Annotated in this window: 48 protein-coding genes (1 of these 48 running past the window's edge); 20 read left to right on the top strand and 28 right to left on the bottom strand. The window is 73.5% G+C overall.

The window, feature by feature from the left end; all coding sequences use genetic code 11:
- Positions 1–272: 272 nt before the first annotated feature.
- A complete protein-coding gene (locus ACZ7LE_RS20535) occupies positions 273–617 on the top strand; it encodes an RNA polymerase-binding protein RbpA (RefSeq protein WP_026365682.1) in 345 nt (114 codons plus the stop codon).
- A gap of 186 nt (positions 618–803) precedes the next feature.
- Here the strand turns inward: ACZ7LE_RS20535 and lnt are convergent, their stop codons facing one another.
- The 9 genes from lnt to ACZ7LE_RS20580 all read right to left on the bottom strand — a co-directional run bounded on the left by lnt (position 804) and on the right by ACZ7LE_RS20580 (position 12,257).
- Positions 804–2,528 (bottom strand): apolipoprotein N-acyltransferase, encoded by a 1,725-nt coding sequence (lnt, locus tag ACZ7LE_RS20540; protein WP_470405089.1) that lies wholly within the window; start codon positions 2,526–2,528, stop codon positions 804–806.
- A 64-nt stretch (positions 2,529–2,592) separates the two neighbouring features.
- Positions 2,593–4,386: an amidohydrolase gene (locus ACZ7LE_RS20545; protein ID WP_470405090.1), complete on the bottom strand. Its 1,794-nt coding sequence runs from the start codon at positions 4,384–4,386 to the stop codon at positions 2,593–2,595.
- Between the two features lie 84 nt (positions 4,387–4,470).
- Positions 4,471–7,443 (bottom strand): DEAD/DEAH box helicase, encoded by a 2,973-nt coding sequence (locus ACZ7LE_RS20550; protein WP_470405091.1) that lies wholly within the window; start codon positions 7,441–7,443, stop codon positions 4,471–4,473.
- Between the two features lie 108 nt (positions 7,444–7,551).
- Positions 7,552–8,325, bottom strand: coding sequence for a twin-arginine translocase subunit TatC (gene tatC / locus ACZ7LE_RS20555; RefSeq protein ID WP_470405092.1), 774 nt, complete (start codon positions 8,323–8,325; stop codon positions 7,552–7,554).
- A gap of 3 nt (positions 8,326–8,328) precedes the next feature.
- Positions 8,329–8,640, bottom strand: a complete 312-nt coding sequence (tatA, locus tag ACZ7LE_RS20560; protein ID WP_470405093.1) for a Sec-independent protein translocase subunit TatA — start codon at positions 8,638–8,640, stop codon at positions 8,329–8,331.
- Between the two features lie 193 nt (positions 8,641–8,833).
- The gene (locus ACZ7LE_RS20565; protein WP_470405094.1) at positions 8,834–9,490 is read right to left on the bottom strand and encodes a hypothetical protein; all 657 of its coding nucleotides are present in this window, start codon (positions 9,488–9,490) and stop codon (positions 8,834–8,836) included.
- Positions 9,491–9,755: 265 nt separating this feature from the next.
- The gene (locus ACZ7LE_RS20570; RefSeq protein WP_470405095.1) at positions 9,756–10,088 is read right to left on the bottom strand and encodes a hypothetical protein; all 333 of its coding nucleotides are present in this window, start codon (positions 10,086–10,088) and stop codon (positions 9,756–9,758) included.
- A gap of 11 nt (positions 10,089–10,099) precedes the next feature.
- Positions 10,100–11,116 (bottom strand): helix-turn-helix transcriptional regulator, encoded by a 1,017-nt coding sequence (locus ACZ7LE_RS20575; protein ID WP_470405096.1) that lies wholly within the window; start codon positions 11,114–11,116, stop codon positions 10,100–10,102.
- A complete protein-coding gene (locus ACZ7LE_RS20580; RefSeq protein WP_470405097.1) occupies positions 11,109–12,257 on the bottom strand; it encodes a helix-turn-helix transcriptional regulator in 1,149 nt (382 codons plus the stop codon). Before ACZ7LE_RS20580 ends, ACZ7LE_RS20575 begins: the two co-directional genes overlap by 8 nt.
- Positions 12,258–12,291: 34 nt before the next feature.
- Here ACZ7LE_RS20580 and ACZ7LE_RS20585 point away from each other — a divergent pair, with 34 nt between their 5' ends.
- From ACZ7LE_RS20585 to ACZ7LE_RS20615, 7 genes are read left to right on the top strand one after another with little or no spacing between them, the layout of a single operon-like run.
- A complete protein-coding gene (locus tag ACZ7LE_RS20585; protein WP_470405098.1) occupies positions 12,292–13,485 on the top strand; it encodes a DUF3866 family protein in 1,194 nt (397 codons plus the stop codon).
- Complete coding sequence (locus ACZ7LE_RS20590; protein WP_470405099.1) at positions 13,485–14,237, top strand: DUF4129 domain-containing protein; 753 nt, start codon at positions 13,485–13,487, stop codon at positions 14,235–14,237. Before ACZ7LE_RS20585 ends, ACZ7LE_RS20590 begins: the two co-directional genes overlap by 1 nt.
- Entirely contained in the window at positions 14,234–14,779 is a 546-nt protein-coding gene (locus ACZ7LE_RS20595; RefSeq protein WP_470405100.1) for a hypothetical protein, read from the top strand. The genes ACZ7LE_RS20590 and ACZ7LE_RS20595 overlap by 4 nt, the downstream gene beginning before the upstream one ends.
- Positions 14,772–15,797 carry an AAA family ATPase gene (locus ACZ7LE_RS20600; protein ID WP_470405101.1) on the top strand — a complete coding sequence of 342 codons (1,026 nt, stop codon included), beginning with the start codon at positions 14,772–14,774 and terminating at the stop codon, positions 15,795–15,797. The genes ACZ7LE_RS20595 and ACZ7LE_RS20600 overlap by 8 nt, the downstream gene beginning before the upstream one ends.
- Positions 15,794–17,140: a DUF58 domain-containing protein gene (locus ACZ7LE_RS20605; RefSeq protein ID WP_470405102.1), complete on the top strand. Its 1,347-nt coding sequence runs from the start codon at positions 15,794–15,796 to the stop codon at positions 17,138–17,140. Before ACZ7LE_RS20600 ends, ACZ7LE_RS20605 begins: the two co-directional genes overlap by 4 nt.
- Positions 17,137–17,754, top strand: a complete 618-nt coding sequence (locus ACZ7LE_RS20610; RefSeq protein ID WP_470405103.1) for a hypothetical protein — start codon at positions 17,137–17,139, stop codon at positions 17,752–17,754. Before ACZ7LE_RS20605 ends, ACZ7LE_RS20610 begins: the two co-directional genes overlap by 4 nt.
- A 51-nt stretch (positions 17,755–17,805) precedes the next feature.
- Positions 17,806–18,318 carry a Dps family protein gene (locus ACZ7LE_RS20615; RefSeq protein ID WP_470405104.1) on the top strand — a complete coding sequence of 171 codons (513 nt, stop codon included), beginning with the start codon at positions 17,806–17,808 and terminating at the stop codon, positions 18,316–18,318.
- Positions 18,319–18,403: 85 nt separating this feature from the next.
- Here the strand turns inward: ACZ7LE_RS20615 and ACZ7LE_RS20620 are convergent, their stop codons facing one another.
- From ACZ7LE_RS20620 to ectA, 3 genes are all read right to left on the bottom strand, one after another.
- The gene (locus ACZ7LE_RS20620) at positions 18,404–18,802 is read right to left on the bottom strand and encodes an ectoine synthase (RefSeq protein WP_470405105.1); all 399 of its coding nucleotides are present in this window, start codon (positions 18,800–18,802) and stop codon (positions 18,404–18,406) included.
- Complete coding sequence (gene ectB, locus ACZ7LE_RS20625) at positions 18,799–20,199, bottom strand: diaminobutyrate--2-oxoglutarate transaminase (protein ID WP_470405106.1); 1,401 nt, start codon at positions 20,197–20,199, stop codon at positions 18,799–18,801. Before ectB ends, ACZ7LE_RS20620 begins: the two co-directional genes overlap by 4 nt.
- A 111-nt stretch (positions 20,200–20,310) precedes the next feature.
- Positions 20,311–20,829, bottom strand: coding sequence for a diaminobutyrate acetyltransferase (gene ectA, locus ACZ7LE_RS20630; protein WP_285104833.1), 519 nt, complete (start codon positions 20,827–20,829; stop codon positions 20,311–20,313).
- Between the two features lie 144 nt (positions 20,830–20,973).
- Here ectA and ACZ7LE_RS20635 point away from each other — a divergent pair, with 144 nt between their 5' ends.
- Entirely contained in the window at positions 20,974–21,606 is a 633-nt protein-coding gene (locus tag ACZ7LE_RS20635) for a GNAT family N-acetyltransferase (RefSeq protein ID WP_470405107.1), read from the top strand.
- Positions 21,607–21,680: 74 nt separating this feature from the next.
- On the opposite strand, the gene ACZ7LE_RS20640 is transcribed toward ACZ7LE_RS20635, so the two are convergent.
- Entirely contained in the window at positions 21,681–22,286 is a 606-nt protein-coding gene (locus ACZ7LE_RS20640) for a tyrosine-type recombinase/integrase (protein WP_470405108.1), read from the bottom strand.
- 79 nt (positions 22,287–22,365) lie between these two features.
- Here ACZ7LE_RS20640 and ACZ7LE_RS20645 point away from each other — a divergent pair, with 79 nt between their 5' ends.
- From ACZ7LE_RS20645 to ACZ7LE_RS20670, 6 genes are all read left to right on the top strand, one after another.
- The gene (locus ACZ7LE_RS20645) at positions 22,366–23,043 is read left to right on the top strand and encodes an IMPACT family protein (RefSeq protein ID WP_470405109.1); all 678 of its coding nucleotides are present in this window, start codon (positions 22,366–22,368) and stop codon (positions 23,041–23,043) included.
- An 80-nt stretch (positions 23,044–23,123) separates the two neighbouring features.
- The gene (locus ACZ7LE_RS20650) at positions 23,124–24,539 is read left to right on the top strand and encodes an ABC transporter substrate-binding protein (RefSeq protein ID WP_470405110.1); all 1,416 of its coding nucleotides are present in this window, start codon (positions 23,124–23,126) and stop codon (positions 24,537–24,539) included.
- The gene (locus tag ACZ7LE_RS20655; protein WP_470405111.1) at positions 24,536–25,516 is read left to right on the top strand and encodes a carbohydrate ABC transporter permease; all 981 of its coding nucleotides are present in this window, start codon (positions 24,536–24,538) and stop codon (positions 25,514–25,516) included. The genes ACZ7LE_RS20650 and ACZ7LE_RS20655 overlap by 4 nt, the downstream gene beginning before the upstream one ends.
- Before the next feature lie 10 nt (positions 25,517–25,526).
- The gene (locus tag ACZ7LE_RS20660; protein WP_470405112.1) at positions 25,527–26,375 is read left to right on the top strand and encodes a carbohydrate ABC transporter permease; all 849 of its coding nucleotides are present in this window, start codon (positions 25,527–25,529) and stop codon (positions 26,373–26,375) included.
- A gap of 44 nt (positions 26,376–26,419) precedes the next feature.
- Positions 26,420–27,823, top strand: a complete 1,404-nt coding sequence (locus tag ACZ7LE_RS20665; protein ID WP_470405113.1) for a Gfo/Idh/MocA family protein — start codon at positions 26,420–26,422, stop codon at positions 27,821–27,823.
- The gene (locus tag ACZ7LE_RS20670; RefSeq protein ID WP_470405114.1) at positions 27,820–30,249 is read left to right on the top strand and encodes an alpha-N-acetylglucosaminidase; all 2,430 of its coding nucleotides are present in this window, start codon (positions 27,820–27,822) and stop codon (positions 30,247–30,249) included. The genes ACZ7LE_RS20665 and ACZ7LE_RS20670 overlap by 4 nt, the downstream gene beginning before the upstream one ends.
- A 153-nt stretch (positions 30,250–30,402) precedes the next feature.
- Here the strand turns inward: ACZ7LE_RS20670 and ACZ7LE_RS20675 are convergent, their stop codons facing one another.
- The 3 genes from ACZ7LE_RS20675 to ACZ7LE_RS20685 are packed head-to-tail and all read right to left on the bottom strand — an operon-like array spanning position 30,403 to position 33,473.
- Positions 30,403–31,809, bottom strand: a complete 1,407-nt coding sequence (locus tag ACZ7LE_RS20675; protein ID WP_470405115.1) for a UTP--glucose-1-phosphate uridylyltransferase — start codon at positions 31,807–31,809, stop codon at positions 30,403–30,405.
- A gap of 10 nt (positions 31,810–31,819) precedes the next feature.
- Positions 31,820–32,440 (bottom strand): L-threonylcarbamoyladenylate synthase, encoded by a 621-nt coding sequence (locus tag ACZ7LE_RS20680; protein WP_470405116.1) that lies wholly within the window; start codon positions 32,438–32,440, stop codon positions 31,820–31,822.
- A 10-nt stretch (positions 32,441–32,450) separates the two neighbouring features.
- On the bottom strand, positions 32,451–33,473 hold the full coding sequence (locus ACZ7LE_RS20685) for a threonine ammonia-lyase (RefSeq protein ID WP_470405117.1): 1,023 nt from the start codon (positions 33,471–33,473) through the stop codon (positions 32,451–32,453).
- A gap of 95 nt (positions 33,474–33,568) precedes the next feature.
- On the opposite strand from ACZ7LE_RS20685, the gene ACZ7LE_RS20690 reads away from it, so the two are divergent.
- Positions 33,569–34,489, top strand: coding sequence for a LysR family transcriptional regulator (locus tag ACZ7LE_RS20690; RefSeq protein ID WP_470405118.1), 921 nt, complete (start codon positions 33,569–33,571; stop codon positions 34,487–34,489).
- A gap of 108 nt (positions 34,490–34,597) precedes the next feature.
- Positions 34,598–35,056, top strand: a complete 459-nt coding sequence (locus ACZ7LE_RS20695; protein ID WP_400547262.1) for a hypothetical protein — start codon at positions 34,598–34,600, stop codon at positions 35,054–35,056.
- A gap of 29 nt (positions 35,057–35,085) precedes the next feature.
- On the opposite strand, the gene ACZ7LE_RS20700 is transcribed toward ACZ7LE_RS20695, so the two are convergent.
- Positions 35,086–35,655, bottom strand: a complete 570-nt coding sequence (locus ACZ7LE_RS20700; protein ID WP_470405119.1) for a DinB family protein — start codon at positions 35,653–35,655, stop codon at positions 35,086–35,088.
- Positions 35,652–36,539, bottom strand: a complete 888-nt coding sequence (locus tag ACZ7LE_RS20705; RefSeq protein ID WP_470405120.1) for a class I SAM-dependent methyltransferase — start codon at positions 36,537–36,539, stop codon at positions 35,652–35,654. The genes ACZ7LE_RS20700 and ACZ7LE_RS20705 overlap by 4 nt, the downstream gene beginning before the upstream one ends.
- Positions 36,540–36,679: 140 nt before the next feature.
- Between ACZ7LE_RS20705 and ACZ7LE_RS20710 the strand changes: the two genes are divergently transcribed.
- Entirely contained in the window at positions 36,680–37,732 is a 1,053-nt protein-coding gene (locus tag ACZ7LE_RS20710) for a hypothetical protein (RefSeq protein ID WP_470405121.1), read from the top strand.
- Positions 37,733–37,741: 9 nt separating this feature from the next.
- Here the strand turns inward: ACZ7LE_RS20710 and ACZ7LE_RS20715 are convergent, their stop codons facing one another.
- Positions 37,742–38,650, bottom strand: a complete 909-nt coding sequence (locus ACZ7LE_RS20715) for a DMT family transporter (protein ID WP_470405122.1) — start codon at positions 38,648–38,650, stop codon at positions 37,742–37,744.
- A gap of 932 nt (positions 38,651–39,582) precedes the next feature.
- Between ACZ7LE_RS20715 and ACZ7LE_RS20720 the strand changes: the two genes are divergently transcribed.
- Entirely contained in the window at positions 39,583–41,142 is a 1,560-nt protein-coding gene (locus ACZ7LE_RS20720; RefSeq protein WP_470405123.1) for an HNH endonuclease, read from the top strand.
- A 66-nt stretch (positions 41,143–41,208) separates the two neighbouring features.
- Here the strand turns inward: ACZ7LE_RS20720 and ACZ7LE_RS20725 are convergent, their stop codons facing one another.
- Positions 41,209–42,033, bottom strand: a complete 825-nt coding sequence (locus ACZ7LE_RS20725) for a pyridoxamine 5'-phosphate oxidase family protein (RefSeq protein ID WP_470405124.1) — start codon at positions 42,031–42,033, stop codon at positions 41,209–41,211.
- A 166-nt stretch (positions 42,034–42,199) separates the two neighbouring features.
- Between ACZ7LE_RS20725 and pdxR the strand changes: the two genes are divergently transcribed.
- The gene (gene pdxR / locus ACZ7LE_RS20730; RefSeq protein ID WP_470405125.1) at positions 42,200–43,528 is read left to right on the top strand and encodes a MocR-like pyridoxine biosynthesis transcription factor PdxR; all 1,329 of its coding nucleotides are present in this window, start codon (positions 42,200–42,202) and stop codon (positions 43,526–43,528) included.
- A 20-nt stretch (positions 43,529–43,548) separates the two neighbouring features.
- Here the strand turns inward: pdxR and ACZ7LE_RS20735 are convergent, their stop codons facing one another.
- The 8 genes from ACZ7LE_RS20735 to ACZ7LE_RS20770 form a co-directional block, all read right to left on the bottom strand.
- Entirely contained in the window at positions 43,549–45,408 is a 1,860-nt protein-coding gene (locus ACZ7LE_RS20735; protein ID WP_470405126.1) for an ABC transporter ATP-binding protein, read from the bottom strand.
- Complete coding sequence (locus ACZ7LE_RS20740) at positions 45,405–47,312, bottom strand: ABC transporter ATP-binding protein (RefSeq protein ID WP_470405127.1); 1,908 nt, start codon at positions 47,310–47,312, stop codon at positions 45,405–45,407. Before ACZ7LE_RS20740 ends, ACZ7LE_RS20735 begins: the two co-directional genes overlap by 4 nt.
- Positions 47,313–47,418: 106 nt before the next feature.
- Entirely contained in the window at positions 47,419–48,198 is a 780-nt protein-coding gene (gene ddaH / locus ACZ7LE_RS20745) for a dimethylargininase (RefSeq protein ID WP_470405128.1), read from the bottom strand.
- Between the two features lie 43 nt (positions 48,199–48,241).
- Complete coding sequence (locus ACZ7LE_RS20750; RefSeq protein ID WP_470405129.1) at positions 48,242–50,845, bottom strand: GNAT family N-acetyltransferase; 2,604 nt, start codon at positions 50,843–50,845, stop codon at positions 48,242–48,244.
- Positions 50,846–50,855: 10 nt separating this feature from the next.
- The gene (locus ACZ7LE_RS20755) at positions 50,856–53,348 is read right to left on the bottom strand and encodes a GNAT family N-acetyltransferase (RefSeq protein WP_470405130.1); all 2,493 of its coding nucleotides are present in this window, start codon (positions 53,346–53,348) and stop codon (positions 50,856–50,858) included.
- Entirely contained in the window at positions 53,345–54,802 is a 1,458-nt protein-coding gene (locus ACZ7LE_RS20760; protein ID WP_470405131.1) for a lysine N(6)-hydroxylase/L-ornithine N(5)-oxygenase family protein, read from the bottom strand. Before ACZ7LE_RS20760 ends, ACZ7LE_RS20755 begins: the two co-directional genes overlap by 4 nt.
- Positions 54,799–56,388, bottom strand: a complete 1,590-nt coding sequence (locus ACZ7LE_RS20765) for a pyridoxal phosphate-dependent decarboxylase family protein (protein ID WP_470405132.1) — start codon at positions 56,386–56,388, stop codon at positions 54,799–54,801. Before ACZ7LE_RS20765 ends, ACZ7LE_RS20760 begins: the two co-directional genes overlap by 4 nt.
- 154 nt (positions 56,389–56,542) lie before the next feature.
- On the bottom strand, positions 56,543–56,552 hold the end of the coding sequence (locus tag ACZ7LE_RS20770; RefSeq protein ID WP_470405133.1) for a TetR/AcrR family transcriptional regulator. 584 nt of this gene lie beyond the right edge of the window; 10 of the gene's 594 nt are visible here — the last part of the coding sequence; its start codon lies beyond the right edge, outside the window — the gene reads right to left on this strand; the stop codon is at positions 56,543–56,545.

Genomic DNA, 56,552 nt, shown 5'->3' on the forward strand with positions numbered 1-56,552 from the left:
TGCATCTGCATGAACATGGGTCCTAACCCGCGGCTCGTGCCGATTGTTCCCGGGCGGAATGCTCCCACCTGCCGCGACGTACGTGAGATCGCGCACATCCACACCCAGTTTGCCCGGAGTGCGCTTGCGGGCGCACGTCCGATCGGTAGCCTGGTTTGGCACGGCTGGTCGTCAGACCGCTGAAACATGGGCTGGAACATCACAGAGGGTCCCTGCGTTGGCTATACGGACCTTTTTCCGCCACCTATCCCGACAACCCTCTGGAGGACATCGTGCCTGACCGGTCCCTGCGCGGTATGAGCATCGGTAGTAAGAGCATGGAGTCCGACGAGGGCGTGGACTTCGCCCCTCGGTTCCAGGCCTACTACGACTGCCCCAACGGCCACACCATCATCCTGCCCTTCGCCACCGACGCGGACGTACCCCCGATCTGGGAGTGCCGCTGCGGCGAGGAGGCGCTCCTGCGCGACGCCGAGAAGCCCGAGCCGAAGGCGACCAAGCCGCAGCGCACCCACTGGGACATGCTGCTCGAGCGCCGCACGGTGAAGGAGCTCGAGGATCTGCTCGACGAGCGCCTCGAGCTGCTGCGCGCCGGCAAGCTCCGCCGCTCGGCCTGAGCAAGGCTCAGCAAGCGAGTTTGAGCACGCGAGTCTGAGCAGGACAGCCTGAGCAGGACAGCCTGAGCAGACAGCAAGAGGCCGCCGGCCCGAACCCCACGGTTCGGGCCGGCGGCCTTTTCTTGTCCGCGTCTCTTTCGAGCTCCGTGTCTCTTTCGAGCGCACAGGTCCCGAGGCGGACGCGCCCTACCCCCGGGCCCGACGGCGCGCGCCGATCCCGCCAACGACGCCAGCCACCACCAGCACGAACGCGAGGCCACCGACGATCCAGCCCGGCCAGTACCCGGCCGCCACCGCCGGCGTGATCGAGGACCGCAGCGGCAGGTCCACCACGAACTGGTCGGCCGTGAACAGCTCCGTGTCGCGCACCACGGTCCCGTCCGGCGTGATGACGCCCGAGACGCCCACCGTCGAGATCTGCACCGCGGCCCGCCCCGTCGTGATCGCCTGCAGCCGCGACATCGCGAGCTGCTGCGTCGACTCCGCCGTCCACCCGAACGACGCGTTGTTCGTCGGGATCACCAGCACCTGCGCACCCTCCAGCACCGCGTCCCGGATGATCTCGTCGTACGCGACCTCGAAGCAGATGATGGTGCCCAGCCGGTACGCGTCCTGACCCAGCCGGCTCGGCACGTCCACGTACGGCGGGTTGACCCCCGGGATCATGTCCGTGGTCACCCGGTCCACCTGGTCGGAGAACAGCCGCAGGATCGACCGCAGCGGGATGTACTCACCGAACGGCGCCGGGTGCTGCTTCGCGTACCGGGCGATCACACCCTGCCCCGCCTGCCACAGCAGCGACACGTTGTACCGGCCGCCGGTCTCCGGGAACTCCTGCGCCCCCACCAGGATCGGCGCCCCCACCGCCGTCGACGCGTTGTCCAGCCCGCGCGCCACGTCCGGCGTCGTCTGCGGGTCCAGGTCGCTGCCGTTCTCCGGCCACAGCACCACGTCCAGCTCGCCGGCGAAGTCCTCCGCCAGCACGTACGTGCCCTCCAGGTGGTTGTTCAGCACCTCGGCCCGGTTGGCGAACGCCCCCAGGCCCGGCTCCCCCACGTTGCCCTGCACGGCGCCCGCCCACAGCTGCCCGTCCTCCGCCAGGTCGCTCCCGGCGTCGTACACCTCCTGGCCCTCCGGTGTCTCGACGGGACCGGCGCTCGCGGACGTGGGCAGCGGCAGCACCAGCGGCACGACGGCGACCGCGACGCCCAGCGCGAGGGCTCCGACGGAGCGGCCGATGGAGGAGCGGACGGTCGCAGCGCCGGCCGGCGCAGAGCTGCCGGTGACCGCCCTGCCACCCTCCTGCTCTGCCGGCGTCACCCGCGCAGCGCCGGCCGCGCGGGCGGTACGGACGGCCCGGACCAGACCCGCCACGGCCAGGGCGAGCAGCGCCCCGGCGAAGGCGACCAGGAGGCTGACGGCGACGGTGCCGCCGAGCCAGGCGGCGCGGCCGGTCGGGGTGCCGGCCATGGTCCAGGCGAGGCGGCCCCAGGGGAACCCGCCGAAGGGGATCTCGGCGCGCCACTGCTCGACGGCGACGAAGAGCACGGCGAACGCGGCGGCCAGCCGCCAGCCGCGGCGGCGCAGGAACCGCGCGCGGCGCACCCAGGTCCACAGTGCGCCGAAGCCGCCGATGAACAGCGCCTCCAGTGCGGACAGCGCGATCCAGGGCGCCGTCTCGGTGGACTCGTGGGCCCACCACAGGTGCGGCAGGAAGAACGAGACGCCGAACAGGAACCCGATCAGCAGGTTCCACCAGGCGTTGTCGCGCCCGAGGGCCCAGTACAGGACGGCGACGGCGACGAACGCGGCGGGCCACACGCCGGCGTCGGGAAACGCGGACCAGAGGACGAGGCCACCGGCCACCGCGAGGAACAAGGACAGCAGCCGGGACGGCTCACGCAAGCGCACGATCGCAGCCTACCGGCGCGCGGGGGCCCCTCAGAGCGTGTCGGGGCGGTGCGTGTCGAGGCGGTCAGAGCGTGTCGTGCAGGACCACGCCGTCGCGCAGGGTGTGCAGGCACTCGGGCTGCACGGCGTCGGGCGAGAGGTCGGGCAGGAGTGGTGTTCCCGCGCGGGCCTCCTCGCTCCAGGAGCTGAGCCGCCCGGGGGCGGCCTGCACGCCGAGGTGCTCGGCCCGCCAGACGGCGAGGTGGGCGGGGGCGCCCACGCGGAGCTGTCCGGCGCCGGTGTGGTCCAGGCCCGCCAGGCGCCAGCCGCCGCGGGTGTGGGCGCGGAACGCCGCGCCCGCGGAGATGCGCTGGTCGGGGTCCTCGTGGCGGGTCGCGGCGCGCACGCCCTGCCAGGGGTCGACCGGGGTGACGGGCGTGTCGGAGCCGAACGCGAGCGGCACGCCCGCCTGTGCGAGGTCGGCGAACGGCATGATCGACCCGGCGCGCATGGCGCCGAGCCGGGAGGCGTAGACGCCCTTGGCGCCGCCGAACGAGGACTCGAACGCGGGCTGCACCGACAGGCCGATGCCGTGCACCAGGAGGGCGGCGAGCGTGACGGCGTCCACGAACAGGGCGTGCTCGATGCGGTGGTGCCCGGCGCGCAGGGCGCTCTCGCCGCTGGTCTGGGCGGCGATCTGCAGCCCGAGCACCATCTCGTCCATGGCGCGGTCGCCGATGACGTGGAACGCGGCCTGCACGCCGGCGGTCCCGCGGGCGCCCTGCACGGCGCTCAGGTGGTTCGCGATCTGGTCGGCGGTCAGGTACAGGTTGCCGGTCCACGGCGAGCCGTCGGGGTTGGTCAGGGCGCCGGCGAAGGAGCCGGAGGACGGGTCGGCGGGCAGGTCGGAGTAGGGGCTGCGCATGGCCGCGGTGCGCGACCCGATCGAGCCGTCGACGTTGAGGTCGCCGCCGATCCCGGTCAGGAACGGCAGCTCTTCCAGGAGCGCGCGGGCGTCGTCGGCCGTGGCGCACAGCTCGCCGCGGTAGGCGGCCAGGTGCGGCAGGGCTAGCGCGTCCGGGTCGGCGAGGGCGTCGGGGGTGACGGAGTCGGCCGACAGGGCGTACAGCTCGGCCAGGCCCGCGCGGGTGTCGAGGTGCTCGCCGCTCATCTCGTGCACGGACACGACGCCGCGGGCGGCCCAGGCGGCCAGGGTCTCGCGGTACAGGCGGGTGCGCCGCTCGGGCGAGAGCGCGTGCGCGACGTCGCGCACGGTGTGGTGCAGGTCGGCGGTGACCAGGCCGGTGTCGGCGGGGGCGTCGGACCAGCCGGATCCGGCCAGGCCCATGCCGGTCCAGGCGGGATCCCGCTCGATGCCCGCCCGGGCGGCCAGCGCGGACGAGATGACCGCCGAGTGCACGTCGACGCGCGCCGCGTACACGGGACGGCCGGCGCACGCGGCGTCCAGCTCCTGGCGCGTGAAGGCGCGCCGTTCGGGCCAGGCCTGCTCGTCCCAGCCGAAGGCCAGCAGGACCTGCTCGCCGGACGGGTCGGCCGCCGCGAGCCGGCGTGCACCCTGGTGCAGGGCGGCCAGCGCGTCAGCCAGGGAGTGCACGCCGCCGGCGTACGTGAGGTCCACGGAGTCGGCGGACAGGCCGGTCTCCAGCACGTGGGCGTGCGCGTCGACGAACCCGGGGGTGACGAGCGCGCCGTCGAGGTCGATCACCCGGTCGGCGCGGGCCGCCAGCCCGGCGGCGGTGTCGTCGGCGCCGAGCCACGCCACCACGCCGTCGTCCACGAGGATCGCCTCGGCGAACGGGTCCGCCCCGGAGTGGACGACGCCGTTGCGGTACAGGATGGATCGGACAGGCTGGCTCACGGTGGGAACTGTATGCGATGCGGCGGGTCCACGCCCTGGTCAGCAGGGCGTGGACCCGCACGTCACCCGCTCACAGTCACCCGGTCACAGGCTCGAGTAGGCCACCACCCCGCGCAGGACGGCGTCCTGCGCCTTGCGCGCGGTGGCGCGCAGCCGGTCCGACGGCGCCGCGCCGCCGAGCTGGTCCAGGACGTCCACGACCTGCTTGCACCAGCGCACGAAGTCGCCGGCGGCCAGGTCGGAGCCGCGCAGCACGCTGTCCAGGCCCTTGCCCGACGCCCACCGGTACATCGCGCCCACGAGGCCCAGGTCGAGCTCACCGGTCGCGTCGATGCCGTGCGCCTCCTCCAGGTCGTCGACCTCGGACCAGACGCGCTGCGTCTCGTCCAGGACGCCCGCGAGGCGGCCGGTCGGCCCGCCCGGGATGTACGGGTCGGGGGCGTCGTCGCGCCGCCCCTGGTACACGACCGTGGACACGACGGCGGCCAGGCCCGCGGCGTCGAGCCCGTCCCACACGCCGCGGCGCAGGCACTCGGCCAGCAGCAGGTCGTTCTCCGCGTACAGACGGCGCAGCCACCGGCCGTCGTCGGTCACGCGGATCCGGCCGCCCGTCTGCCCGGCAGTTCGTGCGGCCGTTCGTCCGGCACCGCCCGCGCTGGTGTCGCTGCCGGTGCGCTGCAGGTACCCGAGGGTGAGCAGCACGTCGAGCGTGCGGTCGAAGGTGCGGGCGATCGACCCGGTGCGGCCCTCGACGCGGCGCACGAGCTGGTCGTGCTCCCGCTTGAGCTTGTTCCAGCGTTCGGCCCAGCGGGCGTGGTCGTCCCGTTCCGGGCAGGCGTGGCACGGGTGGGCCTTCAGCGCCTTGCGCAGGCGCGCGAGCTCGGTGTCGGTGGCGGCGTCCGACCGGCGTCCGACCGCGGCCCGGCTCGCCGCGCTGCGCGACGGCGAGGTCGTGGAGTGCGCCGACGGTACGTCGTCCGCCAGGACGCCCAGCGCGTTGCGCATGGTCGAGACCAGGTCGCGGCGCGCGTCGGGCTTGCGCGGGTTGAACGCCTTGGGGATCTTCACCGTGGTGACGGTCTCCAGGCCGTCGGGCGCGTCGGCCAGGGTCAGCTTCTTGACCTGCCGCTCCTGGGTCAGCACCGTGGGCCGCGGCCCGTCGAACCCGCCGGGCTCCCCCGGGTCGAGCACGAGCACGTACCCGCGCCGGCGCCCGGACGGGACCTCGACGACGTCGCCGCGCCGCAGGTTCTCCAGGGACGCGACGACCTCGGCCCGCCGCGCGCCCGACGCGGCACGGGACAGCTCGCGCTCGCGGTCCTTGATGGCGCGCCGCAGGTCCATGTACTCGCCGAAGTCCCCGACGTCGCAGGACATGGCCTTGGCGTACCCGTCGAGGGCCTCGGCGTGCGCCTGGGCCTGCTTGGCCAGGCCGACGACGCCGCGGTCGGCCTGGAACTGCGCGAACGAGGTCTCCAGGACCTCGCGGGCGCGGTCGCGGCCGACCTGGGCGACGAGGTTGACGGCCATGTTGTACGTGGGCCGGAAGCTGGACTTGAGCGGGTAGAGGCGCTTGGACGCGAGGCCGGCGAGGGCCACGGGGTCCAGGGCCGGGTGGTCGACGACGACGGCGTGGCCCTCGACGTCGATGCCGCGGCGCCCGGCGCGGCCGGTGAGCTGGGTGAACTCGCCGGGCGTGACGGGGACGTGGCTGGAGCCGTCCCACTTGACGAGCTTGTCCAGGACGACGGACCGGGCGGGCATGTTGATGCCGAGCGCGAGAGTCTCGGTGGCGAACACGACCTTGACCAGGCCGCGTTCGAACAGGTCCTCGACGGTCTCCTTGAACACGGGCAGCATGCCGGCGTGGTGGGCGGCGATGCCGCGCGCCAGGGCCTGGGACCAGGCCCAGTACCCGAGCACGTCGAGGTCCTCGGGCGGGATGGCGGCGGTGCGCTCCTCCACGACCGAGCGGATCGTGGCCTCCTCCTGCGGGCTGGTCAGCCGCAGCCCGGCCTTGAGGCACTGGTCGACGGCGGCCTCGCAGCCCGCGCGCGAGAACACGAAGTAGATCGCGGGCAGCAGGGCGTCGGCGTTCAGGGCGTCGATGACGACGAACCGCGGCGGGGTGCGCCGCCCGGGCCCGACGACGCCGCCGGGTCGGTCGGCGGTGCGTCGCCCGTTGCCGCCGCGGTACCCGCGGTCGCCCCGGCCGCGCCCGCGGCCTCGTCCGCCCGGTCCACCACCATGGTCACCGGGGCGGCTACCGCCGCGCCCGGACCGGAACGCGGCGGTCAGGTCGGGGTTGATGGGCGGGTTGGTGCCGGGGTCGGTCGGGTCGACGTGCCCGGCGTACAGGTCGAGCATGCGGGGCTTGCCGCGCGGCTCGGGCGAGGACATGAGCACGTGCTGCCACAGGGGCACGGGCCGCCGCTCGGAGACGACGACGGCGGTGTCGCCGCGCACCATCTCCAGCCAGTCGCCGAACTCCTCCGCGTTGGACACGGTGGCGCTCAGGGAGACGAGCTGCACGTCGTCGGAGAGGTGGATGATGACCTCTTCCCAGACGGGGCCGCGGAAGCGGTCGGCCAGGTAGTGCACCTCGTCCATGACGACGTACGCGAGCCCGTCCAGGGTCGAGGACCCGGCGTAGAGCATGTTGCGCAGCACCTCGGTGGTCATGACCACCACGGGTGCCTCGCCGTTGATCGTGGAGTCGCCGGTCAGCAGGCCCACGTTCTCGGGGCCGTGCCGGCGCACGAGGTCGGCGTACTTCTGGTTGGACAGGGCCTTGATCGGCGTGGTGTAGAAGGCCTTGCGTCCGGAGGCCAGCGCCAGGTGCACGGCGAACTCGCCCACGACGGTCTTGCCCGCCCCGGTCGGGGCCGCGACCAGCACGCCACGCCCCTGTTCGAGGGCCTCGCAGGCAGCGACCTGGAAGTCGTCGAGCTCGAAGCCGATGACCTCCCGAAAGAGGGTCAGCTCCGGGTGCTCGGCCGCCGAACGGCTCTGGGACCGGAAGGCCGAGTACCGCTCGGCGGGGCTCAGGTCGTTCATGGTGCACAGCCTACGGTCCCTGTCTGACATGCCGGTATGACATGCAACTACGACACGCACGTACGACATGCGGGTACGACATGCATGTCAGACAGGGACCGCGGGCGGTCAGACCTCGGCGTCGGCGAACCGCTTCTCGACGCGCCGGTCGTGCACTATCGACACGCCGACGGCCGCGAAGTACAGCACGCAGATCGGCAGCGCGACCAGGACCATCGTCAGTGCGTCCGGCGTCGGCGTGATGATCGCCGCGAACGTGAACGCCACGAGGATGGCCCACCGCCAGCCGCCCAGCAGCGCCTTGCCCGACAGCAGGCCGGCGAAGTTCAGGCCGACCAGCAGCACCGGCGACAGGAACGCGAGCCCGAACGCGATCAGGAGCCGCATCACCAGCGACAGGTACTCCTGGGCGTTGGTGAACGCGGTCGCGTCGTCCGGCAGGAACCCCGACAGGATCTGGATCGCGTGCGGGAACACGAGCCACGCCATGTACGCCCCGCCGAGGAACAGCGGGAACGCCGCGCCGACGAACCCGTACGCGTACTTCTTCTCGTTCTTGTTCAGACCCGGCGTGATGAACGCCCACACCTGGTACAGCCACCACGGGCAGGTCAGGAACACGGCCAGGAACAGCGAGGACTTGATCTTCAGGTCCAGTGCCGCCATCGGCCCGGCGAAGTTCAGGGTCATCTCGTTGCCCCGCATCTCTTCCGCCACGACGAGCGGACGCTGGAGCAGGACCAGCAGCGGGTCGTAGAGCAACCACCCGGCGATGGCACCCACCACCAGGCCGACGGCGATCAGGACGAACCTCTTGCGGAGCTCGAGCAGGTGCTCGAGCAGCGGCATCCGACCGTCGGACGCCCGTCTCGTACGTGCCACCGATCAGGCCTTGGGGATGTCGCGGTCCTTGTGGTCGATCAGGCCGGGGGTCGACCCCGTGCCTGAACCGGTACCGGGTCCCGTGGTGCTCGTGGTGGTGGTGGTCGAGCTGGTGGTCGCTGCGCCCGGCGCGTTGTCGGCAGCGTTGCCGTCGTTGTCGTTCTTGTCGTCGCGCAGGTCCTTGACCTCCTTCTTGAAGATCTTCATCGACTGGCCCACGCTCTTGGCCAGGCCCGGCAGGCGGCTGGACCCGAAGAGCAGCAGGACGACGACGAGCAGGACGATCCAGTGCCACGGTTGCATTGCGCCAGCCATGGTGACTCCTTACGGTGCGGTGCTGATTGTGGTGCGGATATGCCCGATCCTACGCGAACCGAGGGGGCACAACGGTAGCCGGTTGATGGACGTGAAATGGCGATCGCACGGGGAGAGTCACCCTCCCCGTGCGATCGCCGTCCCGGTATAGCTGTCCGGGTGTCACTGTCCCGGCGTTGTGCCCGATCCGGGCTCACGGCCCCTGGTAGGTCGACGCACCCCCTGTGCCGACCCGGACGCCCATCCAGCCGAGGTACTCGCCGGGAGGCAGCCCGATCGTCGCGGAGTAGCGCACGTTGGTGCGGCTGACCCGGAAGACGCGGTGGTCGCTCATGATGCAGCCGAGGCACCGGTGGTCGCGGCTGTTGGGGCTGTAGCTGGTGATGCTCGCGCTGGACCCGACGTACAGCCGCCAGGTGAAGCGGAACGACATCATCACCAGGCCGTTGTCCACCTTGGCCAGGCAGTTCGTGTAGGTGATGACGCGCGTCGACCCCGACGTCCGGCAGCCGGTCACGGAGGCCGGGGCCAACGGGGATGACGCGTCCAGAAGGGAGGCCGGGGCCGTCACGGAAGCCAGCCGCACCGGGTCCTGCGGGAGCGAGGTGCCCGCGACGGCGACGGACCCGTCGGCGAACGTGCTGACCGTCGAACGCATGCCGCCCTTGTCCTCGGTGCGCACGTCGGCGGGCTCGGCGCCCGGGGTCATGGAGAGCCACCGGCCCCCGCTCTCGTACGACGCGAGGAGCGCGTCCTGGTCCGCGCCGGCCACGTCGTACTCGTCGAAGAACGAACGCAGCTGCGCTTCCTGGTCAGCGGTCAGCTGCCTGCCGGACCCGCCGATCGTCACCGCTGCGTCCGCAGCGCCCCCACCCGCACCGGCCGGTGCGCCGACGCCCGCCGAGGCGACGGCGGGTTGGCTCCCGACCAGCACCGCCGCGGCAAGGAACGCGACCCCTACCAGCCTTCGTCTTGATCTCTTCAAAGCAGCCCCCTGGCGTGTCAGGAAGACCTTCCGGGGCGTGTCCCCGGATGGTCATGAAGCCTTCAAAGCATGGGGTGAATTCGGCCAAGGTGCCAAGTTTTAGCCCGGCAGGGCGGTGGCCTCGTGGCGACTACTCGTTGAAGTGCTTCCACTTCTGCCAGGTCGCGACGTTCCGTGCCCGCCGCGCGTCCCTGCGCCCGGCGCGGGCCACCCGTTGCGCGTGGACGCGCTGGTAGTGGATCGTCACGTCGTCGAACAGGCTCGGCCCGGCGTGCTGCGTGCTCGCCGCCTCCCGCGCCCGGTCCGACGCCTCCTGCAGCCGGTCGGCCGACTCGCCGAACCGCTGCGAGGCCCGGCCCAGTTCCTCCAGGAGCCCCCTGGCCGAACGCCACAGCGAACGGGCCAGGAAGAACGCCCCGACGAGGGTGCCCACGATCAAGAGGGTCCATACCCAGAACCACATGGTCGCCCAGCCTAGTGCTGATCGGCCGATGTGGCTGCGTCGCGCACACCGTCGTCCACGGAGTCGTCCCCGTACAGGGCCAGCGCGGCCGTGGCCGCACCCGCGACGTCCACGGCCAGGGCCTCCGGCGAGACCGACCGCACCAGCGGCGCGAGCCGGATCAGCGTGCTGCGCAGCCACCCCGGGTTCGTGACCCGCAGCGTGACCTCGAAGTCGCCGTCGGGCAGGTTGCGCACCGACTCGACCGGCACCTCCTCCGCGAACCACCGCGCCCGCGGCGCGAACCGGATCGTCGCCAGCGGCGACGAACCACCCGCGAACAGCGCACCGAAATCTATCTCCGGCTCCTGCCCCGGGTGCGCCTGCACCGGCACGTCCGTCTCCGTGGCCTCCAGGATGCGGTCCACCCGGAACGTCCGCGGCGCCTGCGCCCGATAGCACCAGGCCGCGAGGTAGGCGAACTCGTCCTGCGTGTGCAGCCGCACCGGGTCCACGTCCCGCTCACTGACCACGTCCGACGACGTCACATACCGGATCCGCAGCCGGTGCCGGTTCGCCAGCGCAGACGAGATCGCCGCCACGACCTGCTTGTCACCACCCGGCGCGAGCCGCACGTCGACAGCGCTCGCGGCCTCGCCGGTGGCGTCGGTGAGCTTGCGCAGCGCGGACTCGACGACGGCGGACCGCGCGGGGTCGGCCTGGACGGCGCCGGTCGCCTTCATGGCCCGCAGGGCCGCGACCAGCGCGACGGCCTCCCGGGTGCCGAGGCGCAGGGGCCGGGTCATGCCCCGCGCCTCGGTCAGGTGCACGACGCCGCGGTCGATGGACGCGGCATCGAAGTCGATGAGGTCGTCGGGCCAGTACCCGGGGGTGCCGGACACCCACAGGGCGTCGACGTCCTTCTGGATCTGGGCGGGGGTCGTGCCGAACCTGCCGGCGAGGTCGGCCACGGACACGGGCCCGGCGCCGTCGAGGTAGGCGACGATGCCCAGCAGGCGCAGGAGCCTGTCGTCGGCGCGCTCAGCCACGGGACACCTCCATTCGGACGTTCTCTGCGCCCAGCGCCGCGGCGGCGGCCAGCCGGCGCACGGTCTCCTCCCGCACGGACTCGGGTTCCAGGACGACGAGCGCGGCGCCGTACCCGGCGGCCTCGGACGCCATACCGGTCAGGGACCGGTAGGGCACCTGCAGGATGTCCCACCCCGTGGGTTCACCGGAACGAGTGGTCCGGGCCAGGCGCGCGTCGTAGGCGGTGCGTTCGCCCTCGGGCACGGCCTTGGCGCGGGCGCGCAGCGCGCTCGCCCGCTCGGGGCGGACGGCGACCACGGCCTGCCGCATCTCGCCGTGCGGGCCCTTGCCGAGCATCGCGTCGGTGTCGACGTCGGGCACCTCGTAGGCGTTCGCGGGGCCGACGACGCGCACACGGGACTCGATGCGCGACATGCGGAACACGCGCGGGGCCTGCCGGTCGCGGTCGAAGCACATGAGGTACCAGCCGCCGTCGCGCGCGGCGATGCGCCACGGCTCGACGTGCCGGGTCAGCACGGCCCCGTTGTACGCGGCGCGGTAGCTGAACGTGACCACGCGGCGGGCCTCGATCGCCTCCATGAGCGGCCCGTAGGCGTCGCCGACGGCGCGCACGGACGGCGCGAGCCCGGCCAGGGCGTCGGCCGACGGGTCCCCCGCCCCGGCGGCCCGCAGCTTGACCATGGCGCGCGTGATGTCGGTCTGCAGCGTCTTGTCCTGCCAGAACTGCGCGGCCAGCGACAGCACGCCGAGCTCGGCGGGCGTCAGGTCGATCGACGGCAGCGCGTACGCGTCCTGGTCGATCCGGTACCCGAGCTCGTCGGTGTGCCCGCCGGAGCCGACCGTCACCACGGGGATGCCCAGGGCCCGCAGCATGTCCTTGTCCCGCTCGAACATCCGCTCGAACGCCTCGTCGCTGGGCGCGTCCGAGTAGCCGGCCACGGCGGTGCGCACCTGCTGCTTGGTCATGGCCGCGTTCGTGTTCACGAGCGCGATGACGAGATTCAGGAGGCGCTCGGCCGGATTCAGCGCGGGGTTGGCCGGCTGGTTCGACGACTGATTGGACGACAGGGCCGACGGCGTGCCGGATGACGCACCGGGTGGCACCGTGGGAGACGAGGTGGGGGGCAGGTCGCTGGACATCAGGACAACGGTATCGGGCGGTAACCTCCACCGTGTGATGACGTGGCGGATCGGGACCGTGATTTCCACAGGCAAGTCGTGGCGAGGAGCCCTCGAGCTCCAGGTGACGCTCGACCGGCCCCTGCCCGGCCGGGCGGACGAGAGCGCGACCGGGGCGGCGTCCGGACCGCTGACGGTCCGCGCCCTGGCCTACACCGACCTCGTGGGCGAGCCCGCCGTCGGCGACGCGCTGCTGCTGAACGTGTCCGCGCTGGCCCGCGGCCTCGGCACCGGCGGGTACGCCCTCGTCGTCGGCCCGGCCACGCCCGGCACCACGCTGCCGGCCGACCCCGTCGTCGGGCCCGGCCACCTCGTCAAGGCGCGGTACACGCCCCTGCAGACCATGGTGCTCGGCGTCGACGAGCAGGAGTCGCCCCACCACACCACCCTGGCCGACGCCGACAGCCTCGACGGCATGCCCGTCGTCGTCGCCGACCTGCACTCCGCGCTGCCCGCCGTCGTCGCCGGACTGCGCCACGCCGCCACCGCGGCCGGACGCGCACCCGGCGACCTCAAGGTCGCCTACGTCATGACCGACGGCGGCGCCCTGCCCGCCGCGTTCTCCCGCACCGTCGCCGCACTGCGGGAGACCGGCTGGCTGACCACCTGCGTCACCGTCGGCCAGGCCTACGGCGGCGACCTCGAGGCCGTCACCGTGCACACCGGCCTCCTGGCCGCCCGGCACGTCGCCGGGTGCGACGTCGCCGTCGTCACCCAGGGACCCGGCAACCTCGGCACCGGCACCCGCTGGGGCTACTCCGGCGTCGCCGCCGGCGAGGCCGTCAACGCCGCCGCCACCCTCGGCGGCCGCCCCGTCGCCTCCCTGCGCGTCTCCGGCGCCGACCCCCGCGACCGCCACCTCGGCATCTCCCACCACTCCCTGACCGCCTACGGGCGCGTCGCCCTCGCCCCCGCCGTCGTCCCCGTACCCGTCCCCACCGCCGACGTCGAGAACCTGCCCGCCTGGGGCGCACCCCTGACCACCCGCGTCCACGACCAGGCCCGCGCCCTGGCCGACACCACCCCGCACACCCTCGTCGACGTCCCCGCAGACACCGCCCTCCTCGACACCCTGCGCACCGCCCCCGGCGGGCTGCGCACCATGGGCCGCGGCCTCGACGCCGACCCCGCCTCCTTCGTCGCGGCCGCCGTCGCCGGCGCCCACACCCACCAGCTTGCGACCGATTGATGCCACAGCCGACACCACGCACAGCGCCCCGGGCACGCCTCGCCCTGATCTGCGCGCTCGTCGCCGTCGCCGTGCTCGGCGCGGCCACCGCCACCCCCTGGACCTTCAGCACACCCCACCTGCCCACCGTCGAGATCTCCCAGGCCCCGCAGTCCCAGCCCGCACCGTCCGGCACCCCCGAAGCACCGCCCGCCCAACAACCCGACCCCGCCGACAACCGCTGGGTCGTCCTGGTCCTCGTCACCCTCGTCGGCCTGCTGATCGCCGCCCTCATCACCCTCGCCGTCCGCAAGCTCCTGACCATCCGCCGAGAACCCACCGACACCGACCCCGACAACCTCACCGCCGGCACCACCACCGACACCCTCGGCGAGGACATCGACCTGCCCGAGCTGCAGGACGCCGTCACCCGCGCCCTGAGACACCTCGAAGGACACGCCCGCCCCCGCGACGCCGTCGTCGCCGCCTGGGTAGCCCTCGAAGAAGCAGCAGCCCGCGCCGGCACCCGCCGCGACCCCGCCCAGACCCCCACCGAGTTCACCAGCACCGTCCTCGCCGCCACCCCCGCCCCACCCGACGCCGTCACCCGCCTGCGCACCCTCTACCAGCGCGCCCGCTTCACCGACCGCCCCATCGACACCACCACCGTCACCCAGGCCCGCGCGGCGCTCGCGGACATCGCCCGCACGCTCGACGTCGAGGGGCCTGGAGTCGAACAAGCCGGCCCCGGAGAGGAGCCCGGATCCCGATGAACCGGCACTGGAACTGGCAGCGCCTCACCGCGATCACGGTCACCGCCGCCGTCGTCGCCGCCGGGCTCGCCTTCTGGCAGATCATCGACCCCTGGCACGCCGCCGCGGCCGTGGCCGTCACGCTCGCCCTGGCCGCCCTGTGGTCCCGGACCGAGGACACGCCCCCCGACCCCGAGTGGCCCCACGTCGTCACCGAGGCCCGCGCCGGCGGACGGCACGACGTCTCCGACCTGAGCTGGTCCACCTTCACCCGCGACGGACGCGTCACCGAACGCGTCGTCCGCCGCGTCCGGGCGCTCGCCGCCGACCGGGTCCGCGCCCACGGCGTCGACCCCTCCGACCCGGCCGCGGTGCCCGACGTCGAGCGGCTGCTCGGCGCACGGGTGGTGCGGGGGCTCGCGTCCCGGCAGGCGCCGACGGCCCGGACCCTGCAGTCGTGGCTCGACGCGATCGAACGCCTGGGGGCCGCTCCCGCTGCACCCACCTCCAGCTCCGTGCCTGCCCCCAGCTCCGTGCCCACTCCCGAGGAGAACCGTGCCTGACCTGAACGAAGCCCCGGACGCCGCCGGCCCCAGCACGAGCACCGGCACCGCGAGCCCCCTGCCCGTCGCCGACGTCGCCGCGCTCGGGGAACGGGTCCTCGCCGAGGTCGGCACGGCCGTCGTCGGCATGCGGGACGCGCTCCAGATCGCGCTGGCGACCATCCTCGCGGGCGGGCACGTGCTGTTCGAGGACGTGCCCGGGCTCGGCAAGACCCTCGCGGCCCGGTCGCTGGCCGCCGCGCTGGGCCTCGACTTCGCCCGCCTGCAGTGCACGCCGGACCTCCTGCCGGCCGACATCACCGGCTCGTCCGTGTTCGACCCGGCCACCCGCACGTTCGAGTTCCGGCCCGGCCCGGTGTTCACCGGCCTGTTCCTCGCCGACGAGATCAACCGCACCGCCCCGAAGACCCAGTCGGCGCTGCTGGAGGCGATGGCGGAGCGGCAGGTCTCCATCGAGGGCACCAGCCGGCCGCTGCCCCGCCCGTTCCACGTGCTGGCGACGTCCAACCCCGTCGAGTACGAGGGCACCTACCCGCTGCCCGAGGCGCAGCTCGACCGGTTCATGGTGCGGCTTGCCGTGGGCTACCCCGACGCCGACCAGGAGGCCGAGGTCCTGACCCGCCGGCTCGCCCGCCGGCAGGAGGCCGCGCCCGTGCGCCAGGTCGTCGAGCCCGCGACGGTGCTCGCCATGCAGGCCGGCACCGAGGCCGTGGCCGTGGACCCCGACGTGGTGCGCTACTGCGTCGACCTGGCCGCGTCGACCCGCGGGCACACCGCACTGGAGGTCGGCGCCTCACCCCGCGGGTCGCAGAACCTCGTGCTCCTGGCCCGCGCCGTCGCCGTCCTGGACGGGCGTGACTACGTGCTGCCCGAGGACGTCAAGCGGGTGGCGGTGCCCGTGCTCGCGCACCGCATCACGCTCACCCCGACTGCCTGGGCCTCCGCGACCCGCCCCGAGACCGTCGTCTCCGACCTCCTGCGGGCCGTACCGACGCCTGCCACGGTCCGGTCGCGATGACGGTCGACGGCGCCCCGGGCTGGCAGCTCACGTCCGCGTACACCGCCGCCGTCGTGGCCGGCGTCGTCCTGCTCGCCCTGGGCGTGCTCGGCGGGCGAGCCGACCTCGCCCTGATCGGCGTGCCCGGCCTGCTCGCCGCGGCCTGGGCCCGGGCAGGGCGCCCGGGTACCAGTCCCGCCGCCGAGCCGCGCGGCACCCTCCAGGAGCCCGAGGGCTCGGCCGCCGCCGGCGAGCTCACCGCCACGCTCCGGGTCGTCCCCGGCACCGCCGACGTCGTGCACCTGCGGATCGGCGCCGCCGGGCACCGCACCACCGAGGTGGCCCTGCGCACGACCCCGACTTCGCCGTCGCACACCTCCACCCGCGACATCCCGCTGCGCCTGTCGTCCGTCCGTACCGGGCCGCAGGACACCTTCGCGATCGACCTGCGCGGCTCGCTGAACGCGACCTGGGAGCAGGAACCCGTCGAGGTCGGGGGCACCCGTCGCCTCGTCCTGCCCGCCGCCGCGCCCCTCGGCAGGCTGCCCCTCCCGCAGCGCCTGCGCGGCCTCACCGGCCCGCACTCGTCGCGCCGGCTGGGCGACGGCGCCGAGCTGCGCGACATCCACCCCTTCACCCCGGGCGACCGCCTGCGCCGCATCGACTGGCGCACCACCGCCCGCCGCTCCCCCGACCTCGACACCCTGTACGTGCGCCGCACCTACGCCACCGCCGAGGCCACCGCCGTGCTCGTCGTCGACTCCCGCGACGACGTCGGACCCGACCTGCACACCTGGCGCGGCTACGGCACCCTCCGCGTCGACGAACCCACCTCCCTCGACCTCGCCCGGCACGCCGCCGCCTCCATCGCGCGCGCCCTCGTCGAGGGCGGCGACCGCGTCGGCCTCGAGGACCTCGCGCGACGCCGCCGGCCCCTGCCACCCGCCGCCGGCCGCCGCCACCTGCGCCGCGTCGTGCACGGCCTCGCCCTGGCCCACCCCAAGGACCGCGCCGCCGGCCACCGGGTCCGCCCGCCGCAGGTCCCCGCCGACGCGATCGTCTACCTCTTCACCACCGTGCTCGACGACGAGCCGCTGCACCTCGTGCGCACCTGGCGCACCAAGGGCCACCCCGTCGTCGTCATCGACACCCTGCCCGACGTCCACCCCGTCACCGAGAACCACCTCCGCATCGCCTGGCGCATCGCCCGCCTGGAACGCGAGGACCGGCTCGCCGCCCTCACCGGGGAGGGCGTACCCGTCGTCCGCTGGGCCGGCTCCGAACGCGACCAGGCCACCATCAGGTTCGAGACGCTCGCCCGCGCCGCCGAACGACACGTCCCCGGACGGACCTGCACCCCATGAACCCCACCCGCCCCGCCGACTGGTCCCACCTCCTGCAGCTGACCCGCACCCGCCTGCGCCCGACCAACGACCCCACCGCGCGCCCCCTGCCCGAGATCACCATCGAGACCGGCCCCACACTGCGCGGCTGGACCCTGCGCCTCGCCCTCCTCCTGCTCGTCCCCGCACTGTTCCTCACCGCCGCCTCCCGCACCCCCGAGCTGTCCTCCGGGATCGTCTGGAGCCTGGCCGTCCTCTTCACGATCCTCCTCGTGGTACGCCCCACGCCCGCGACCGCGGCCGGCGCGCTCGTCCTGGCCGCCCTGCTCTTCTGGGGCCTGGCCCCCGGCCCGGACGACAGCCCGGCGTTCGACCCCTGGTCCCTCCTCGTCGCGCTCCAGGGCTACCTCCTCGCCCGCCTCACCTGGTGGGCCGCCCACGTCCCGCTCCGCGGCCGCGCCGAGATCGCCGCCCTGCTCACCGGCTGGCGACGCGACCTCGTCGTCCTCGGTGGCACCGCCCTGCTCGCGGCGCTCGCGATGCTCGTCTCCGGGGCCACCCTGCCGGGCGCCGTCCTCCTCGCCGCCCTCGGCGTGGCCGGGATCGCGTTCGTCGCGCTGGCGACTCACCGCTGACCGCGTGACGATGGACGCGTCCCACCGCCGGCCGGAACAGGAGGACCACCGATGTCCCCGAAGCTGCCCCGCTACACCGTCCCGTCCCTCACGCCCGAGCAGGGGGCGGAGGTCGCCGAGATCCTCCAGCAGCGGTTGCACGCGCTGAACGACCTGCACCTGACCCTCAAGCACGTGCACTGGAACGTGGTGGGGCCACACTTCATCGGCGTCCACGAGATGCTCGACCCGCAGGTCGACGCCGTGCGCGCCATGGTCGACCAGATCGCCGAACGCATCGCCACCCTCGGCGTCGTGCCCGTGGGCACCCCCGGGGCCCTCGTCGCCTCCCGCACCTGGGACGACTACGCGCTCGGCCGCGCGCCCGCCATCCAGCACCTCGCGGCACTCGACGACGTCTACGACTCGATCATCACCGCGCACCGCAACGCCGCCGACGCCACCGCCAAGCTCGACGACGTCACCAACGACCTGCTCATCGGCCACCTGCACGACCTCGAGCAGTTCCACTGGTTCGTCCGCGCCCACCTGGAGTCGACCTCCGGAGCACTCACGGAGACGTGAGCCGCCGCGCGCCCCCGCGCGACGATACGTAGGACGCCCAGGTCACCGAGGTGACCTGGGTGTCTCGCTCTCCCGCAGGACGGTGTCAGACCTGCTGTTCCTCCGTCACCAGCGGGTACACACCGTCGGCGTCGTGCACCTCACGCCCCGTGACGGGCGGGTTGAACGTGCAGATCAGCCGCAGGTCCGTCGTCGGCCGCATCGTGTGCTTCTCGTTGCCGTCCAGCAGGTACATCGTCCCGTCCGAGATCTGATGGCGCTCGCCGGTCTCCCGGTTCTCCAGCTCACCGGTGCCGCCCACGCAGTACACGGCCTCGATGTGGTTGGCGTACCACATCTCGGTCTCCGTGCCGGCGTACATGGTGGTCTCGTGGAACGAGAAGCCCACCCCCTCCTTGGCGAGCACCAGGCGGCGGCTCCGCCAGGTCTCGGACCGCACGTCGCGGTCGGTGCCCTCCAGGTCGGCCAGTCGCGTGACGATCACTTGTCTTCCTCTCCTCGGGGATCGGTCTGATGGACGGCGGCGTCGGAGATGACGCCGCCGGGGACAGTGCTGCCGGGGACAGCGCTGTCGTGAACGGTCGGTGCGCCCAGCACCTCCGCCGTCGCCGCCGCGATGATGTCCACGCCGGACCGCAGCTCGTCCGAGCCGATGGTCAGCGCGGGCATCGTCTTGAGCACCTCGTCCTCGGGCCCGGACGTCTCCACCAGCAGGCCGCGCTCGTAGGACGCCGCGGCGATCTTGGACGCCGCCGACGGGTCGGGGAACTTGATGCCGGTCAGGAATCCCCGGCCCTTGACGACGGCGCCGTCGTACCCGTTCGCGATCTGGGCCAGGCCGTCGTGCAGCTCGACGGCGCGGGCCCGGACGCCCTCGGCGAAGGTGTCGTTCGCCCAGAACTGGTTCAGTGCCGCGGTGGCCGTGACGAACGAGGTGTTCTGGCCGCGGAACGTACCGTTGTGCTCACCGGGCTCCCACTGGTCCAGCTCGGGGCGGATCAGCGTGAGCGCCATCGACAGCCCGAAGCCGGAGATCGACTTCGACAGGCACACGATGTCGGGCACGATGCCCGACTCCTCGAAGCTGAAGAACTCGCCCGTGCGGCCGCAGCCGGCCTGGACGTCGTCCAGGATCAGCAGGATCCCGTGGGTGCGGCACAGCTCCGACAGCGCGCGCAGCCACTCGGGCCGCGCCGCGCTGAGCCCGCCCTCGCCCTGCACGGACTCCACGATGATCGCCGCGGGCTTGTCGACGCCGGAGCCGCTGTCGCCCAGCACCCGTTCGAGCCACAGGAAGTCCTCGGTGGCACCCGAGAAGTAGTCGTCGTACGGGATCTTCGAGCTGTTGGTCAACGGCAGACCCGCGCCGTTGCGCTTCATCGAGTTGCCGGTCACCGACAGCGCACCCAGCGTCATGCCGTGGAACGCGTTGGTGAACGACAGGATGTGCTGCCGGCCGGTCACCTTGCGGGCGAGCTTGAGCGCGCTCTCCACCGAGTTGGTCCCGGTGGGGCCGGGGAACATCACCTTGTAGTCCAGGTCGCGGGGCGCCAGGATGCGGTCCCGGAACGTCGTCAGGAACTCCCGTTTGGGCACCGTGTGCATGTCGAGCGCGTGCACGATCCCGCCGCTGCGCAGGTAGTCGATCAGCGCGTCCAGCAGCACCGGGTGGTTGTGCCCGTAGTTCAGGGCGCCCGCACCGGCGAAGAAGTCGAGATAACTTCGTCCGTCCTCGGCCTGGATCGTGCTTCCGGACGCCGTGGTGAAGGTCGTGGGCCAGCTACGGCAGTAGCTGCGCACCTGGGACTCGAGCTCGTCGAAGACGCTCGTGCTGGCGCTGCTGGTCGACGGGCCGGTGGGCATGGTGGTGTTCGGGCGCATGGCTCCTTCTGCGGTCCGGCGCTGCTGGCCGGACTCGGCTGGGGTCGATCGTGTGGGGTTGATCCTGTGGGTGCTGCTGGGTCGTGCCGGGGTTTTCTGACCGGGACCAGGTCAGGAGAGTGGCCCGATGCGGAACACGAGCTCCGCGTCGTGACCGTCCGGGAACGCCTCCGTGGGGAAGACGGTCCGCACGTCGACGGGCGCACCCTGGGCCGACGCGAAGGACATGAACAGGGCGATCGACGCCGTGTTGTCCGAGGTGATGGTGGTCTCGACGTGGGTGCACCCGGGATGCTGCCCCGCGAGGTGCGCGAGCATCCGGGACGCCAGCCGCTGTCCGCGGTAGGCGTGGTCCACGGCCACCTGCCAGACCATCAGGGTGGTCGGCTCGTCGGGCCGGACGTACCCCGTGACGAACCCGGCAGGTTCGCCGTCGACGGTCACGACGACCGACGTCCGGGCGAAGTCACGTGCCCAGAGGAGGTACGCGTAGGACGAGTTGAGGTCCAGCGTCTTGCTGTCGCGCGCCAGGCGCCACATCGCTGCTCCGTCATCGACGGTGGGCTCCCTCAGCGCCACCGTGGTCTCGGTCGGATGGATGTGCTTGAGTTCCTCTTCGAGGTTCTGCATGACAAATCGACCGTAACGAACTTGGGTGATAATTGCACATTGCGAACCCGTGACGATCCCGTGACTGGCATGTTCCCGCGGCAAACTCGCGGTAACGCCGGCAGCGCACCGTGGCGCGTCAGTCTGCCGCGCTAGTCTGACGCGGTGAGCGAGCCATTCATCCGTCAGTACCACGTCGCCGACCGCGCCGACGTCGCCGACATCTGCGTCCGCACCGCCGCGGCCGGCACCGACGCACGCGGCGTCTACTCGTCCGACCTGATCATGCCCGACGTCTACGCGCTGCCCTACGTGGACCACTCCCCCGACCTCGCCTGGGTCGTCGAGCACGAGGGCCGCGCCACCGGGTACATCGTCGCCGCCGCCGACACCCGCGCCTTCGCACAGTGGTGGGCACGCGAGTGGACGCCAGGCTTCGTCGAGCGCCACCCCGCACCCGGCCCCGACACCGGACACCACCCCGGCTACACCGAGGCCCAGCTCCTGCGCGACGGCGCCGACCCCGACCGCATGGTCCGCGGCCTGCGCCACGGCGAGCTCGAGACGCACCCGGCCCACCTGCACATCGACCTCCTGCCCGTCCTGCAGCGCCGCGGCCTGGGCTCCCGGCTCATCGACACCCTCCGCGCGGCGCTCGCGGAGCGGGGCGTGCCGGGCGTGCACCTCGGCTACGCCGCCGAGAACACCTCGGCCGCGAAGTTCTACGACCGCTACGGCTTCCAGCCGCTCCCGTCGTCGACCCCGCAGTCCCCCCTGGTCGGCATCACCACCTCCTGACCCCTCGCTGAGTGCTGGGTATGTGCGCGTTCCTGGTGGCCAGGAGCGCAGATACCCAGCACTCGACGACGCTGTCAGCCTTCCTGGGCGGCGTCCGTCCAGGCTCGGCGGACCTGCTCGAAGCGGGTCGGCAGCGGCGGACGCAGCGCGCCGTAGCGGGCATTGGTCCGGTGCACGAACCTCCGCCACGACAGCACCAGGCCCTGCCGCGTGATCGGCAGTCCGGACGCGACGGTCGTCCCGTTGTCGTGCGTGTGGTGCACCGTCAGCAGCAGCGCACGCGGCACCGACCCCTCCAGCTCGGCCGCGAGCTCCTCGCGCACCACCATCCAGTGCTTGAGCAGCACCACGAGGTCGGCCGGCAGCAGGTGCCGGCGCGGCGTGCGGTGCTTGCCGTGCCGCACCAGCACGCTGCCCTCGGTCGCCTTGGCGCGCGCCGGCCCGAGATCGATGTCCTCGACCCGCACGCGCAGCAGGTCCCCGTACCGGGAGCCGGTCGCCCGCACCAGCCCCGTGATCACCGCCAGGCGCGCCGCCTCCGGCTTGGCCCCGGGCCGCATCGCCTCCGTGGACAGCTCCCGCCACACCCACTCGGCCTCCTCGAGGGTCACCGGCGGCCGTGGGTAGCGGCTGGGCTCCCCGGCCGGGGCTGATGGTGACGTGGTATCGGCACTGGTCATGGGTCTGAATATACGCTTGGCACACTATTAATCAAGGGGAACCACGGAGGATGAACCCGGTGTCTCATAGGCTCTTCCGGTGGACCTCCCCGGCACGATCGCCCGCCCCGTCGACCACGAGCTGGTCATCAAGAAGTCCCGGTTCCTGGCCCATGTCGCGCCCGCCCGCAGCGCCGCGGAGGCCGACGCCGTCATCGCGCGTCTGCGCAAGGAGCTCTGGGACGCGCGGCACCACTGCGTCGCGATGGTCCTCGGCATGCGCGCCGACCAGGCCCGCTCCTCCGACGACGGGGAACCCAGCGGCACCGCCGGCGTCCCGATGCTGGAGGTCCTGCGGCATCGCGGCCTCACGGACCTGGTCGCCGTCGTCACCCGGTACTTCGGCGGCGTGAAGCTGGGGGCGGGCGGGCTCGTGCGCGCCTACTCCGGCGCGGTCGCCGCGGCCCTGGACGAGGCCGCCGCGACCGGCGTCCTGCTGCGTCGCGAGCTGCTCCTGGAGACCGAGGTCCCGGTCCCCCACGCCGACGCCGGTCGGATCGACAACATGCTTCGCGACTGGGCGTCCGCGCACGGTTCGGTCATGGAGCCGCCGGCCTACGACGCCGTCGCGCGGCTGCGCCTCCTCGTGCCGAAGGACCAGGTCGAGACCCTGGTCGCGGACGTCGCTGCCGCCTCGGCCGGCACCCTGGCCCCCGTGGTCGGCGACGCCCGCGTCGTGGACGTGCCCGTCCCGGCGTCCCCGGCGCGTCGTCCTTGACTGGTCCCACGACGGGGTGAAGTCTCTGGGGCACCCAGCACGTGCCCGCAAGCAAGGCCCGCACCGTGGAGGGAACGACCATGCACCGTCGCATCCGCCCGTCCGTCGCCGTCGTCGCACTGACCGCCACCGCCGCCCTGCTCGCCGCGTGCGGCGCGCCCGCCGAGGAGCAGTCCGGGTCCATCACCTTCTGGACACCGCAGTCCACGCCCGAACGGGTCGCCGCCCAGGAGGCGGTCGCCGAACGGTTCACGCAGGAGACCGGCATCGAGGTCGACGTGGTCCCGCTCGCCGCGGCCGACCAGGACCAGGCCCTCGTCACCGGGGCCGCGTCGGGCGAGGTGCCCGACGTGATCCTCGCGGGGGCCTCGCAGGTCACCTCCTGGCAGTCCCAGGGTCTCCTGGACACCGACGTCGTCCAGGAGACCCTCGACGCCCTGGACCCCGCCACGTTCAACGAGAACGCGCTCGGCGCGGTCACCGTGCAGGACGTCGACACCGGCGAGAACACGATCGCCGCCGTCCCCAGCGACGGCTGGGTGCACCTGATCGCCTACCGCACCGACCTGCTCCAGGAGGCGGGCGTCGAGGTGCCCACCACAGTCGCGGAGCTGGCGCAGGCCGCCACGACCGTCAAGAAGGAGCTGGACGTCACCGGCATCGCCCTGGGCACGCAGTCCGGCACGGCGTCGGGCACGGAGGGGATCGAGTCGATCTTCCAGTCCGCGGGCTGCCAGCTCGTGTCCGACGGCGAGGTGACCGTCGACTCGCCCGAGTGCGCCGAGGCCGCGGGGCTCTTCAAGGAGCTGCGCGACTCGTCGGTCGCGGGCGACTACGACGTCGAGTCGGCGCGCGCCGCCTACCTGGCGGGTGACGCCGCCATGCTGCTGTTCTCGACCCACATCCTGGACGAGCTCGCGAACCTCGACGAGGCGGTGCCGCCGTCGTGCGAGCAGTGCGCCGACGACCCGGAGTTCCTCGCCAAGAACTCCGGCTTCATCACCGTGCTGGACCCGCCCGCTGCCGCGGCCTCGTCCGCGGACGACGCCGCGCCCGCCCAGTTCGGCGCCACCCTCGCCTACGCGGTCCCGGCCCACGCGAACGCCGACGAGGCCCGGCAGTACGTCGAGTTCGTGCTCGGCGAGGGCTACGCCGACACGCTCGCCGTCGCGACGGAGGGCCGCCTCCCCCTGCGGACCGGGACGCCCGAGAACCCGACCGAGTACCTGGACGCCTGGGGCGGCCTGGGGTTCGGGCCGAAGGTCGAGTCGTCGGTCGCCGAGGTGTACGGCGACGACCTGGTCACCGCCATGGGCGAGGGCATGTCCGCCGTCGCGCGCTGGGGCCAGGGCACGCCGGACGCGACGCTCGCCGGCCTCGTCGCCACGCAGGGCACCCTCGCGCAGCAGCTCGACCCGCTGTACCGCGGCACCGACCCCGCCGACGTGACCGGGCAGATGGCCGCCGACGTGACGGCGCTGCAGCAGGACCAGTGACGCCCTGGCGCGCGCCGGCGGCCCGCGCCAGGGTCGTGCACCCCGTCGCCGCCCGGACGACGGGGCGCGCCCGGCGCGAGAACCGCTCCGGCTGGCTGCTCGTCTCGCCGTCCCTGGCGGTCGTCGCCGTGGTCGTGCTCCTGCCGTTCGCGCTGGTGGTGGTGTTCGGCTTCTCGGAGATCCGGCTGGTCGACATCCCGTTCCTCGGCACGGAGCCGATCGAGTGGTCGCTGGACAACTTCCGGCGCGCGGCGGCGTCGCAGGCGTTCTGGGGCGCTCTGTGGACCACGGTCCTGTACGCGGGCCTGACGGCGGCCGGGTCGTTGGCCGTCGGCCTGGTGCTGGCCCTCGCACTGCGCCGCCCGTTCGCCGGCCGCGGGCTCGTCCGCGCCCTGCTGCTGGTGCCGTACGTGCTGCCCGTCGTCGCCGCCGCGACCATCTGGAAGACGATGCTGAACCCGCAGTACGGCGTCGTGAACGCGTTCGGACGGGCCTACCTCGGCTGGGACACGCCGGTGGGCTTCCTCAGCACCACCTCCGCCGACGTCTGGGGCCTCCCCGTGCCGGTCGCGCTGCTGGTGGTGGTGCTGTTCGACATCTGGAAGTCCGCGCCGCTCGCGTTCCTCTTCCTCACCGCCCGGCTGCAGTCGGTGCCCGGCGAGATCGAAGAGGCCGCGGCGCTCGACGGCGCGAACCGGCGCCAGAACCTGCGCTTCATCCTGCTGCCGCAGCTGCGGGCCGTGGCGCTGCTGCTCCTGCTGCTGCGGTTCATCTGGTCGTTCCAGAGCTTCGACGACGTCTACCTGCTCACCGAGGGCGCCGGGAGCACCCAGGTGATGGCCATCCAGGTCTACACGGAGCTCGTGACCAAGGCCGACATCGGCAGCGCCGCCGCGTTCGGGCTGCTCATGAGCCTGATCCTGGGCGTGCTGCTGATCGGGTACGTGGTGCTGTCCCGCCGGACGGACGAATCATGAGAGGCGCATCATGAGCGGCATCCGCCCCACCCCCGCGGCGCGCGCGGGCCGCGCCGTCGTCGTCGCGATCGCGCTGCTGTGGTCGCTGGGCCCGGTCGCGTACGGCGTCGTCCTCTCCCTGCGCCCGTACGGGGAGGTGACCCGCGACCCGCTGGGTCTGCCGACCACCCTGGACCTGTCCGCGTTCGGCACGGCCATGCGGGACGAGGCCGACGGCGGATTCGGGCTGGGCCGGTTCGTGCTCAACTCCCTGGGCGTCGCCCTGGGGACCGTCGTGCTGAGCATCGTGGTCTGCGTGCTCGGCGCCTACGCCGCCGCCCGTCTGCGGTACCGGGGCCGGGCCGTCACGAACGGCATCATCCTGGCGGTCTACCTGTTCCCGGGGATCGTGCTCGCGGTGCCGAAGTTCGTGATCCTGTCCCGGCTGGGACTGACCAGCTCCCTGGTGGGCCTGCTGATCGTGTACGTGGCGGCCACGGTACCGGTCGCGCTGTACATGATGCGGAACTTCTTCCTGGCGCTGCCCGCCAGCGTCGAGGAGGCCGCGATCATGGACGGCTGCTCGCTCGGCCAGCTCCTGGTCCGGGTGGTGCTGCCGATCGCCGTCCCGGGCGTGGTGGCCACCGCCATCTACGTGTTCATGATCGCCTGGAACGAGTACTTCTACGCCCTGCTGTTCCTGGTGCAGCACCGCGACCTCTGGACGGCGCCGCTCGGCATCGCGCAGCTCGGCGACTTCCAGGTGCCGGTGACGGTGCTGCTGGCCGGGTCCATCGCGGTGACGGTGCCGGTGGTGATCGTGTTCTTCCTGGCCCAGCGGTACATCGTGTCGGGCCTGGTCCAGGGGTCCGAGAGATGAAGGAATCCGAGAGATGAACGGATCCGAGAGATGAGGACGGCGCGATGACCTCAGCACTCCGCCTGGCCGTGCTCGGCGCCGGCGGCCGGGGCGCCGACGCCTACGGCCGCTGGGTGCGGGCGCACCCGGACCGGGCCCGCATCGTCGGTGTGGCGGACCCGGCGCCCGCCCGGCTGGACGCCCTGGCCGGCACGACGGCGGCCCGCTACGCCGACTGGCGCGACCTGGTGGCCGACCTCGGCCACCTGCGCCCCGACGCCGTGCTGATCGCCCTGCCGGACGCGCTCCACGTCCCTGCGGCCGCCGCGGTGGCACAGGCCGGCCTGCCGATGCTGCTGGAGAAGCCCGCCGCCCCCACGCTGACCGGGCTCGCCGACCTGGCCGAGGTGGTGCGCCGGACGGGTGCCCGGATCGCCGTCGGGCACGTGCTGCGGTTCGCGCCCTTCTGGCGCACCGTCCGCGCCGTCGTGGCGTCCGGCGCGCTGGGCGACCTCGCGACGATCGAGGTGCGGGAGAACATCGGGTTCTGGCACTTCGCGCACTCGTTCGTGCGGGGCAACTGGCGCAACGCCGCCGGGTCGAGCCCGATGGTGCTGGCCAAGACCTGCCATGACCTCGACCTGATCCGCTGGCTCGCGGGCGCCGCGCCCCGGGCCGTCGCCAGCGAGGGCTCGCTGATGCACTTCCGGCCGGAGAACGCCCCCGCCGGCGCGCCCGAGCGCTGCACCGACGGCTGCCCCGCTGCGGCGTCGTGCCCGTTCTACGCGCCGCGCTACTACGTGGACGCCCTGCGCGACGTCACGAGCCACCCGGTAGCGATGCTGGGCGAGGACCTCTCCCCCGCCGGCCGGCTCGCGGCCCTGCGCCGCGGACCGTACGGGCGCTGCGTCTACCGCTGCGACAACGACGTGGCGGACCACCAGCAGACGCTCCTGCGGTTCGCCTCCGGCCTGACCGCGACGCTCACGGCCACCGCGTTCACCGCCGAGAACACCCGGCACCTCGCGATCACCGGCACGCGCGGGCAGCTGCACGGGCACATGGGGTCGGGCGAGATCCGGGTGGACCTGTTCTCGCCGTCGGGTGCGCTGCCGGAGGCGCTGCTGGTCCCGGGCACGCTGCTGGTCCGTGGGTCGGACGTCGAGGTGGTGTCCTCCGGCGTCGCCGGACCCCTCGGGCACCCGACCTGGACGCTGGTCGCCCGCGCCGACACCGTGGCCGCGGACCACCGCGGGCACGCGGGCGGCGACGACGGGCTGATGGACGCGTTCTGCCAGGCCGTCGCGGACGGCACCGTGGGCACGGGCGAGCTGTCGTTCGCCACCGCGCTCGACAGCCACCTCATGGCGTTCGCCGCCGAGGAGTCGCGCGCCGGGGTCGGCGTGGTGGACTTCCCGGCATGGGCAACAAGGGCGCTGGGGTCGGCGGGGTTGGCGGGGCTGGTATGACGGGCCCGTCGTGGGCCGACGCCGTCCGCGGCGTCGCCGGGCGCGCGGGGCTCGAGCCGGCGCGCGTCGCGGTGGAGCTGCTGTCCGTGCACGGTTCGAGCGCGTCATCGGACGAGCGACCGGTGCGCGCCCGGCCGACAGACATCGACCCGTCCGACAGCCCGGCGGCGAGCGCGGCCGACTTCCGGGCCGAGGGCGGCCGTCTGACGATCCGGGCGACCGACCCGGTGGCGGCGTCGGTCGCCCTGGGCCGGTACGCACGCACGCACCTGGGCACGCGGATCACGTGGTCACGCCCGCGGGTGAGCGACGGACACCTCCCCGACGCCCGGCGCACCGCCGTCTCGTCCCCGCACGCCGTGCGGTACTACCTGAACGTGGTGACCTACGGGTACTCCATGCCGTTCTGGGGCTGGGACCGCTGGGAGCGGGAGATCGACTGGATGGCGCTGCACGGCGTGACGCACCCGCTCATGCTGGTGGCGCACGAGGCGGTGCTGGCCGAGACCTTCCGCCGGGCGGGCCTGCCGGATGCCGAGGCCGCCGGTTGGATCGGCGGCGCCGCGCACTTCCCGTGGACGTTCATGGGCGGCATGCACTCGTTCGGCGGTCCCGTGCCCGCGCGCTGGGCCGAGCACCGCGTCGACCTGGCCCGGCGGATCCTCGCGCGGATGCGTGAGCTCGGGATGACGCCGGTGCTGCCCGGGTTCGGCGGGCATGTGCCGCCGTCGCTCGCGGGCGCGGGTCCCGCTTCCGGCGGGTACGGCACGGACGGCGACGACGTGGACGGCGACGACGACGCGGACGGCTACGACGAGATCGAGTGGCAGGGCTGGCGCATCCCGCTGCTGCACCCCGAGTCGGCGCGGTTCCAGGGTCTGCACGCGACATTCGGCCGCGCGCAGCGCGAGCTGCTCGGTCCCGGGACCGGGTTCTACGCGGTGGACCCGTACATCGAGTCGGTCCCGCCGTCGGGCGACGCCGGGTACCTGCGCGCCGTGGGACGCGGGATGTACCGCGCCCTCGCGGAGGCGGCCCGCGCCGCAGGGGAACCCGAGCCGGTCTGGGTGCTGCAGGGCTGGCCGTTCCACTACAAGGGCGCGTTCTGGACGCCGGACCGCGTGGCGGCGTACCTGCGCGACGTCCCCGCCGACCGGACGCTCGTCCTCGACCTCTGGGGCGAGCACGTGCCGCTGCACAAGGCCCTGCTCGCCGACGGCGGCCCGCTCGCCGGCCAGCCCTGGGTCTGGTGCGCGCTGCACAACTTCGGCGGCCGGCCCGCCCTGTTCGGCGACCTCGCCGGGCTCGTCCGGGACGTGCACGCCCTGCCCGACGGCGTCGCGCATCTCCGGGGCGTCGGCCTCGCCCCCGAGGCGATCGAGAACAACGAGGTCTTCTACGAGCTCGCGACGGATCTCGCCTGGGACGACGCCCCGCGCTCCCCCGCCGACCTCGACACCTGGCTGGAGAGCTTCGTGGACACCCGGTACGGGCTCACGCACTCCGGGGCTGCCGGTGACCCGGTGCAGGAAGCCGCTGAGGTGGCGCTGCGCGCTTGGCACACTATTTATTCCATGCTCTACGGCCCCGGTCGCACCCGCTCGATCCCGACGCCGGTCATCGCCCGGCCCTGGGGCGCCGCGCTCCCGTTTCCGGCTCAGCGCAGCGCCGGCGAGGCGATCTCGGGTCCGCAGCCGCCGACGCCGTCGTCCAATGTCGACGCCGAGAACGACCCCGCGATCGAGGCTGCCCTCCCCCGCCTCGCCGACGCGGTGCGCGACCTGATGGCAGTTCGGGAGCTGCTCTCTCCCGGGGGATCCCGGCGGAACCGGTCGGCCGGCCGCGACGTCGGCACGACCCAGGGTGTCGGCTCCGGCCCGGACGACGACGCGACGGTGGGGGCCGCCGCGGCCCCTGGCACCGATGCCCTCGACGTCCTCGACGCCGACATCGCCGACCTGACCGGGCATGTCCTCGCCCAGGGCACCCGCGCGCACGTGCGGGGCATCCTCGCGGCGGCGCGGGACGGCGACCCCGACGGCGTCCGCGACCACATGGGACGCCTGCGGGCCGACCTGCTGGCGCTGGACGCCCTGGCCGCCGTCCGCCCGGAAAGCCGGGTGCGCACCTGGATCGACGCCGCCCGCGCCTGGGGCGACACCGCCGCCGAACGGGACGCGATGGAACGCGAGGCGCGCAGCCTGGTCAGCGTCTGGGGCGGACAGCACAACGGCCTGCACGATTACTCGGGCCGACACTGGCACGGCCTGGTGCGCGACCTCTACCTGCCGCGCTGGCAGGCCTGGGCCGACTGGCTCGCCGACGCCGCCACCGCAGGGCCGGTGCCCCCGGACGCCGACCCCACGGCGCTGCGCGAGCGCATCGTCACGATCGAGGAGACGTGGCGCACCACCACGTCGGACTGATACCCGCCGAGCAGTGGGGACCCGCCGAACGGTAGGGACCCGCAGAACAGGACGGTCGGCAGAAGGTCAGGTGGTCGGCAGCTCGGACTGCCGACCACCTGACCTTCTGCCGACCACCTGACGTCCTACCGACCACGCCCCGCCTTCAGCGCTTCAGAAGCCCTCGGCGCCGATCGTCGCGCCGTCCGGCACCGTGCCGCCCTCGCCCGACAGCTCGGCCTTGCCCTCGGCCCGCACGCCCGAACCGAAGGTCCAGTCGCCGCGGACGGTGAGCGAGTCGGCGGCGCGCAGCGACGGCGCGCCCGCGGCGAACCGCTGCGTGAAGCCGTCGATCAGCTTGTAGTGCGCCTTGTCGAGGTCCACGAGCGGCGCGGGAACCTGGGCCTCGAGCCGGTAGTCGGCCGTGAGGGTGTAGACGTCCGAGCGCAGCACCAGCAAGTCGTTCGTGGTCTTGACCGGCAGGAACCGGGACCGCTCCACCTCGATGGCGGTCGCACCCTCGAAGACGGCGACGGCGGCGCCCATGGCGGACTCGATCTGCACGACGGCGGGCGACGACGCGTCGGACGGGTCGACCGTCTTGTCGTTGCGGATCAGCGGCAGCTCGAGCACGCCGCCCGTGCGCTCCAGCTCCGCCGCCAGCGCCTGGAGGTCGAACCAGAGGTTGTTGGTGTGGAAGAACGGGTGCCGGGTGGCGTCGAGGGACGCGGCGACGTCGTCAGGGTGGGTCTGCGCGGTCTCACGCTGGACGATGCGGCCGTCGGCCTTGCGGACCACGAGCTGGCCGCCCTTGACGTCCGCGGCGGTCTTGCGGCACAGCTCGGCGGCGTAGGGGGCACCCGAGGCGGCGAACCAGCCGGCGATGGTGGCGTCGGGGGTGGCGCCGAGGTTGTCGGAGTTGGAGACGCACATGTACCGGAAACCGGCGTCCAGGAGGGCGGTGACGACGCCGGAGGCGTGCAGCGCCGGGTAGAGGTCGCCGTGCCCGGGCGGGCACCACTCGAGGTCGGGGTCCTTCTCCCAGGTGACGGGCGTGAGGTCCGAGGCCAGCAGCTTGGGCTCGCGGTTCTGCAGGAAGTCGACGGGCAGGCCGTCCACCGCGATGTCGGCGTACCGCTCCAGGGCGGCGAGCGAGTCGTCGCGGGTGCGGAAGGAGTTCATGAACAGCAGCGGGAGGCGGGCCCCGGTGGCCTGCCGGGCGGCGCGGACCTGGCCGACGATGATGTCGAGGAAGGTCAGCAGCTCGCCGTCGCCGTCGGGCGCCTCACGGACGGGCAGCAGCGACTTGGCCTGGTCCATGCCCATGGACGTGCCGAGCCCGCCGTTGAGCTTGAGCATCGCGGTCTGCGCCAGGGCGGCGGCCGCGTCGTCGTCGCTGATGGTGAGCTCGGCTCGGTTCGGGATGTCGACCAGGGGGTCGATGTCGTTCTCGCGGATCAGGCCGGTCTCGCCGGACTCCAGCAGGTGGTAGAAGCGCGTGAACGTCTCGATCGCGGCGGGTGCCACGCCTGCCTGGGTCATCTTGGTGCGGGCCTGCTCGAGCCCGGTGGGGTCGGTCATGACGCCCAGGCTATTCGAAACGGGCGGGGTCGCCGGCACCTTCTCGGACGACCTGTGGATAACCGTCGGACCAGTCGACGACGGTGGTCGGCTCGGTCCCGGCATCACCGCCGTCGACCACGGCGTCGAGCACGTGGTCGAGCTCCTCCTTGATGGTCCAGCCGTCGGTCAGGGGCTCGGCGTGGTCCGGCAGGATCAGGGTGGAGGACAGCAGGGGTTCACCGAGCTCGCGGAGCAGCGCCTGGGTGACGGCGGACTCGGGGATGCGCACGCCCACGGTCTTCTTCTTGGGGTGCGCGAGCCGGCGCGGCACCTCCGCGGTGGCGGGCAGGATGAACGTGTAGGGCCCGGGCGTGGCGGCCTTGATGGCCCGGAACGCGGAGTTGTCCAGCTTGACGAGCTGGCCGAGCTGGGCGAAGTCCGAGCACACCAGCGTGAAGTGGTGCTTGTCGTCGAGCCGCCGGATGCTGCGGATGCGGTCCGCGCCGTCGTGGTACTCCATGCGACAGCCCAGCGCGTAGGAGGAGTCGGTCGGGTAGGCGATCAGGGCGTCGTCGCGCAGCATCGCGACCACCTGCGCGACCGCGCGCGGCTGAGGGTCCACGGGGTGGACGTCGAAGTAGCGGGCCATGCGGCCGAGCCTAGTCGGGGGCGGGTCCGTCGGCAGCGGGCGCGCCGACGCGCTCCAGGGCGCGCCGCAGCTCGTCACCGCTCGCGTTCCCACCCGTGCAGACGACGCCGACGCGGCGGCCCGCGAACCGCTCCGGGTCGGCCAGGACGGCGGCGAGCGCGGCGGCCCCGGCGCCCTCGGCGACCGTGTGGGCTCCGGTGAGGTAGAGCTGCTGGGCATCGCTGATCTGCTCGTCGGTGACGAGCACGAAGTCGGCCAGGTGCCGGCGCATGAGCCCCTGCGTGACCTCGAACCCGCAGCCGACGGCGAGGCCCTCGGCGCGGGTGGTGTTGGCGCGCTCCAGGAGCGTCCCGGCGTGCCAGGAGTCGTGCGCGGCGGGTGACGCGGCGGACTGCACGCCGATCACCTCGGTGCCGGGCGCGACGGCGGAGGCGACCAGGCCCGCCGCGGCGGCACCGGACCCGCCGCCGACGGGGACCATGAGCACGTCGAGGCCGGGAGCCTGCTGGAACAGCTCGAGGTAGAGGCTGCCGACGCCGGCGATAATCGTGGGCTCGTTCGCGGCGCCCACCAGCCGTGCCCCGGAGGCGGCCGCGAGCGCCGTGGCCTGCGCGCGGGCGTCGTCGAACGTGGCGCCGTGCAGCAGCACGTCGGCGCCCTGGTCGAGCACGGCCCGGAGCTTGACGGGGTTGGGGTCGTCGGGCATGACGATGGTGCAGGCGGTGCCGGTCAGGCGGGCGGCGTAGGCGACGCCCTGGGCGTGGTTGCCGGTGGAGTAGGCGACGACGCCGCGGGCCCGTTCGGCGTCCGACAGGGACAGCAGGAGGTTGGTGGCGCCGCGGGCCTTGAAGGCCCCGGTGCGCTGCTGGTTCTCGTGCTTGACGACGACGGTGGTGCCGGCCGCCCGGTCGACGTCGGGGTACTGGCCCACCGGGGTGCGGACCACGGTGCCGTCGAGGCGCGACTGCGCGGCCAGCACGTCGGCGATCGAGACGTGCGTGCGGGAGGCGTCTGGAGCGGGCGCGACCATCATGAATCCAGCGTGACCCGCCCATGACCCATAGGTCCAATACTTGTTACTTGGACTTTCGATCGATAGCACCTATCTTTCTGCGCTAGCCTGGTGTCATGACCGCAGAGCTCGACCTCACCCGGCTGCGGGTGCTCGCGGCGGTGGCCCGTACGGGCTCCGTCACGGCCGCGGCGAAGGAGCTGCACTACGCCCAGCCGTCGGTGAGCCACCACCTGTCCCGCCTGGAGGCGGACGCCGGCATCCCCCTGCTGCAGCGGCACGGCCGCGGCGTCCGCCTCACGGAGGCCGGCCGTCTGCTCGCCAACCGCGCCGAGGAGATCCTGGGCCGCGTCGAGGGCGCGCGCCGCGAGCTCGACGCCCTGGCCGGGCTGCGGGCGGGCCGCGCCCGCCTCGCCGCCTTCCCCTCCGCCCTGGCCACCCTCGTGCCCGACGCCGTCGCCCGGCTCGTGCAGGAGCACCCCGGCCTGTCCGTGGGCCTGGTCGAGCACGAGCCGCCGGACGCCGTCGCCGCGCTGCAGTCCGGGGCGGTCGACGTCGCGCTGGTGTTCGAGCACATCGACGTGCGGCACGCCCGCTCCATGGACGACCTGTCGCGGTTCGAGTCGACCACGATCCTGGAGGAGCCGGTCAACCTCGTGACGGCCGCGGACCTCGACGCCGCGCCGGGGCCCGGCGTCGTCCCCGACCTGAAGGCCCTGGACGACGCCGACTGGATCGCCGGCTGCGAACGCTGCCGCGCGGACATGGTCGCCCGCTGCGCCGCCGTCGGCTTCGCGCCCCGCATCGCGTTCGAGACCGACGACTACGTGGCCGTGCAGGCCCTGGTCGCCGCCGGGGCGGGCGTGAGCCTGCTGCCGGGGCTGACCCTGCTGGCCCACCGGCACCCGGGGATCGCCTCCGCTCCCCTGCCCGGGGCGCTGCGGCGCGTCATGGCGCTCACCGTCGGCCCGCCCGCGCCGCCCGCGGAGGCCTTGATTCGGCAGCTCGTGACCGTAGGCGCTACCGTCACGATGTGACGCCGGCCACTCGGCCGAGCTCCACCGTCATGCAGCCACCCGCCTCGCGGCCCTGCAGCCCTCAACCCTGCAGCTCGCGACCCTCCTGCTGAGGACAGACCCGGCCCGATGCTCCTGCTGTCCACCTTCTTCTACTCGGCGGGCGCCGCCGTCGCGGCGTTCCTGGCCCTGGAGGCGTACCTCGCGGTCGCCGCCGCCGACCAGACGTACCCGAGCGTCGTGCTGGCCGCCGTCGCCGCCGTCGGTCAGATCACCGGCAAGCTGCTCTGGTACTGGGCCGGCGCCGGGACCACGCGACTGCCGTGGTTGCGCAGCAAGCTCGACTCGCCCAAGATCGCGGCCGCGATGACGCGCTGGCGCGACCGCACAGACGGGCGCCCCGTCTACCTCGGCGTGGTGCTCTTCGCCTCGGCGTTCGCGGGGCTCCCGCCGTTCATGGTCATGTCGGTGGTCGCGGGGGTGCTGCGCGTGCGGATGTGGCTGTTCCTGAGCACGGGACTGGTCGGGCGGTTCCTGCGCTTCTGGATCGTGCTCGAGGCCGCCGACTACGCGTGGTTCCTGTTCTGAGCTCCTTCTACAAGTTCTACGGGCTCCTGCTACAGGTCGGTCGCGCCGTCCAGCGCCTCGCGCAGCAGGTCCGCGTGTCCGGCGTGCCGGCTGTACTCCTCGACCATGTGCACCAGGATCCAGCGCAGCGTGACCCGCCCGCCGTGCCCGGCGTGGCCGGCCGGGCGCGCGACCTCCTGGTCCAGGCCCCCGCCCTGGCCCACCACGTCGCCGAGGATCCGCTCGGAGGCGGCGACGGCGCCGTCGAACAGCGCGGTCAGGCTCTCCGGGGAGTCCGTCAGGGCGCTGTTCCAGTCCCAGTCGCGGTCGGCGGACCAGTCGACCGTGTCCCACGGCGGCGCGGGATCGTTCCCCAGGAGCCGCACCGAGAACCAGAAGTCCTCGACGTACGCCAGGTGCTTGAGCATCCCGGCGAGCGTCATGGTCGACGGCGGGTGGGGCGTGCGGAGCTGCTCCGCCGCCAGACCCGCGCACTGGCGCCGGATCGTGGCACGGTAGAAGTCGAGGAACGAGCGCAGCATGGTGATCTCGTCGGCGGCCAGGGGCGGGTCGGTCCGGGGGATCTCGGTGCTCGTCGCAGGGCTGGTCTCGGCGCTCATGGTGCGACCGTACCGATCGCCAGGACGTGCTGGCTCATGTCCGCGACCCCGGGCGTGGTCGACAGGGCGCGGGCGAGCGTGAGAGCGGCGTCGATCAGCGCGGACGCCTCCAGGTCGGTGAGCGGCACCCGTTCCAGCGCCCCGCCGGCCGGTCCCTCGACCCCGTGCACGACGACGTCGGTCAGCCCCGCCTCGGTCGCCTCCCCCGCGAGCTCCGCGGCGTCGTGGAAGTGCGCCGCGGGGAACGCGATGTCGGACGGCGCCTCGCCGCGCTCCAGGACCGCTTGCCAGGCGGGCGGACCGAACTGCTCGTACCCACCGCCCACCAGCGCCGCGAGCCGAGTGATCCCCGCGGCGACGACCGTGCCGCCGGGCCGGGTCACGCGCACGGCCTCCCGCAGCGCCCGCAGCCGGTCGGCGCGCGACGCGAGGTGGTAGAGCGGGCCCAGCAGCAGGACGGCATCGAACGCATCGTCCGCCAGGGCCAGGCCCGGCGCGGCGAGGTCGCGGGCGTCCCCGACGCGCGCGGCGAAGGTGCCGTGCTCCGCGGCCCGCGCGACCTGTTCGGCGACGGGGTCCACGAGCAGCACGTCGTAACCGTCCGCGGCGAGCGGTGCGGCATGCACGCCGGTGGCACCCCCGACGTCGAGCACCCGCGCGCCCGGGGCCAGGCGCTGCCGCACCAGCTCCTGGGTCCTGCGGTGCTCGAGCGGGCCCTGCGCGGAGCGGGCGGTGAGCCGGGCGTGCTCGTCCCAGCCGGTCAGGCCCGCGTAGTACTCCTGGACCCGCGCGTCGAGCGCGAGCTGATCGCAGCCAGGGCTCTGCCTGGCGTTCTCCTGGGCGTTCTCCTGGATCTCCCTGGCATTGCTGTCGGTGCGCTCCATGGCCCGACGCTAGCGATCACCGGCCGACGGGCACCAAGTGTTTCCGGGAGGAAAATACTGGGTGATTTCGCCCGAGCCGAATCGTTACATATCCAGTACGCCCCTTTTGCTCGGAGTGTGACCGTGGCAACATTCGCAAGGTGCACCTGATCCGAGAATTCGCACCTGACGCCTACGAGTTCGCGCTGTCGTCCTGGTCGTGGAGAGGAACAGGTGGCAAGACGCCACGCTTCGCCTCCTGTTTCGGCGACATGTTCCTCGAGTCGCAGGACGGGTGGTGGTTCCTCGACACGGTCGAGGGCACGCTGGAACGCCGCTGGAGCTCGATGGACGACATGTTCGCCGACCTGGAGGGCGAGGACGGGCGCGCCGAGTACCTCCTCGAGGAGACGCTCAACGCGGCGCTCGACCAGGGGATGCTGCTCGGCGACGACGAGGTCTTCGCGTTCCTCCCCCCGCCCGCGGTGACGGGCACGATGTCGGTGGACTCCCTCGCCCCGCTGCGGTTCGCCATCGCCGCCAACCTCGCCGGCCGGATCCACGGCGAGCTGAACGGCGTGCAGCCGGACGCCGGGGCGTCGGCGCTGTTCGCGGCGCGAAACCAGTTCGCACAAGATCAGCTCGCACAAGATCAGCTCGCACAGAATCAGGCGGCCCACAGCCTGGCCGGCGCGACGCCGTCGTTCGACTCGCCGAACCCCCCGGCAGACCTCTGGCAGCCCGCCGCGCAGCAGGTGAACACGGGCGCCTACCCGTCGTACCAGCCGGCCGCCGACACCGTGACGCAGACCGGCGCCCAGCCCGGCTACGGGACGGGGTACCAGCCGACGGCATACCAACCGCAGTACGCGGCAGGCTCGGAGCTGGACTACGGGGTCGGCCAGCAGGCGTACGGCTCGGGCTCGTACCCGGGCGCGACCGCCGCGGGTACCGCACCGGCCGCGTACCCCGCACCCGCAGGGACGCACGCGGCGGCACCGGCCGCCGCTCCGGCAGCGCCGGGCGGCTACGGCACCCAGGGCAGCTACACCGAGTACGACTACGAGGACAACGCGCACACCCTCGACTCGGGCCAGTTCAGCCAGTACATCGCGGACCAGTACAACACCGGCCAGATGACCGCCGTCGAGCACGACGCGTCCGCCCCGGCGCAGCAGAGGCCGCGCCAGGACGGACGCTGGTCGTACGCCTGAGCGCGCCGGCTACGCCTCGTCCAGCCCGGCCACCGCAGCCAGGATGAGCACCGAGCCGACGATCCCGGCCGGACCGAGCCGCTCCCCCAGCACGACCGCGGCCGCGACCGCCGCCGTCACGGGCTCCAGCAGCGTCGCGACCACGGCTGCGCCGCTCCGGGTCGTGCGCAGCCCGGCGTAGAACAGCCCGTACGCGAGAGCCATCGTGCACACGCCGAGGTAGACCAGCGTGCCAAGCGCTACCGGGTCGCTCGTGACGAACGGCCCACCCCCGGCCAGCGCCGCCGGGACGAGGCCGACAGCGCCCGCCGTCGTCGCCACCGTGGTCAACGCGAGCGGGTCGACGTCCGGCGACGCGAGCAGGGTGCCGCCGAGCGCGGTCGTCGCGGCGTAGACCGAGCCTGAGGCGACGGCCAGCAGCAGGCCGAGCACCGGGCGGGTCCCTACTGCATCGGCGCCGGACGCCGCGCTGACCAGCACGAGGCCGGACAGCGCGGCGGAGACGACCAGCCCGAGGCGCAGGGTGGAGCGCCGGCGGACCGCCGTCCGCCGTCGGGCCCGGAGGAGGTCGACCGCGGCGAGGAGGACCGGCGCGAGGCCCAGGCTGACGACCGTGGCGACGGTGACGCCCGCGGTCGCCACGGACCCGAAGTACAGCGCCTGGTAGGCGCCCGTCCCCAGGCCCACGAGGACGGCGCGCGCCGGGTGCGCGCGCACCAGGGCCGCGAGCCGCGGCCCCCGGCGCAGGACGAACGACGCCGCGACCAGGGCGAGGGCGGCGATGAGCATGCGGTACGCGCTGACCGTGAGGACGGACATCGACGAGTGGCCGCGCAGGATCTCCAGACCGAGGCCGCCGGTACCCCAGAGGACGCCGGCGAGACAGACGAGAAGCAGCCCGCTTCGAGGTGATGACATGTGTGCTCCTGACGGGACCGGTAGGTCCCGGTGTGTTCCGAGGGGCCCGGAGGGCCGACGGGGAGCTCGCGCGAGGAGGTCCTGGGGTTCCGTCAGTCGTCCCGGAGGGTGGGAAAACGTCTCGGAGCACGCCCCGTAGCCGGCCCGTGCCGGGCCGGTCGTGGTGCCGCTCCGGTCAGACGACCGGGGGCGGCAGGACGGAACGGATCGGAGTCACGGACGGGATGCTAGCAGCGGTGTTCCGGCGGACGAGGTGGTGTCTCGCTGGGATCTCGCGCCGACTGGCGGGCGGCGGACCGGGCGTCGCCCGTGGGTGGGGCCGTGTCAGTGGGTAGAGCTAGGTTTTCCCGTGCACCGGCCACGACCGGCCGGCCTACTGCTGGGCCCGACCCGAGTCGCCGGAGCTGACCGCGCCAGGCGGGACAGGTTTTCCACAACTTCGGGTCTGGAGATGCGATCGCAAGACATCGAACATATATTCGATCTGTAAGTGATGTTTGAGATCAACTGTTGGGCGAGGCAGATTCGAGGAGGAGAGCATGGACAGGATTCAGGGCGAGGGCGAGCACCCACTCACTGCCGTCGAGCGGTCCCTGCAATCTCTCGCCGGGTCCGGCCTGAGTCCGACCGCGTGCGCAGCGACGCTCTCCCTCGGCTGGGCCTCGTTCCCCCTCGACCACCAGGCATCCGGGCCCCAGGTCATCGTCACCTGGACGGGCCACGACGATGCCGCTCGCACCAACGCCGACTCGACCACCTCGCCCACGAACACTGCCCTCGTCAATGCCACACCCTCGTACCCTCCCGGAGCCATCACCGCTTCGGCCGACGGGCTCGCTGCCGGCACCGATGCCGTCGACCTGCATGCGCCAGCCGAAGTGGCCCCTCCAGCCGAACCTCCGGGGCTCGACGGACTGCTGGGGCTCGATGGCATGCCGGTGGGTGCGGCGCTGGTCGCCGCCCTGGCACGGGTCGAGGTCGCGGACACCGACGACGCCGACCTGCTCGACGTCGCGGCCCGCTGGCAGGACATCATCTCCTGGGCGACCGCGATGCAGTCCCGCGCCACCGGCGAGATCGCTCGACGCCGCGGGTGGACCGCCGAGCACAACGCCGCCGCCGCCGAGATCAGCGCCCGCCTGCGAGTCCCGCAGACCGAAGCAAACAAGCTCCTCGCCCGCGGCACCGGCCTGGCCCAGCACCCCCAGGTCATGAACGCCCTCCACACCGGCACCATCGACACCGCCAAAGCCGACATCCTGCTGCACGCCGGCAACCCCCTCACCATCGCCGAACGCGACCAAGCCATCACCCACTACCTCCCCCAAGCCCCCGACCACACCCGCCGCTGGCTGCGCGACAAGATGAACCAGCACGCCACCCACCTGCACGGCACCACCGAGGTAACCCGGCACGCGATCACCCGCCGCGCCGTCTACCTCGACCCCGCCGACAACTCCATGGCCTGGATCACCGCGAACCTGCCCGCCACCGACGCGGCCGCCATCTGGGACGCGGTCGAACAAGCCGCCCACACCCTGCGCCGCACCCCCGGCAACACCCGCACCCTCACCCAAGCCCGCGCCGACGCTCTCGTCGCCATCACCACCGGCCGCATCATCGTCCCACCCACACCCGAATGCGCACCCGACCCCAGTGCTGCACCGGGCACGAGCACCAACGACACGACCACAGGCACAGTCACCGGCACGGGCACGGGCACGCCTGCGCCGAGCTCGGCACCGGATCCCGCTCTGCCGCGCACCACCGCGCCCGCGACCGGCTGCACCTGCGGCGGATGCCTGTGCGGCGGCACCAACGTCCAGGTCATCACCACACGACCACAGATCAGAGTCACCGTCCCGGCCACCACGCTCCTCGACCTGGACAACACCCCCGGCCACCTCGATGACTACGGCCCCATCCCCGCCGACACCGCCGCCCGCATCGCCACCGACGCCACCTGGCAACGCCTCATCACCGACCCGGTCACCGGCATCCTGACCGACTACTCCACCACCACCTACCAACCCGGCAAGACCCTCCGCCACGCCGTCACCGCCCGGGATCAGACCTGCTGCTTCCCCCACTGCGACCGACCCGCCCGCTGGACCGACCTCGACCACATCCACCCCTACGACCACCACCTCGACCCCACCACCCAACCACCCGGCACCCCCGGACAGACCCGCGCCACCAACCTGCAACCCCTGTGCCGCGCCCACCACCTCGCCAAGACCCACCACGGCTGGAACGTCACCCGCGACCCCCACACCGGAACCACGACCTGGACCGCACCCACCGGCCACACCTACACCCGACCCGCCACCCAGGTAGGCCACGTCAGCAACGACATCACCAGCCTCACCGACGACACCCGACACCTCCTCGGAACCCACGAGCGCCAGAGCGGACGCCGCCCGTGCCCCTCCGATGCCGACGACCCGGCCGCCGCCGCCGTGCGCACGGAGCCTGGTGAACCACCGTTCTGAGCCACCCCACCATGGGGTCCTCCGCCCTGTCCGGCGCACCGGGTCGACGAGGTGCAAGCCCGTCGGTCACACTCGTCCGGTCACGCCCGACCCCGTTGCCTCACCCAGCTCAGCGGCGCGTCGCAGGACGAGCTCCGGCACGTCCTCGGTGACGTAGTCCTCGGTGACAGGAGCCGAGGCCACCCGGCGCACCGGCACCAGCCCCGCCCAACCGGAGAGCTCCAGGTCGCCCGGCTCGAGCGTGGCCCCGCCCGCGCGCTGCTTCATCGAGGCCTCGGCCAGCGGCAGCGCGATCACGACGGTCGCCGCGAGCTCCTTGCGGGTCGCCGGCCGCAGCGTCGCGGCTCGCCCGGGCACCATGTGGTCCACGATCAGGTCGAGCGCGCGACGCCGCTCCCCCGGGTCGGTCACCCGGCGGGGCCGCCCGATCACCACGGCCGACCGGTAGTTCATCGAGTGGTGGAAGCCCGTCCGCGCCAGGACCAGGCCGTCGAGCTCGGTCACGGTCACGCACACGTCGTGCTCGAGCGCCGGCGCGAGCCAGCCGGCCGCGACGGAGCCGTGCAGGTACAGGGTTCCACCGGCGTCGGGCCCGGCGGGGTCGACGCCGAAGGCGGTCGGCAGGACCACCGGGTGCGTCCCGGCCACGACCCCCAGGTGCGCGATCAGTGCGTCGGCGAGCAACGCCATCAGCCGCTCCCGCTCGTCGACCTGACGGTTGCGACCGCGGGTCGGCGTCGTCCGTTCCGTGGGCGACAACGAGGCCGCGGCCGACCCGGAACTCGACGAGCCCGGCGCGGACAGGTCGGACGCGGGCATGACGGACGCGGACGGGGCGGGTTCGGGGCGACCGGGTGCGGCTGGTCCCGGCGTGAGCTGCTGTGTCGTCATACGGCTAGCCTGGGCCGTAAGTGGCTTACCGACACGGGCCATTTGGCGACCAGTTGAACAGGCCACTTATGCAGAGACATGGGCTACCGGGATCCGCACCGCCCCCGGATGACACCCGCACCACCCGACGCCCTACCTCCCACCACCCCGACCGGAAGGCCGCACCATGCTCCCCGTCCGCCTCGACCGTACGCGCGCCGAACCCCTCCCCGCCCAGCTCGCCGCCGCCGTCCGCGCCCTCGTGACCGACGGGACGCTCAGCACCGGCGACCGGCTCCCCTCCAGCCGCGCCCTGGCGACCGACCTGGGTGTGGCGCGTGCCGTCGTCGAGCAGGCCTACGACCAGCTCCTGGCCGAGGCATGGGTCTCCACCCGACGCGGCGCCGGCACGTTCGTCGCCTCCGGGGAGGCGCTCCCGGCGCAGTCGCGGCCGAGCCGGCCCGCCACCCGGGCGACCGGGTACACGCACCTGGACGCGGGCACACCCTGGATCGACCCGCGCCAGCTCGCGGGCTGGCGCCGGGCCTGGCGGGAGGTCTCCGCGACGACGCCGCCGCGGGGCTACCCCGACCCGGCCGGGCTCCCGGAGCTGCGCGAGGCACTCGCCGAGCGCCTCGCCCGCACCCGTGGCCTGACCGTTGGACCGGACGAGATCCTGCTGACCAGCGGTTCCACGGATGCCCTCCGCCAGCTCCTCGGGGCCCTCGGGCCTGGCGACGTCCTGGTCGAGGACCCCGGGTACCGGGCCGCCGTGGAGACGATCCGGACGGCGGGGCGCGGCGTCGTCGACCATCCGGCACTGAAGCCCGTCACGGACCTGACCGGGTGCGCCGCCGCGTACGTCACGCCCGCGCACCAGCACCCGCTGGGCCGGGTCATGCCCGCCGCCGACCGGCTCGCGCTGCTGGCGGCGGCCCGCGCCGCGGGTGCCGTGGTGGTCGAGGACGACTACGACTCCGAGTTCCGGTACGACGTCGCCCCCGTGCCCGCCCTGGCGGCCCTCGACCGGTCGTGCGTGGCCTACGTCGGGACGGCGTCGAAGTCGGTCAGCCCCGGCCTGCGGCTCGGGTGGCTCGTCGCACCGTCGGAGCTCCACGAGCGCCTTCTCGACCGCCGCGCGATCACCCACGACACCCCGCCCTGGCCGAACCAGCGCGCGCTGCTGACCCTGCTGCGCGACGGCTGGGTCGACAAGGTGGTGCGCACCGCGCGCCGCGTCTACGCCGACCGGGCGCCCCGGGTCGCCGCCGCCATGGCGCCGCACGCCGAGCTCGCCGGGCCGCTGGCCGGGATGTACTCGACGTGGCTGACCAGCCCGGAGGCGGCCGCCGCGGCGCGGACGTCGGCCCGCGCCGCGGGGTTCGAGGTGCGGCTCCTGGAGCTGTACTGCCGGACCGCCGACCTGACGGGCCTGGTGCTCGGCTTCGGCGGGGTGACCGACGCCGAGCTGGACCAGGCCCTGGCCGCGATCACGGCCGGGCTGCGCGGCCGCTGACCCGGCCCGGTCGAATCAGCTCAGACCAGCGAGTCCTGCCACGCCTCGTGCAGCCGCGCGTACCGGCCGTCGCCCGCGATCAGCTCGGCGGGCGTGCCGTCCTCGACCACCCGGCCGTGCTCCATGACGAGCACTCGGTCGGCGATCGCCACGGTGGACAGCCGGTGCGCGATGATGATCGCCGTCCGGTCGGCCAGCAGGGTCTGCAGTCCTCGCTGCACTAGCCGCTCGCCCGGCATGTCGAGCGAGGACGTCGCCTCGTCGAGCACCAGCACCGCCGGGTCCGCGAGGAACGCCCGGGCGAACGACAGGAGCTGCCGCTGCCCGGCGGAGACCCGGCCGCCGCGCTTGTTGACGTCCGTGTCGTACCCGTCGGGCATCTCCAGGACGAACTCGTGCGCGCCCACCGCGCGGGCCGCCGCCTCGATCTCGGCCTGGCTCGCCCCGGGCCGGCCGAGCGCGATGTTCTCGCGCACGGACCCGCTGAACAGGTACGCCTCCTGCGTGACCATGACGACGGCGCGCCGCAGGTCGGTCGAGGCCAGGTCCCGCACGTCGATGCCGTCCAGCCGCACCGCGCCGGTGGACGCGTCGTAGAACCGCGTCACCAGCTTCGCCACCGTCGACTTCCCGGCGCCGGTGGTGCCCACCACGGCCACGGTCTGGCCGGCCGGGATCGTCAGGTCCAGGTCCGGCAGCACCACGGGGCCGTCGCCGTACTGGAACCGCACGTGGTCCAGCCGCAGCTCGCCGCGCGCCCGTTCACCCGCGGCCGCGAGCGGCGTCGGGTGGGTGGGCTCGACGACGGTGGGCTCCTCGGCGAGCAGGCCCGAGACCTTCTCCAGCGCCGCCGTGGCGGACTGGAAGGAGTTGTAGAACATGCCGAGCTGCTGCACGGGCTGGAAGAAGCGCTTGCAGTACAGCAGCACGGCCGCGAGCACGCCGACCTCCATCGCCCCGTCCAGCACCCGCCAGCCGCCGACGGCGAGCGCCGCGACGACCGTCAGGTTGCCGATGAGGATCAGGCCCGGCTGGAACCGGCCGTTGACGCCGAAGATCTGCAGGTTGGCGTCGCGGTAGTCCTCGCCGAGCTTGCCGTAGTCCGCCTCCGTGGTGGGCTCGCGGCGGAACGCCTGCACGGCGCGCATGCCGGTCATCGTCTCGACGAACTTGACGATGAGCCGGGCGGACGCCGTCCGCTGCTCCCGGTAGTAGCGCTGGGACATCCGCTGGAACCAGCGGGTGAGCAGCCAGGCCGGGACGAACGCGACGGCGAGCACCAGGCCGGAGCGCCAGTCGATGAGCAGCAGGCTGACGAAGGTGAACACCATGAGCAGCAGCGACGAGACGACGCCGGTCAGGCCGCCGTCGAGCAGCTCGCGCAGCGCCTCCAGGTCGGAGGTCTGCCGGGAGATGATGCGGCCCGAGGTGTACGACTCGTGGAACTCCAGGGAGAGCCGCTGGGTCTGGCGGAACACCCGGCGGCGCAGGTCGAGCAGCACGGCCTGGGCGATGCGGGCCGCGGCCCGTACGTAGGCGCCGGCGGCGACGCCGCCGAGCACGGCCGCGGCGAGGTACCCGGCGCCCGTCAGGACCAGGGGCGTGACGGAGCCGTCCTGCAGCGCGGGCACGGCCTTGTCGATGGCCACGGCGACGAGCCACGGCCCGGCGACCTGGCCGAGCGTGGACGCGACCACGAGCACGGCGGCCCAGGCCAGGGCCCGCTTGTGGGGGCGCAGCAGGTCGCCGAGCAGCTGCATGGAGCGGCGCCGGACGGCGCGGGACGCCTCCTTGCCGAGGCGGGTCTCGTCGTCCGCCGCGGCGTCGGTGGGCCGACGGCGGCCCGCTGCGTCCGGCGTGGTCTGCGTGGTCGCGGTCATGACAGCGCCTCCTGGCTCTCGTGCTCGGCGTTCAGGGGCTCGGCGTTCCCGCCGTCGTGCGTCTCGTAGTCCTCCTCGAGGCTCGAGATGATGTACCGGTAGTGCGGGTCGGTGGCCAGCAGGTCGTGGTGCGTGCCGACGGCGGTGATGCGCCCGCCCTGCAGCACGGCCACCCGGTCGGCCAGGGCCACGGTCGAGGGGCGGTGCGCGATGATCAGGCTGGTCGTGTCCCGCAGCACGTCGCGCAGGCGGGCGGTGACGGCCTCCTCGGTGGTGACGTCGAGGGCGGACAGCGGGTCGTCGAGCACGAGCACGCGCGGCCGGGCGGCGATGGCGCGGGCCAGGGCGAGGCGCTGCCGCTGCCCGCCGGACAGGGACATGCCCTCCTCGCCGATGCGGGTGCCGACGCCGTCGGGCAGGTCCAGCACGAACTGGGCCTGGGCGACGTCGAGGGCCTGCGTCATGAGCGCCTCGCGCTCGGCCTCCGGCACGTCGTCGGACACGCCGAGCAGCACGTTGTCCCGGACGGAGGCGGAGAACAGGGTCGGGTCCTCGAAGGCGACCGCGACCCGCTCGCGCACCTGGGCGCGGGTCATGTCGCGCACGTCGACGCCGTCCACCTCGACCACGCCCGCCGTGACGTCGAACAGCCGGGGCGGGAGCATCGCCAGGGTGGACTTGCCGGAGCCGGTGAGGCCGACCAGCGCGGTGGTGGTACCGGGCGGCAGCTCCAGGTCGACCTGGTCGAGCACGGGCCGCTCGGCGTCGTCGTACCGGAAGGTGACGTTCCGGAAGGCGACGTGCCCGCCCCCGCCGCCCCGCGCCGTACCCGCGGCCGGGACCGTCGGGTCCGTGAGCGGGTTGACGGTCTCGATCACCTCGAAGAACCGGTCGACGGCGGTGCGCGCGTTGAGCGTCATCGACAGGGTCATGCCGAGGTCGACGACCGGGCCGTTGATGACCGCGGTGGTCGTGAAGAAGGCGACCAGGGCGCCGAGCGTCATGTCGCCCTGGGCCACCAGGTAGACGCCGACCACGAGCGCGACGCCCTGCGTGACCTCGGGGATCACGCGCAGCGCGGTGGTCAGGCCGGCGTCGGTCGTGGCCTTGCGGATCTCGGTCTCGCGCAGCTCGGACGCCTGGTCCGTGAACGAGTCCAGGGCGTCGGGGCCGCGGCCGAACGCCTTGAGCACGCGGATGCCGTGCACGGACTCCTCGACGGTGGTGGCGAGGTCGCCCGACTGGTCCTGCGAGAGCCGCGAGATCTTCCGGTACTTGCGGGAGAACCGGAACGCCAGGATGGTCACCGGGATCGCGCCGCACAGGAAGATGATGCCCAGCCAGCCGCCGGTGGCCACGAGCAGGCCGACGCCGACGACGATGGTCACGAAGCTGACCACGAGCTGCAGGATGCCGAAGACGAGCCATCGGCGCAGCAGGCCGAGGTCGCCCATGATGCGGCTGAGCAGCTGCCCGCCGGGCCAGCGGTCGTGGAACGCGACCGGGAGGTCCTGCAGGTGCTTGAACAGGGCCATGCGCATCACGGCCTCGACGCGCGTGCCGGGGAACATGACGAGCGTGCGGCGCAGCAGGATCAGGCCGGCCTCGCCGACGCCGAGCACGGCCACGAGCACGACGGACCAGATCAGGCCCGTCCAGTCGTGCTCGCGCGCGCCCGCCGTGAGCGGGCCGTCGGTGACCCACTGCAGCACGCGCGGGATGGCGAGCGCCATGAGGCTGGCGCCCAGGGAGGCAAGCAGACCGCCCACCAACCGCGGCAGCGCGGGGCGGACGTAGGGGTACAGGCGGCGGATCGAGGCGAAGGTGCTGCGCTCGTCGCCGGGCGGACTGCTGGGGTCAGAAGAAGGATCGGATCGATTCGAGCGTTCGTCTGTGGGAGGCATCACATCCATTATCCCGCGGGGCGCAAGTTGTTAGTTTCGGTAAGCACCTTCTTTGCTGTGACCTGCACCACAGGCGGACGGGCCTGGAACCGGTGTCACGAGCCCGTCAGCGCACCCGCACCGAGAGGCACGTGACGCAGCCCTCGAGCTTCTCGAACTCGGTGACCGGCGTGGTGCGCACCGTGAGCCCGCGCCCCCGCAGGAGCTCGGCGGTGGCCGGCGCGGACTCCGACAGCAGCACAGTGGCCGGGTCCAGCACGACGACGGCGGTGCCCTCCGCCTCCGGGACGGCCAGGAACGACTCGAACGCGCCCGGGTCGTCGACGAGCGGCTCGTACCCGATCACCGTGCCGTCCGGCAGGGCGGTCACGGCCGACTTGAGGTGCAGCGCCCGCGTCACGGGCACCTCGACGACGCGCCAGCCGCGGGGCTCCAGGAGCGCGCGGAGCTGGGCGGCGCCCTCGGCGTCGGTCCGGGCCGTGCGCCCCACGTAGACGGTGCGGCCGACCTTGAGGATGTCGCCGCCCTCCAGGGTGCCGGGCCCGGCGATCTCCGCGACCTCGCGGCCGGCGGCCTCGGCGACCGGCCGCATCGAGTCGATCTCGCCGCGCCGGGACAGCGCCCCGGGCCGGGTCAGGACCATCAGGTCGTCGAACACGACGACCGTGTCCTCCACGAACACGCCGTCGGGGTGGGCGTCGGCCGCGGGCAGCTCGCGCACCGCCCAGCCCAGACCGCGGAACACGTCCACGTACCGCGCCCACTGCCGGGCGGCCAGGTCCGCGTCGACGGGGACGCGCTCGAGGTGCGTCAGCTCGCCGTCGGCCAGGGCGGGCGACGGCGGGCGGACGAGCAGGGTGCGGTGCGCGGGCTGTGCGGTGACCATCCCGCGACGCTACCCGCCCGGGCGCGCATGCGGGTCACGAACGTTATCGGTCCAGGTACGCCAGCCGCGCCGTCTTCGGCCCCTGGGGCGACTCGAACGAGACCACCTCGCCCGCGGTGAACCCCATCGTCAGCATCCGGCGCAGCGCCTTGTCGTTGTGCGCGTCCGGCTCCCCGACCAGGCGGCAGGTGCCCGTCCCGGCGAACAGGAAGCCGCGCATCGCGGGCCCGAGCACCGACCAGGGGTCCGCGGGCGCCCCGTGCCGGGCGGCCGGGCCGCGGCTGCCGAGGAAGAAGTGCAGTCCGAGGTCGCCTTCCCGCACGTCGTAGGCGGTGCCGATCGGGTCGTGCTCCGGGTGGTACGCCTGCACGAGCACCACGGGCTCGCCGTCCCAGCGCACGAGGTAGGCGTGGTGGGTCTCCAGGGAGTCGACGAACGCGTAGGTGTCGCGCACCTCGTCGCGCGTGCGCTCCCCCATCCCCCAGAACGCGGCGCGCGGCCGGGTGAACCACCCGTGCAGCAGGTCGGCGTCGGCGTCCGGGTCCAGCACGTGCACGGTGACGACGCCGTCCGCGCCGAAGTCGCGGCGCCACACCTCTGCGCCGCGGGGCCCGTTGAGCAGCCGCAGGCTCGTGTCCGCGGGGCGCAACCGGTCCCAGTCCGTGACGACGGCGGCGGTGCGAGCGTCGGCCCACGTGGCGTGCTGGTCGTCGAAGTGCGGGCTGCCGGGCCGCCCGTCCGCGCCGAAAGGCACGCCCCACCGGCTGTTCGCGCGGTCCGACAGGTCCCAGACGTACCGCGCCACCGACGCGCGGTACGCGGTGGGCGCCACGCCGGGCGAGCCGCCCGTGCAGCGCACCGTCTCGTTGTTGCCCGAGACCGGCGCGGGCGTCACGCCGAGCGGGCGGCCCGGCACCGGGAGCAGCGGGGCGGGGACGTGCAGATCGCCCCAGGGCTGGTCCGTGAGCGCCACCTCGGCCAGCGCCGCGCTCGCCTCCGCGGCGGCGTCGACGCGCAGCAGCCGCCCGTCCGGACCCTCGACGACGAGCCAGTCGGCCGCGAGGATCCGCGCGAGCCCGGCCCCGACCGCCGTCGGGACGTCGAAGACGCCGCCGAGCACCGGCATCAGCGTCGGGTCCTGCCCGTGCGGCTCGTGCAGCGCGGCGAACACGGGGTGACCGGCGAGGCGGTGGGCCAGGGTGTCACGCCAGCGCATGTACAGGGCGGCGTCGGTTGAGTCCGCGTCCACGTGGGCGCCGTCGGCCACCCAGGCGCGCAGGCGGTCGGCGGCCGCGGAGGCGTCGTCGGCCAGGTGCTCGACGAGCCCGGCGGCCCCGAGGTCGCGGGTGTCACCGTGGATCCGGGCCTGCGTGGCGGGCGACTCCGGCCCGGTGGCCGCGGCGAGGAGCTGGCGGATGCGTTCCGCGCGGTACGGCGGGTAGGACCAGCCGAGGTCGTGCGCCTCCCGTCCCGGACGCAGGTCGCGCGGGCCGGACCCCGGGCGGCCGTCCTGCCCGGCGGGCCGCTGCGTGACCGGCCGCTCGTTCGCGTCGACGGCGACCTCGGTCACCGCCGCCGGCGCCGGGAGGTCCACGTAGCCGTCCGCCGGCTTGACGGTCGGCAGCGCCCGCTCCGGCGCGCCCGCCGGCACGTCCGGGACCTTGCCGGCCGTCAGGCTCAGCACCTCGCCGGTGCTGTCCGCGGTCAGCACCCGGTTGACGGGGTCCACCCACCCGCCGAACGCCGCGGCGACGTCCCGGGCGGTGCGGGCGTGCAGCAGCGCGCGCCAGGCCCCCACGCCGACGTCGGACAGCTCGCGGGCCGGCCAGTGCAGGCGCCAGCCCTCGGGCCCCCGGCTGTCCGCGCCGTCGGACACGACCTCGACGTGGTGCGCCAGGGCGTTGGTGATGCCCCAGGCCACAGAGGAGGCGTGCCCGAAGTGCGGCACGCCGGGCACGCCCGGGAAGGCGAAACCGACGACGTCGTAGGGCGCGGCCGGGTCGGTGCACGCGAGCCTGATCTGCTGGTACGGGCCGGGCAGCTCCAGCGTGCGGTGCGGGTCGCCCGCGACCAGCGGGCTGCCCGACTCGGTGAACCGGCCGTGCACCGCCCACGCGTTGGACCCGGAGCCGCCGTCGGCGACGAACAGGCCCAGCACCCGGTCCAGCGGCACGCCCGGGACGTGCAGGTGCCGGGCCACGTGCGCCCGCCACAGGATGCTCGGGAACCCGTTGAACAGGACGTGGCTCGCCAGGAAGACGCCGATCGGCGTCCACGGTGCCCAGGGCCGGAACGGCACGCCCGCCAGCTCCGGCACGTCGCGGCCGCCCGCCAGCAGCCCGGCGCTGACGCCGTCCGCGTACGCGGCGAGCCACGCCTGCTCGGGCCCGGCCAGGGCGTCGTGGATCGCGCGGGCCGTGGCGGCCAGCCGCTCCCGCGCGGCGAACGCGTCCCACGCCTGGCCCGCCGCGCCGGCGATCTCGCCGTACCGCTCCTCGGCGCGCATCCTGTCTGCCTCGACCTGCAGCCCACGGTCCTGGGCGGTCACCCAGCCCTGGCCGTAGGCCAGCGCCGTCTCGGTCGCGGCCCGCAGGTGCGGGATGCCGAGGTCGTCACGAAACAGGTCGAAGTCCACGTGCTCCATCATCTCTCCGGGGTCATCTCTCTCGTCTGCTCACCGGGTTGGCGAGCGTACCCGCATAGATCAGCGACCCGGACTGGTTGGTCAGGTCCACCATCTGCAGCGTGTTGCGCAGCTGCAGGCGGTTGAGGCATGAGTGCGCGAACCGCGCGGCCCGCAGGTCGATCCCTGTCCGGGCCCGCACGTCCGGGTGCTCGTCCGCGTGCCGGTCGATCGTCTCGGCCACCAGCGCCCAGAACCGGTCCTCGGCCAGCACGCCGTCCTCGGCGAGGATGCCCGCCAGGTGCCGCAGCACGCCGTCGAACACGTCGGTGAAGATCGCGAGCGCCTTCTCGTCGTCGTCCACGACGGACCGGATGCGCTCGACGCCGTCCGGCAGGGGGCCGTGGCCCAGCAGGGCGACCTCCTCGCCGATGTCCTTCATGATCGCGCGCTGCACCACGCCGTCGCGCAGCACCAGGATGAGGTTCTCGCCGTGCGGCATGAACGCGAGCTCGTGGCTCAGCAGGCAGTGCACCAGCGGGTAGACGTAGGCGTCGAGGTAGGCGCGCAGCCATTGCTCGGGCGCGACGCCGGACGCACGGACCAGACCCGTGGCGAACGACGCCCCGCCCGCGTCGCGGTGCAGCAGGCTCGCCATGGTCACGAGGCGCTCGCCGTCCGCCAGCCGGGGCACGGGCGACTCGCGCCACAGGGCGGCGAGCATCTTGCGGTACGGGTTGGGCTGGGGTGTCCGGTGGTAGACGTCGCCGGTGTAGCCGACGGAGGCCAGCTCGCGCAGCACGCCGAACCCGGCGCGGCGCAGGGTCTCGTCTGCGCCGACCAGGTCGGCGACCCAGTCGTTGATCGCCGGGGTGGCGCGCATGTAGGCCGGGGACAGCCCGCGCAGGAAGCCCATGTTCTGGATCGCGAGCGCCACCTTGACGTAGTGCCGTTCGGGGCGCGTGCGGTTGAACATGGTGCGGATCGACTGCTGGGCCTGGTACTCGTCCGAGCCGGGACCGAGCGGCACCAGGTCGCCGCGCGCGACGTCGGCCGCGAAGGTGACGGCCACGCGGTGCTCCCACTGCCAGGGGTGCACGGGCAGGTAGAGGTAGTCGGCGGGGTCGTGGCCGCGGGCGGCGAGCCGGTCGGCGAAGGCGGCGCGCTCGGCGTCGGACAACTCGCCCGGCGTGCCGGGGGTGCCGTAGTGGCCGGCCTCTGTCTGGTCGGCCGCGAGCGCGAGGTGGGTGTGCTCGCGGCGGGCGGCGAGCCACAGCATGCGCAGGCGCTGACCGCGTTCGGGGGCGTAGGCGCGGTAGTCGCGCAGGGAGAAGCCGATGCGGCCGTTGTTCGCGACGAAGCTCGGGTGCCCCTCGGACATCGCGGCCTCGACCTGCTGGAACGCCTCGGCGGTGGCGTGCGTGCCGGACGCCGTCCGGGCCGCCTCCAGCAGCCCGCGCACCGAGGGCGTGGTGCCGTCGAGCTCGCGCTCCCGCTTCGCGGCCGCGCCGGCCAGGGTCGCGGACAGCTCCTCGAGGTAGGTCGCGAGGAGGGCGTCGGGCACCTGGAGCAGCGGTTGCAGCTCTGCGATCAGCTCGAGCGCGTCCACGGGCAGGTCGACGGCGCCGCGCACCCCGGCGTCGGCCGTGCGGCGGATCGACGCCGGGTCGATCACCCAGTGCTCCAGGGCGTACCGGCGGGCGGTGAACCCGTAGGTGACGCCGTCCAGGTCGAGGCGGTAGGCGTCGTCGGTGCCGTTGTCCGGGCTGGTGTCCGGCTCCGGCGCGAAGAGCCGCTCGTGGGCGAGCTCCGCCAGGGCCTTGGCGGCCAGGTGCCGGTGGGCGTGCTCCATGTGCTCCGCCGTGAGGTGCGTGGCGACCATGGGGTCGGGCAGGTGGGTCGCGGGCTCGCTGTCGCCGGCGAAGCCGTCGCCCAGCGCGGACGCCGCGAAGTCGGCGCGGGTCGCGACGCTCAGGGCGGCGCGCTTGGCGTGCACGCCGCGGCCGAGGTCCACCTCGCGCAGCACGCGGAACCCGGCGGCCGCGTTCTTGGCGGCGATCTTCCGGTTGCCGACATCGGGTTCGACGACGACGCGGACGGCGCCGCGGCCCGCCCCCGCGCCCGCCCCCGACAGGCAGAACCGCATGACCGCCGTCATCACGGCGTCGGTCAGCCCGTGCCGCGGGGTCGCGGGCGGGGCCACCAGCAGGTGCATGCCGAGGTCGCCGGGCTGCGTGTCGTGGACGCCGTCGAGCAGCACGCGTGGGTCGTACGTCTCCGTCAGGAACACCGGCTCGCCGTCGAGGCGGCCGAGCCAGGCGTCCTCGCCGGGGCGGCCCTGGATGCCGGCCAGGTACTCGCGCACGTCGTCGACCTGCAGCTCGCTCATCTGCCAGAACGACGACGCCGGGTGCGCCAGCCAGCGCTGCACCAGCTCGGCGTCGCGCACCGGGTCGACGGGTTCGAGCGTCACCTCGCCGAGGCGGGTCGTGGTCGCGAACGTGGTCACCGTCGTCGGGGCGCTCACCGGGCGGCCTCCATCTCGTCGTGGGTGTCTTGCTCGGCCTGCTGCGTGCTGGTGGGCCCGGGCCGCCCGGCCGCGCCGTCGGGCAGGCCGAACTGCTGGAAGGCGATGCGGCGCTCGATCGGGTACGGCTCGCGGCCCGTGACGTTCGCGAGGATCACGGAGTTGCGCCAGGCGCCGAAGCCGAGGTCGGGCGCGGTGACGCCGTGGGTGTGCTCCTCGCCGTTGACCACGTGGATCCGCCCGTCGCCGTCCACCGTGTAGTCCCGGCGCACGGCGTAGCGGCCGCGGGCGTCGAGGTTGACCAGGCCGGGCGCCAGGAAGGCCGGCACCCCGGCGGCGTACCCCGTGGCGGCGACGATCGCGCGGGTGCGGTGCTCCGCCGTCGTGCCGAGCTGGGCGTGGCGGAGGGTGAGCACGTACTCGCCGGCGCCGTCCGCCCCGTCGGGGTCGAAGCGGGCCGCCACCACCTCCGTGTCGGACAGCAGCGTGGTCGGCACCTCGGCGCCCAGGGCCGACTTGCGGTACAGGGTGTCGTAGATGTCGTCGATCAGGTCGCCGCTGATGCCCTTGTAGAGGTTGCGCTGCTCGCGCCCCAGTACGTCGCGCTGCTCGATCGGGAGCGCGACGTAGTGGTCGGTGTACTCGGGCGACGTCATCTCGAGCGTCAGCTTCGTGTACTCCATCGGGAAGAACCGCGGGGAACGGGTCACCCAGTCCACGCGGTGCTCCCCCGGCCCGGTGCCGCAGCCCTCCAGCAGGTCGCGGTACACCTCGGCCGCGGACTGCCCGCTGCCGACCACCGTGACCGAGCCCGCCGCGGCGAGCTCCGCGCGGCGCGGCAGGTAGTCGCTCGTGTGCACGACGGGGCCGGCCATGGGGCCGGCTGCACCGCCAGCGCGGTGCGCGGCACCGTCCAGGCCGGCCAGGAAGTCGGGCAGCCGCGGCTGGGTGCCGGTGCCCAGCACGAGGTGCTTGGCACAGTATTTCTCGACGCCGTGGGCGGTCTCCGCCGTCACCTCGAACAGGTAGGCGCCGTCGTCACCCGCGGCGGCGCCCGCCGGGTCCGCCACCCGGACGACGCTCGTGACGCGCCGCCCCCAGCGCAGCGTCGGGAGCTGCTCGGCCACCCACCGGCAGTACTGGTCGTACTCGGCGCGCAGCGGGTAGAACGACTCGCGGATGTAGAACGGGTACAGCCGCCCCGTCGCCTTGAGCCACGCCAGGAACGAGTAGGGCGACGTCGGGTCGGCCATCGTCACCAGGTCGGCCAGGAACGGGACCTGCAGCGTGGTGCCCTCGATCAGCATCCCCGCGTGCCAGGAGAAACCGTCGCGCTGGTCCAGGAAGACGGCGTCGACGTCGTCCAGGGGCTGGGCGAGCGCCGCGAGGCCCAGGTCGAACGGGCCGATGCCGATGCCGAGCAGCTCGTGCATCTCTGCGTGCCGCGCACTCATCGGGCCTCCCCCTCCCCGCGCGCCAGCCGCGGGTGCACGTCCCGGCACGGCGGCTCGTCCGTGTCCGCGAGCGCCTCCCCCGCGAGCAGCCCGTGGGCGGCGGAGCGGACGAGCTCCAGCACGCCGCGGATGTCGGCGAGCGTGGCGTCGGGGTTGAGCAGGGTGAGCTTGAGGCAGGGGCGTCCGTCGATCACGGTCTTGGCGACCAGGGCGCGGCCGGAGTCGAACAGGACGCGCCGCACCTGGGGCACGAGCGCGTCGGCGCGCTCGGGGTCGAGGCCCTCGGGCTCGTAGCGGAACAGGACCGTGGACAGGTCGGTGGCCCCCACGAGGCGGAAGTCGGTGTCGTCCGCGAGGTCCTGGTGCACGGCGGCGGCCAGGTCGCAGACGGCGTCCACCAGCGCGCCGACGCCGTCCGCCCCGAGGGCACGCAGCGTGACCCAGAGCTTGAGCGCGTCGAAGCGGCGCGTGGTCTGCAGGGACTTGTCGACCTGGTTGAGGTCGGGGGTCGGTTCCCCGGACTCCTCGGCGGGGTTGAGGTAGTCCGCGTGCCAGGCGACGGGGGCGAGGTCGGACCGCTCGCGGACGATCAGGGCGCTGGAGGAGACGGGCTGGAAGAACGACTTGTGGAAGTCGACGGTGACGCTGCGGGCGCGCTCGATGCCGTCGAGGAGGTGGCGGCGCGTCGGGCTGACCAGCAGGCCGCAGCCGTAGGCGGCGTCGACGTGCAGCCAGGTGCCGACGGCGTCGCACAGGTCGGCGATCGGGACCAGCGGGTCGATGCGGCCGCGGTCGGTGGTGCCGGCCGTCGCGACGACGGCGACCACCGTGTCGCCCGTGCGCTCGATGTCGACGAGGGTCTGGCCGAGGGCGTCCGGGCTCATCCGGCCCTCGGCGTCGGTGCCGACCTCGACCACGGCGTCGTGCGGCAGGCCCAGCAGGAGCGCGGACTTGGCGACGCTGAAGTGGCTCGCGCCCGTGGCGAGGATCCGCATGGACTCCAGTCGGACGCCGTCGCGGCGGGCGCGCTCGCGCGCCAGGAACAGCGCCTGGAAGTTGGACTGGGTGCCGCCCGAGGTGAAGATGCCGTCGGCGCCGTCGCCGTCGCCGGGCAGAGCGAAGCCGATGCGGCCCGCCGTCCACTCGACCAGGCGCCGCTCCATGAGGGTGGCGACCGTGGACTGGTCGTAGGTGTCGACCGAGGTGTTGATCGCGGCGAGCATGGTCTCCGCGCCGACGGCGGGCAGCGCGACCGGGCAGTTCAGGTGCGCCGCGTAGGTGGGTTCGTGGAACCAGATCGCATGCTGCGCGTACAGGTCCGCGGCCTCGCGCAGCGCTTCCTGGGTGCCCGACGGCGAGCCGTCCAGGTCGACGGCGTCCACCAGGGCCTGCAGCTCGGAGCGGCTGGCGCCCGAGAACGGCTGGGTCACGGAGGTGAGCCGGGCGGCGATATCGTCGGAGACCGCGCGGACGGTGTCCGCATAGGTGCTCGCGGTGGCCCCGCGCAGCAGCGCGGTCGTGTCGTGGCTCGAACCCGAGGGTGCGGTGGGCACTGGCTGCGTCACTGCGGGCAGGTGTGAGGGCATGCGGAAGGCTCCTCGTGCAGGCGAAAGGAACGCCGCCCGGACCGGACGGCGTGGTGCGACTTAGGTTTGCCTGACCTAACTTAATCCTTCGGGCACCCGCGTCAAGCCATGCGGGGAACCCGGTACGTGGCGCCCGTCACTCCGCCGGCGGCCGTCAGCGCGGC

Source organism: Promicromonospora sp. NPDC110617 (assembly GCF_055598465.1).

Excerpts from the sequence above, each read along its gene's own strand:
- ACZ7LE_RS20695 (WP_400547262.1), top strand. The coding sequence starts at position 34,598 with ATGCTCCTGCTGTCCACCTTCTTCTACTCGGCGGGCGCCGCCGTCGCG.
- ACZ7LE_RS20590 (WP_470405099.1), top strand. The coding sequence starts at position 13,485 with ATGCCACAGCCGACACCACGCACAGCGCCCCGGGCACGCCTCGCCCTG.
- ACZ7LE_RS20610 (WP_470405103.1), top strand. The coding sequence starts at position 17,137 with ATGAACCCCACCCGCCCCGCCGACTGGTCCCACCTCCTGCAGCTGACC.
- ACZ7LE_RS20675 (WP_470405115.1), bottom strand. The coding sequence starts at position 31,809 with ATGACCGACCCCACCGGGCTCGAGCAGGCCCGCACCAAGATGACCCAG.
- ACZ7LE_RS20735 (WP_470405126.1), bottom strand. The coding sequence starts at position 45,408 with ATGACCGCGACCACGCAGACCACGCCGGACGCAGCGGGCCGCCGTCGG.
- ACZ7LE_RS20550 (WP_470405091.1), bottom strand. The coding sequence starts at position 7,443 with ATGAACGACCTGAGCCCCGCCGAGCGGTACTCGGCCTTCCGGTCCCAG.
- pdxR (WP_470405125.1), top strand. The coding sequence starts at position 42,200 with ATGCTCCCCGTCCGCCTCGACCGTACGCGCGCCGAACCCCTCCCCGCC.
- ACZ7LE_RS20705 (WP_470405120.1), bottom strand. The coding sequence starts at position 36,539 with ATGGAGCGCACCGACAGCAATGCCAGGGAGATCCAGGAGAACGCCCAG.
- ACZ7LE_RS20760 (WP_470405131.1), bottom strand. The coding sequence starts at position 54,802 with ATGAGTGCGCGGCACGCAGAGATGCACGAGCTGCTCGGCATCGGCATC.
- ACZ7LE_RS20700 (WP_470405119.1), bottom strand. The coding sequence starts at position 35,655 with ATGAGCGCCGAGACCAGCCCTGCGACGAGCACCGAGATCCCCCGGACC.
- ectA (WP_285104833.1), bottom strand. The coding sequence starts at position 20,829 with ATGCAGAACCTCGAAGAGGAACTCAAGCACATCCATCCGACCGAGACC.
- ACZ7LE_RS20615 (WP_470405104.1), top strand. The coding sequence starts at position 17,806 with ATGTCCCCGAAGCTGCCCCGCTACACCGTCCCGTCCCTCACGCCCGAG.
- ACZ7LE_RS20605 (WP_470405102.1), top strand. The coding sequence starts at position 15,794 with ATGACGGTCGACGGCGCCCCGGGCTGGCAGCTCACGTCCGCGTACACC.
- ACZ7LE_RS20690 (WP_470405118.1), top strand. The coding sequence starts at position 33,569 with ATGACCGCAGAGCTCGACCTCACCCGGCTGCGGGTGCTCGCGGCGGTG.
- ACZ7LE_RS20725 (WP_470405124.1), bottom strand. The coding sequence starts at position 42,033 with ATGACGACACAGCAGCTCACGCCGGGACCAGCCGCACCCGGTCGCCCC.
- ACZ7LE_RS20650 (WP_470405110.1), top strand. The coding sequence starts at position 23,124 with ATGCACCGTCGCATCCGCCCGTCCGTCGCCGTCGTCGCACTGACCGCC.
- ACZ7LE_RS20580 (WP_470405097.1), bottom strand. The coding sequence starts at position 12,257 with ATGTCCAGCGACCTGCCCCCCACCTCGTCTCCCACGGTGCCACCCGGT.
- ACZ7LE_RS20720 (WP_470405123.1), top strand. The coding sequence starts at position 39,583 with ATGCCGGTGGGTGCGGCGCTGGTCGCCGCCCTGGCACGGGTCGAGGTC.
- ACZ7LE_RS20670 (WP_470405114.1), top strand. The coding sequence starts at position 27,820 with ATGACGGGCCCGTCGTGGGCCGACGCCGTCCGCGGCGTCGCCGGGCGC.
- ectB (WP_470405106.1), bottom strand. The coding sequence starts at position 20,199 with ATGCGCCCGAACACCACCATGCCCACCGGCCCGTCGACCAGCAGCGCC.
- ACZ7LE_RS20740 (WP_470405127.1), bottom strand. The coding sequence starts at position 47,312 with ATGCCTCCCACAGACGAACGCTCGAATCGATCCGATCCTTCTTCTGAC.
- ddaH (WP_470405128.1), bottom strand. The coding sequence starts at position 48,198 with ATGGTCACCGCACAGCCCGCGCACCGCACCCTGCTCGTCCGCCCGCCG.
- ACZ7LE_RS20685 (WP_470405117.1), bottom strand. The coding sequence starts at position 33,473 with ATGATGGTCGCGCCCGCTCCAGACGCCTCCCGCACGCACGTCTCGATC.
- tatA (WP_470405093.1), bottom strand. The coding sequence starts at position 8,640 with ATGGCTGGCGCAATGCAACCGTGGCACTGGATCGTCCTGCTCGTCGTC.
- ACZ7LE_RS20660 (WP_470405112.1), top strand. The coding sequence starts at position 25,527 with ATGAGCGGCATCCGCCCCACCCCCGCGGCGCGCGCGGGCCGCGCCGTC.
- ACZ7LE_RS20750 (WP_470405129.1), bottom strand. The coding sequence starts at position 50,845 with ATGATGGAGCACGTGGACTTCGACCTGTTTCGTGACGACCTCGGCATC.
- ACZ7LE_RS20715 (WP_470405122.1), bottom strand. The coding sequence starts at position 38,650 with ATGTCATCACCTCGAAGCGGGCTGCTTCTCGTCTGTCTCGCCGGCGTC.
- ACZ7LE_RS20595 (WP_470405100.1), top strand. The coding sequence starts at position 14,234 with ATGAACCGGCACTGGAACTGGCAGCGCCTCACCGCGATCACGGTCACC.
- ACZ7LE_RS20640 (WP_470405108.1), bottom strand. The coding sequence starts at position 22,286 with ATGACCAGTGCCGATACCACGTCACCATCAGCCCCGGCCGGGGAGCCC.
- ACZ7LE_RS20665 (WP_470405113.1), top strand. The coding sequence starts at position 26,420 with ATGACCTCAGCACTCCGCCTGGCCGTGCTCGGCGCCGGCGGCCGGGGC.
- ACZ7LE_RS20680 (WP_470405116.1), bottom strand. The coding sequence starts at position 32,440 with ATGGCCCGCTACTTCGACGTCCACCCCGTGGACCCTCAGCCGCGCGCG.
- ACZ7LE_RS20570 (WP_470405095.1), bottom strand. The coding sequence starts at position 10,088 with ATGTGGTTCTGGGTATGGACCCTCTTGATCGTGGGCACCCTCGTCGGG.
- ACZ7LE_RS20765 (WP_470405132.1), bottom strand. The coding sequence starts at position 56,388 with ATGCCCTCACACCTGCCCGCAGTGACGCAGCCAGTGCCCACCGCACCC.